Source organism: Microbispora sitophila (assembly GCF_014892245.1).
In the GTDB taxonomy this organism is placed as follows: domain Bacteria; phylum Actinomycetota; class Actinomycetes; order Streptosporangiales; family Streptosporangiaceae; genus Microbispora; species Microbispora siamensis.
In genome coordinates this window covers 388,233-445,538 of sequence record NZ_JADBGC010000001.1, presented here as the reverse complement: position 1 = coordinate 445,538, position 57,306 = coordinate 388,233, and the positions used below count along the sequence as shown (strand labels likewise).

Annotated in this window: 50 protein-coding genes and 1 pseudogene (1 of these 51 cut by a window edge); 24 read left to right on the top strand and 27 right to left on the bottom strand. The window is 71.3% G+C overall.

Going from position 1 to position 57,306, the window contains the following annotated elements; genetic code table 11:
• Positions 1–216, bottom strand: partial view of a penicillin-binding transpeptidase domain-containing protein gene (locus IL992_RS02060; protein ID WP_193201569.1) — the 5' end (the start) only. Its footprint begins 1,440 nt before the window's first position; the window shows 216 of its 1,656 coding nt (coding positions 1–216); its start codon is at positions 214–216; its stop codon lies beyond the left edge, outside the window.
• A 32-nt stretch (positions 217–248) separates the two neighbouring features.
• Between IL992_RS02060 and IL992_RS02055 the strand changes: the two genes are divergently transcribed.
• Entirely contained in the window at positions 249–1,091 is an 843-nt protein-coding gene (locus IL992_RS02055) for a spermidine synthase (protein WP_319018270.1), read from the top strand.
• Positions 1,092–1,361: 270 nt separating this feature from the next.
• Here the strand turns inward: IL992_RS02055 and IL992_RS45735 are convergent, their stop codons facing one another.
• The 3 genes and pseudogenes from IL992_RS45735 to IL992_RS02045 all read right to left on the bottom strand — a co-directional run bounded on the left by IL992_RS45735 (position 1,362) and on the right by IL992_RS02045 (position 4,184).
• Positions 1,362–1,799, bottom strand: a complete 438-nt coding sequence (locus IL992_RS45735; protein ID WP_319018269.1) for an HNH endonuclease signature motif containing protein — start codon at positions 1,797–1,799, stop codon at positions 1,362–1,364.
• Positions 1,800–2,672: 873 nt separating this feature from the next.
• Positions 2,673–3,608: pseudogene (locus IL992_RS48850) on the bottom strand (DUF222 domain-containing protein); the annotation flags it as partial.
• Between the two features lie 114 nt (positions 3,609–3,722).
• The gene (locus tag IL992_RS02045) at positions 3,723–4,184 is read right to left on the bottom strand and encodes a MarR family winged helix-turn-helix transcriptional regulator (protein ID WP_193201567.1); all 462 of its coding nucleotides are present in this window, start codon (positions 4,182–4,184) and stop codon (positions 3,723–3,725) included.
• 66 nt (positions 4,185–4,250) lie between these two features.
• Between IL992_RS02045 and IL992_RS02040 the strand changes: the two genes are divergently transcribed.
• Positions 4,251–5,114 carry a nitroreductase/quinone reductase family protein gene (locus IL992_RS02040; RefSeq protein WP_193201566.1) on the top strand — a complete coding sequence of 288 codons (864 nt, stop codon included), beginning with the start codon at positions 4,251–4,253 and terminating at the stop codon, positions 5,112–5,114.
• Here the strand turns inward: IL992_RS02040 and IL992_RS02035 are convergent.
• On the bottom strand, positions 5,111–5,377 hold the full coding sequence (locus tag IL992_RS02035) for a 4a-hydroxytetrahydrobiopterin dehydratase (protein WP_142557863.1): 267 nt from the start codon (positions 5,375–5,377) through the stop codon (positions 5,111–5,113). The genes IL992_RS02040 and IL992_RS02035 overlap by 4 nt on opposite strands.
• A 47-nt stretch (positions 5,378–5,424) precedes the next feature.
• Between IL992_RS02035 and IL992_RS02030 the strand changes: the two genes are divergently transcribed.
• Positions 5,425–6,066 carry a class II aldolase/adducin family protein gene (locus tag IL992_RS02030; protein ID WP_319018268.1) on the top strand — a complete coding sequence of 214 codons (642 nt, stop codon included), beginning with the start codon at positions 5,425–5,427 and terminating at the stop codon, positions 6,064–6,066.
• Here IL992_RS02030 and IL992_RS02025 read toward each other — a convergent pair.
• Entirely contained in the window at positions 6,063–7,637 is a 1,575-nt protein-coding gene (locus tag IL992_RS02025; protein WP_193201565.1) for a DUF885 domain-containing protein, read from the bottom strand. The genes IL992_RS02030 and IL992_RS02025 overlap by 4 nt on opposite strands.
• A gap of 56 nt (positions 7,638–7,693) precedes the next feature.
• Here IL992_RS02025 and IL992_RS02020 point away from each other — a divergent pair, with 56 nt between their 5' ends.
• Positions 7,694–8,920: a DUF4032 domain-containing protein gene (locus IL992_RS02020; protein WP_193201564.1), complete on the top strand. Its 1,227-nt coding sequence runs from the start codon at positions 7,694–7,696 to the stop codon at positions 8,918–8,920.
• On the opposite strand, the gene IL992_RS02015 is transcribed toward IL992_RS02020, so the two are convergent.
• Positions 8,895–9,407 (bottom strand): DUF523 domain-containing protein, encoded by a 513-nt coding sequence (locus IL992_RS02015; RefSeq protein WP_193201563.1) that lies wholly within the window; start codon positions 9,405–9,407, stop codon positions 8,895–8,897. The two genes, IL992_RS02020 and IL992_RS02015, sit on opposite strands and share 26 nt — an antisense overlap.
• A gap of 172 nt (positions 9,408–9,579) precedes the next feature.
• Here IL992_RS02015 and IL992_RS02010 point away from each other — a divergent pair, with 172 nt between their 5' ends.
• The 4 genes from IL992_RS02010 to IL992_RS01995 are packed head-to-tail and all read left to right on the top strand — an operon-like array spanning position 9,580 to position 11,613.
• Positions 9,580–9,951 carry a roadblock/LC7 domain-containing protein gene (locus IL992_RS02010; protein ID WP_193201562.1) on the top strand — a complete coding sequence of 124 codons (372 nt, stop codon included), beginning with the start codon at positions 9,580–9,582 and terminating at the stop codon, positions 9,949–9,951.
• A 14-nt stretch (positions 9,952–9,965) separates the two neighbouring features.
• Positions 9,966–10,811, top strand: coding sequence for a MarR family transcriptional regulator (locus tag IL992_RS02005; RefSeq protein WP_193201561.1), 846 nt, complete (start codon positions 9,966–9,968; stop codon positions 10,809–10,811).
• A 38-nt stretch (positions 10,812–10,849) separates the two neighbouring features.
• Complete coding sequence (locus IL992_RS02000) at positions 10,850–11,218, top strand: roadblock/LC7 domain-containing protein (RefSeq protein WP_193201560.1); 369 nt, start codon at positions 10,850–10,852, stop codon at positions 11,216–11,218.
• Between the two features lie 23 nt (positions 11,219–11,241).
• The gene (locus tag IL992_RS01995) at positions 11,242–11,613 is read left to right on the top strand and encodes a hypothetical protein (protein WP_193201559.1); all 372 of its coding nucleotides are present in this window, start codon (positions 11,242–11,244) and stop codon (positions 11,611–11,613) included.
• Positions 11,614–11,644: 31 nt separating this feature from the next.
• On the opposite strand, the gene IL992_RS01990 is transcribed toward IL992_RS01995, so the two are convergent.
• Entirely contained in the window at positions 11,645–12,481 is an 837-nt protein-coding gene (locus IL992_RS01990) for an alpha/beta fold hydrolase (protein WP_193201558.1), read from the bottom strand.
• 42 nt (positions 12,482–12,523) lie between these two features.
• Between IL992_RS01990 and IL992_RS01985 the strand changes: the two genes are divergently transcribed.
• Positions 12,524–13,993: an MFS transporter gene (locus IL992_RS01985; RefSeq protein WP_226872060.1), complete on the top strand. Its 1,470-nt coding sequence runs from the start codon at positions 12,524–12,526 to the stop codon at positions 13,991–13,993.
• Here the strand turns inward: IL992_RS01985 and modA are convergent.
• Positions 13,974–14,732 (bottom strand): molybdate ABC transporter substrate-binding protein, encoded by a 759-nt coding sequence (gene modA / locus IL992_RS01980; protein WP_319018267.1) that lies wholly within the window; start codon positions 14,730–14,732, stop codon positions 13,974–13,976. The genes IL992_RS01985 and modA overlap by 20 nt on opposite strands.
• A 139-nt stretch (positions 14,733–14,871) precedes the next feature.
• Between modA and IL992_RS01975 the strand changes: the two genes are divergently transcribed.
• Entirely contained in the window at positions 14,872–16,056 is a 1,185-nt protein-coding gene (locus tag IL992_RS01975; RefSeq protein ID WP_193201557.1) for a glycoside hydrolase family 18 protein, read from the top strand.
• A gap of 269 nt (positions 16,057–16,325) precedes the next feature.
• The gene (locus tag IL992_RS01970) at positions 16,326–16,637 is read left to right on the top strand and encodes a hypothetical protein (protein WP_193201556.1); all 312 of its coding nucleotides are present in this window, start codon (positions 16,326–16,328) and stop codon (positions 16,635–16,637) included.
• A 60-nt stretch (positions 16,638–16,697) separates the two neighbouring features.
• On the opposite strand, the gene IL992_RS45715 is transcribed toward IL992_RS01970, so the two are convergent.
• Positions 16,698–17,402, bottom strand: coding sequence for a mandelate racemase/muconate lactonizing enzyme family protein (locus tag IL992_RS45715; RefSeq protein WP_319018266.1), 705 nt, complete (start codon positions 17,400–17,402; stop codon positions 16,698–16,700).
• 592 nt (positions 17,403–17,994) lie between these two features.
• Here IL992_RS45715 and IL992_RS01960 point away from each other — a divergent pair.
• Complete coding sequence (locus IL992_RS01960) at positions 17,995–18,579, top strand: Dps family protein (protein WP_079316626.1); 585 nt, start codon at positions 17,995–17,997, stop codon at positions 18,577–18,579.
• 21 nt (positions 18,580–18,600) lie between these two features.
• On the opposite strand, the gene IL992_RS01955 is transcribed toward IL992_RS01960, so the two are convergent.
• The gene (locus IL992_RS01955; protein WP_193201555.1) at positions 18,601–20,598 is read right to left on the bottom strand and encodes a phosphocholine-specific phospholipase C; all 1,998 of its coding nucleotides are present in this window, start codon (positions 20,596–20,598) and stop codon (positions 18,601–18,603) included.
• A 107-nt stretch (positions 20,599–20,705) separates the two neighbouring features.
• On the opposite strand from IL992_RS01955, the gene IL992_RS01950 reads away from it, so the two are divergent.
• A complete protein-coding gene (locus tag IL992_RS01950; RefSeq protein WP_193201554.1) occupies positions 20,706–22,184 on the top strand; it encodes a multicopper oxidase family protein in 1,479 nt (492 codons plus the stop codon).
• 6 nt (positions 22,185–22,190) lie between these two features.
• Here the strand turns inward: IL992_RS01950 and IL992_RS01945 are convergent, their stop codons facing one another.
• A complete protein-coding gene (locus IL992_RS01945; protein ID WP_193201553.1) occupies positions 22,191–23,342 on the bottom strand; it encodes a helix-turn-helix domain-containing protein in 1,152 nt (383 codons plus the stop codon).
• A gap of 47 nt (positions 23,343–23,389) precedes the next feature.
• Between IL992_RS01945 and IL992_RS01940 the strand changes: the two genes are divergently transcribed.
• Together IL992_RS01940 and IL992_RS01935 are read left to right on the top strand one after the other, a co-directional pair.
• Positions 23,390–24,481, top strand: coding sequence for a winged helix DNA-binding domain-containing protein (locus IL992_RS01940; RefSeq protein WP_319018264.1), 1,092 nt, complete (start codon positions 23,390–23,392; stop codon positions 24,479–24,481).
• A 27-nt stretch (positions 24,482–24,508) separates the two neighbouring features.
• The gene (locus IL992_RS01935; RefSeq protein WP_193201552.1) at positions 24,509–24,949 is read left to right on the top strand and encodes an SRPBCC family protein; all 441 of its coding nucleotides are present in this window, start codon (positions 24,509–24,511) and stop codon (positions 24,947–24,949) included.
• Here the strand turns inward: IL992_RS01935 and IL992_RS01930 are convergent.
• The gene (locus tag IL992_RS01930; RefSeq protein ID WP_193201551.1) at positions 24,946–25,590 is read right to left on the bottom strand and encodes a TenA family protein; all 645 of its coding nucleotides are present in this window, start codon (positions 25,588–25,590) and stop codon (positions 24,946–24,948) included. The genes IL992_RS01935 and IL992_RS01930 overlap by 4 nt on opposite strands.
• 268 nt (positions 25,591–25,858) lie before the next feature.
• Between IL992_RS01930 and IL992_RS01925 the strand changes: the two genes are divergently transcribed.
• A complete protein-coding gene (locus tag IL992_RS01925) occupies positions 25,859–27,376 on the top strand; it encodes a pectate lyase family protein (protein WP_193201550.1) in 1,518 nt (505 codons plus the stop codon).
• An 85-nt stretch (positions 27,377–27,461) separates the two neighbouring features.
• On the opposite strand, the gene IL992_RS01920 is transcribed toward IL992_RS01925, so the two are convergent.
• Both IL992_RS01920 and adh read right to left on the bottom strand, forming a co-directional pair.
• Complete coding sequence (locus IL992_RS01920) at positions 27,462–27,842, bottom strand: DUF779 domain-containing protein (RefSeq protein ID WP_193201549.1); 381 nt, start codon at positions 27,840–27,842, stop codon at positions 27,462–27,464.
• Complete coding sequence (gene adh / locus IL992_RS01915) at positions 27,842–29,365, bottom strand: aldehyde dehydrogenase (protein WP_193201548.1); 1,524 nt, start codon at positions 29,363–29,365, stop codon at positions 27,842–27,844. The genes IL992_RS01920 and adh overlap by 1 nt, the downstream gene beginning before the upstream one ends.
• Before the next feature lie 166 nt (positions 29,366–29,531).
• Between adh and IL992_RS01910 the strand changes: the two genes are divergently transcribed.
• Both IL992_RS01910 and IL992_RS01905 read left to right on the top strand, forming a co-directional pair.
• Positions 29,532–30,797, top strand: a complete 1,266-nt coding sequence (locus IL992_RS01910; RefSeq protein WP_193201547.1) for a serine hydrolase domain-containing protein — start codon at positions 29,532–29,534, stop codon at positions 30,795–30,797.
• A gap of 2 nt (positions 30,798–30,799) precedes the next feature.
• Positions 30,800–31,954, top strand: a complete 1,155-nt coding sequence (locus IL992_RS01905) for an NAD(P)/FAD-dependent oxidoreductase (protein ID WP_319018263.1) — start codon at positions 30,800–30,802, stop codon at positions 31,952–31,954.
• Here IL992_RS01905 and IL992_RS01900 read toward each other — a convergent pair.
• Complete coding sequence (locus tag IL992_RS01900; RefSeq protein WP_193201546.1) at positions 31,947–33,209, bottom strand: helix-turn-helix domain-containing protein; 1,263 nt, start codon at positions 33,207–33,209, stop codon at positions 31,947–31,949. The genes IL992_RS01905 and IL992_RS01900 overlap by 8 nt on opposite strands.
• 181 nt (positions 33,210–33,390) lie before the next feature.
• Here IL992_RS01900 and IL992_RS01895 point away from each other — a divergent pair, with 181 nt between their 5' ends.
• Both IL992_RS01895 and IL992_RS01890 read left to right on the top strand, forming a co-directional pair.
• Positions 33,391–33,747, top strand: coding sequence for a hypothetical protein (locus IL992_RS01895; protein ID WP_193201545.1), 357 nt, complete (start codon positions 33,391–33,393; stop codon positions 33,745–33,747).
• Between the two features lie 41 nt (positions 33,748–33,788).
• Positions 33,789–34,301, top strand: coding sequence for a hypothetical protein (locus tag IL992_RS01890; RefSeq protein ID WP_193201544.1), 513 nt, complete (start codon positions 33,789–33,791; stop codon positions 34,299–34,301).
• 22 nt (positions 34,302–34,323) lie between these two features.
• Here the strand turns inward: IL992_RS01890 and IL992_RS01885 are convergent, their stop codons facing one another.
• The 4 genes from IL992_RS01885 to IL992_RS01870 are packed head-to-tail and all read right to left on the bottom strand — an operon-like array spanning position 34,324 to position 39,518.
• A complete protein-coding gene (locus tag IL992_RS01885; RefSeq protein ID WP_193201543.1) occupies positions 34,324–35,148 on the bottom strand; it encodes an SDR family oxidoreductase in 825 nt (274 codons plus the stop codon).
• Between the two features lie 50 nt (positions 35,149–35,198).
• Positions 35,199–36,482, bottom strand: a complete 1,284-nt coding sequence (locus IL992_RS01880; RefSeq protein ID WP_193201542.1) for a glycosyltransferase — start codon at positions 36,480–36,482, stop codon at positions 35,199–35,201.
• Between the two features lie 5 nt (positions 36,483–36,487).
• Positions 36,488–38,566 carry an HAD-IIIC family phosphatase gene (locus tag IL992_RS01875; RefSeq protein ID WP_193201541.1) on the bottom strand — a complete coding sequence of 693 codons (2,079 nt, stop codon included), beginning with the start codon at positions 38,564–38,566 and terminating at the stop codon, positions 36,488–36,490.
• 25 nt (positions 38,567–38,591) lie between these two features.
• Entirely contained in the window at positions 38,592–39,518 is a 927-nt protein-coding gene (locus tag IL992_RS01870) for a TauD/TfdA family dioxygenase (RefSeq protein WP_193201540.1), read from the bottom strand.
• A gap of 508 nt (positions 39,519–40,026) precedes the next feature.
• On the opposite strand from IL992_RS01870, the gene IL992_RS01865 reads away from it, so the two are divergent.
• The gene (locus IL992_RS01865; RefSeq protein WP_193201539.1) at positions 40,027–45,522 is read left to right on the top strand and encodes a non-ribosomal peptide synthetase/MFS transporter; all 5,496 of its coding nucleotides are present in this window, start codon (positions 40,027–40,029) and stop codon (positions 45,520–45,522) included.
• A 17-nt stretch (positions 45,523–45,539) separates the two neighbouring features.
• Positions 45,540–45,875, top strand: coding sequence for a hypothetical protein (locus tag IL992_RS01860; RefSeq protein WP_193201538.1), 336 nt, complete (start codon positions 45,540–45,542; stop codon positions 45,873–45,875).
• A 3-nt stretch (positions 45,876–45,878) separates the two neighbouring features.
• Here the strand turns inward: IL992_RS01860 and IL992_RS01855 are convergent, their stop codons facing one another.
• Genes IL992_RS01855 through IL992_RS01845 form a run of 3 tightly spaced genes read right to left on the bottom strand, consistent with a single transcriptional unit; the run spans position 45,879 to position 47,175 of the window.
• Positions 45,879–46,154, bottom strand: coding sequence for an iron-sulfur cluster assembly accessory protein (locus IL992_RS01855; protein ID WP_139576997.1), 276 nt, complete (start codon positions 46,152–46,154; stop codon positions 45,879–45,881).
• 22 nt (positions 46,155–46,176) lie between these two features.
• On the bottom strand, positions 46,177–46,761 hold the full coding sequence (locus tag IL992_RS01850; RefSeq protein ID WP_193201537.1) for an Rv1733c family protein: 585 nt from the start codon (positions 46,759–46,761) through the stop codon (positions 46,177–46,179).
• Between the two features lie 36 nt (positions 46,762–46,797).
• Positions 46,798–47,175: a hypothetical protein gene (locus IL992_RS01845; protein WP_193201536.1), complete on the bottom strand. Its 378-nt coding sequence runs from the start codon at positions 47,173–47,175 to the stop codon at positions 46,798–46,800.
• A 173-nt stretch (positions 47,176–47,348) separates the two neighbouring features.
• Here IL992_RS01845 and IL992_RS01840 point away from each other — a divergent pair, with 173 nt between their 5' ends.
• On the top strand, positions 47,349–48,545 hold the full coding sequence (locus IL992_RS01840; protein WP_226872058.1) for a cytochrome P450: 1,197 nt from the start codon (positions 47,349–47,351) through the stop codon (positions 48,543–48,545).
• A gap of 6 nt (positions 48,546–48,551) precedes the next feature.
• Here the strand turns inward: IL992_RS01840 and IL992_RS01835 are convergent, their stop codons facing one another.
• From IL992_RS01835 to IL992_RS01825, 3 genes are all read right to left on the bottom strand, one after another.
• Positions 48,552–49,523, bottom strand: coding sequence for a DUF2332 domain-containing protein (locus IL992_RS01835; RefSeq protein ID WP_193201534.1), 972 nt, complete (start codon positions 49,521–49,523; stop codon positions 48,552–48,554).
• A 619-nt stretch (positions 49,524–50,142) separates the two neighbouring features.
• The gene (locus IL992_RS01830; protein WP_193201533.1) at positions 50,143–50,643 is read right to left on the bottom strand and encodes a GNAT family N-acetyltransferase; all 501 of its coding nucleotides are present in this window, start codon (positions 50,641–50,643) and stop codon (positions 50,143–50,145) included.
• An 89-nt stretch (positions 50,644–50,732) separates the two neighbouring features.
• Positions 50,733–51,395, bottom strand: a complete 663-nt coding sequence (locus tag IL992_RS01825; RefSeq protein WP_193201532.1) for a hypothetical protein — start codon at positions 51,393–51,395, stop codon at positions 50,733–50,735.
• Between the two features lie 126 nt (positions 51,396–51,521).
• Here IL992_RS01825 and IL992_RS48170 point away from each other — a divergent pair, with 126 nt between their 5' ends.
• Positions 51,522–53,141 (top strand): SMI1/KNR4 family protein, encoded by a 1,620-nt coding sequence (locus IL992_RS48170; RefSeq protein ID WP_193201531.1) that lies wholly within the window; start codon positions 51,522–51,524, stop codon positions 53,139–53,141.
• A gap of 42 nt (positions 53,142–53,183) precedes the next feature.
• Here the strand turns inward: IL992_RS48170 and IL992_RS01815 are convergent, their stop codons facing one another.
• Positions 53,184–57,161, bottom strand: a complete 3,978-nt coding sequence (locus IL992_RS01815; protein ID WP_193201530.1) for a discoidin domain-containing protein — start codon at positions 57,159–57,161, stop codon at positions 53,184–53,186.
• Positions 57,162–57,306: the final 145 nt, after the last annotated feature.

Sequence of the window (57,306 nt, the reverse complement as noted above, 5' to 3'; positions counted from 1 at the left end):
CGGAGAGCCCTCCGGGGAGCTCACGGGAGACGGCTCGGAAGACGGCTCGGGGCGGAGTTGGAGCGTCTGCGGGCCGGCGGGTGCGGGCGTCCCCCGCGGCGCGGCGACGAAGTCCGAGATCGGCTCCTGCCTACCGGACACAATGAGTCCGGCAACGCCGAAGACGAAGATGGCCGCGGCGACCATGACGAGGGCGAGCAGGGCCCTGTTCCGCATACGGTTCTCATATCACGTGAAAGGAGCCATAGGTGGCAAGGAGCAGAGAACCGTTGCCAGGCCGCTATCCGGTGACCTTCGGCGAGGTGGAGCTCCTGCACGACCTCGACCGGCCGGACGGGTGGATGCTCATCAGGGATGGCGTCCCCCAGTCGTACGTGGATCTGACCGATCCCACCTATCTGGACTTCTCGTACACGCAGCTCATGGCCAGCGTGATCGACTGCCTGCCCGAAGGCCCACTCGACGCCGTCCACATCGGTGGCGGGGCCTGCACGATCCCGCGCTACATCTCCGCGCGGCGGCCCGGCTCCCGGCACATCGTCGTTGAACCGGACGCCGGGCTGGTCCAGCTCGTACGCGACCAGCTCAACCTCAAGTCGGTGCCCCGGCTGAAGGTCCGGGTGGTGGACGGCCGCGCGGCGACGGCGGACCTCGGGAACGACTCGGCCGACCTGTTCGTGCTCGACGCGTTCACAGGCGCGACGATGCCGGTCGAACTGGCGACCGTCCAGTACATGACGGAGATCGCCCGCGTCCTGCGCCCCTCCGGCACCGCGCTGATCAACGTGGCGGACGGTAAGGGCCTGCCCTTCGTGAAGCGGGTCGCCTCCACCGTGAGCCGTGTCTTCCCGCACGCCGCGCTGCTGGCCGAGCCCGGCATCCTGCGCGGGCGCAGGTTCGGCAACGTCGTCCTGGCGGCCTCGCCCGGCGACCTGCCGATCGAGGCGCTCACCAGGAAGGCGGCGGGCGGCCTCACCCAGGCTCGATGCCTGGCGGACGAGGACCTCACCCGCCTGGTCGCGGGAGCCGCTCCCATCCACGACGGCGACGCCGTCCTCGCCCCCGTCCCTCCGCCAGGGCTGTTCGACTAGCGGGGGGCTCACGAACCTTGGCCGGATCGGTCCGCGCCCCTTGGCCGAGCCGAACCGCCGTTGGCCGAGCCGGACCACCGTTGGCCGAGTCGAACCACCGTTGGCCAAGTCGAACCACCGTTGGCCAAGTCGGACCATCGGACCACCGTTGGCCGAGTCGGTCACTGCGCCGGAAGGAACCTCCGGTCCTCGCGAAGCCCGCTCCGCTCCCTCCACCCCGGTGAGCCTTGTGCACAGTGCACTAGCTGCCCCTCCCCGTCGTCCTGGTCGTCATTCCCGTAGCCGCCGGGCTCGTGCGAGGGGGTGGTAGGTGAAGGCCCAGCGGTCGGTGCCGAGTTTGCGTCGGGTGTAGCGGTCGGGGTGGCGGTAGCGGTCGCGGTTGTGGAACTGGCAGGCGGGTCCGAGGAGTTTCAGGTCGGTCAGGCCGCCGGTGCTCCAGTTGTCGGCGTGGTCGATCTGGCACATGGTGGCCGGGAGGGGGCAGCCGTCGATCCAGCAGGTGGCGTAGCGGGCGAAGACGGCCCGGCGTTGGGCGGGGGTGGCCAGGCGGACCTTGCGGCCCATGTCGAGCACCTGCCCGTCGGCGTCCATCACCAGGCGCACCAGGGTGGAGGTGCGGGCAAGGCGATGCACGCTGGAGACGGGCAGCATCTGCCCGGTCGCCAGCAACAACCCCGGCGCCGCCCCCAGCAACGCCCCCGGCAGCACCCCCGGTGACGCTCCCGGTGGCGTCCCTGGCGCTGTTCCCGGCGGCCTCCCCGATGGTCTCCCTGGTGGCGTCTTCGGGTCTGTTCCCGGTGGTCTTCCCGGTGGCGTCCCTGGCGCTGTTCCCGGTGGTCTCCCCGGTGGCGTCCCTGGCGCTGTTCCCGGTGGTCTCCCCGGTGGCCTCCCCGGTGGTGTCTCCGGCTCCGGTCTCGGCGTCCCTGGTGTTGCGGACGAGCACCGCGCGTTGCGGCCGCATCCGCGTCCGCCCTCGCCGTGCCCCTGCTGCCTGTGGCCGTGACCTCCAGGCGTGGCCTGCGCATGCCGGCAGTCCCCCGCAGGCCGATGCCCGGCGTGGGTGTGATGTCCGGGTGAGTCTTCGGGAGGAGGATTCTGCTGTGCTGGGGTCGGAGGCGCTGCGGTCGGAGGGGCTCTGTGCGGAGGGGCTGTGTGCGGAGGCGCTGTGCCCGCGTGCGCGCTACCGCCGTGTACGGGCCATGCTGATGCCCGCCTGGCGTGCATGGATCCAGCCTGGACCGCACCACGATCGCAGTCTCCGCCCGTGGCCTGCGCGGTGTCGTCGTCCTCGGCAGCGGCGGTGCTCGCGGCGTCGCGCGGCCCGCACTCACTGGCCTGCCGCTCACGGGTCCGCTCCTCACGGGATCCGCGCCCGCCAACTCCGGGGTCGTGAGACTCCTCATCGCGAGGGGCGGTGGTGGCACGGTCGGCACTCTCGGCACCGGCACCCGCGGTTACACCGACCTCCGCCCCTGCCTCTGCCTCTGCAGTACCGGGGTCGGCGGCATGGCCGGGGTGCTCGGGTTCGGGGTCGGTGGGGAGGGATTCGGCGTTGACCAGGACCAAAAGCTCGGTCGCGATCTCCTGCTCCAGCAACGCGATGAACGCATCGGCGTTACGCACGCTCGGCGGGCGGTCATCACCCTCCGCACGGGGTTTGGCGTAGGCGTCCAGCAGGGCCCGCAACCGGGCGGCCGCCTCCCGCGGCAGATAAAACTCCCCCTCCAACCCCCCGCCCCGGGCAGGGCGCACCCGCAGGAACCGCCGCCCGTAATCGGCCTGCTCATCGCGCTCCTCCCCATCAGGGTCGAGCACCGCACGCAGGTAACGCCCGGCCTTGGCCACCTCCGCCGCACCCGCCTTGCCCGCCAGCTCCAGCAAAATCGGCTCAGCCACCCCGGCCTGCTCGTCATTCAACCGGGCGGTGGCGGTGCAGATCGCCTCCACCACCCCCGCCGCCAAGCTTCCCTCGGCGAACGCCGCACGCACCCGCGGCAGACGAGCCAGCTCCACCGCCACGGTCAGCAGCCGGCCCGCACCCGCCACACTCATCCCCCCGGCGCTGCGCAACCAACTACGGGTGGAAGCATGCCCATGCCGCTTGGCCTGCCCCGCCCGATGCACCCGCCCCACCCGCTCAGCAAGAGCACACGTGATCCGATCCCGCGCGACCATCAACTCCTCCGCCTCGGCCAGACAGATATCCACATCGTCCGGCAACGGCGCCAGCGCCAGCTCCTGCGCCGACTCACGCAGAGAACCCACCAACACCCACGACGACCGGGCCCGCTCTCGACCGGCGCTGTCAGCGCTCGGGCCACCGGGCGCGCCACCGTTGGTGTCCTGGTTCGCGTCCTGCCGCGCCTCGGGGTCGACGATCGGAAAGTGCTCGCGGGCGGCTGAGCTCTCGGACGACCACGACGGCGAACCGGAAGTCCACCGGTCCCACCAGCCGAGAGAGTTATCAGAGCTATTCGAATGACAAGGGTGATCGGGATCCGACTCGAACAGATCCATTGCACCCCCTCAGGTAATTCGAAAACCTGTGTGAACTCTTTCACGCTCCGTGAGCAGGCGGCAAGCTCGCCAGCCGATATCCTGGGATCACAGGCGGGACAGGAACCAGACCGGTCACTCAGCGTCAGCGGTGACGGCTCGCTCGTACGCACGGAGCGTCTCGACGAACATCCCCCGCTGCTCACTGGTCAGCGGCTCCAGGGCGCTGCGCCAGGCGCGGGCGCCACGGGCGAGCCACGCGTCGACCGCCTCCCTGCTGGCCTCGGCGATGCTCACGATCGTGCGGCGGCGGTCCGCGTCGTCCTCACGCCGGTCCACGACGCCCTTGCGGCTGAGGTCGCCCACCATCAGGCTCACGGTGGCCGGGGCGACCTCCAGTCGGGCCGCGAGTTCGTTCACCGTGAGCGGACCGTCGAACAGCAGATAGGACAGCAGCGACAGGTGCCGAGGCGCCAGGTCGAGCGTCCGGAGCGACTCGGGGACCGGCGTGCGCTTGGCGCGGCCCACCAGACGCGGCATCAGCAGCAGGAGGGTTCGGACCCCCTCGTCCAGGCTCAGCCCCTCATCCGTTGACATATATTGATCTCCAAAATAGCTTTGCTATCAAAGCAAATACATCTGAGGCTCAGGAGCCATCGTCGCATGTCCGAATGGAACGACAAGATCATCGAAGAGTTCCGGGCGAACGGCGGCACGGTCGGCGGACCGTTCGAGGGGACACCGCTGATCCTGCTGACGACCACCGGCGCCAGAACAGGCTCCCCCCGGACGAACCCGGTCGCCTGCCTGCGTGACGGGGACAGGATCCTCGTCTTCGCCTCCTACGCGGGCGCGCCACGCCACCCGGACTGGTATCACAATCTGCTGGCCAATCCCACGGTGACCGTCGAGGCGGGCGACGGGACGGCGATCGACACGTTCACCGCCACGGCCGTACCGCTGACGGGCGAGGAGCGCGACCGCTTGTACGCCCGCCAAGCCGAGCTGGCCCCGGTCTTCGCCGACTACCAGGCACGCACCTCCCGCGTCATCCCCGTCGTCGCCCTCTACCGGCGAGATCACGAACGCGCCCGGGCCCTCGGCGACGAACTGGTGCGGATCCACGACGGTCTGCGGGCGGAAATGGCCGCCCTGCTGGCCGCGGTCGAGGACGGGCTCGCCACGGGCACGCAGGTGGACCTGCCGGGTCGTGGACTGGAGGGGGCGCTGCGGGAGCGCTGCCTGTCCTTCTGCACGGCCTTTCACGAACACCACGTCAACGAGAACGAGCGGGGCTTCCCCCTGCTGGAGCGGGCCTTCCCGGGACTGGCCCCGACCCTCGACCGCCTGCGCGAAGAGCATGTGCGCCTGGCCCGGATCAGGGAGGACGTGCGTGCGGCGGTCGGTGAGACGGGCTCCGGCGACCCCGCCGCCCTCAAGGCCAGGCTCACGCGCCTGTCGGCCGAGCTGGAGGCCCACTTCGCGCGCGAGGAGGAACAACTCGTCGCCGCACTGAACGCGCTCTAGGAGGATCCGGCCTCGTGGTCGGCCACGATGGCGTCGATGCGGGCGGCGAGCTTGTAGTCGAGGTCGGTCAGGCCGCCCGCATCGTGGGTGGTCAACGCCAGGTGGAGGGTGCGCCATCGGATGTCGATGTCGGGGTGGTGGTTCAGGGCCTCGGCCTGCTCGGCGATGTCGTTCACGATCGCGATGGCCGTACGGAAGTCTCGGGCGACCACGGTCCTGCGGATCGTGTCTCCCTCGCGGCGCCACTCGGAAGCCTCGTACATGGAATCAGGACATCACGAAACACGGCCGATTGTGTAGATTCGCCCGCGTGAACGAGCAGGTGGACGAGCGGGTGGACGAGCTGCGGCGTGAGCTGTGCGAGTACGGCCGGCGGGCGGCGGCCCTCGGCCTGGTGATCGGGACCTCGGGCAACCTGAGCGCCCGGGAGGGCGATCTGGTCGTCGTCACGCCCTCGGGCGTGGCGCTCGACCGGCTGCGCCCGGAGGACTGCCCGGTGGTCGACCTCGAAGGGCGGGTCGTGGACGGGGAGCGCAAGCCCTCCTCGGAGACGCCGATGCATCTCGCGCTGTACGCGGCGACCGGAGCCCGGGCGGTGGTGCACACCCACTCGGTCTTCGCGACCGTGGTCGCCTCGACGATGACCGAGTTGCCGCCGATCCACTACAACGCCCTGCTGCTCGGTGGCGCCGTCCGGGTGGCGCCCTACGCGACGTACGGCACGCCGGAGCTGGCCCGCAATGTCATCGCCGCGATCGAGGGCAGGCAGGCCGCTCTGATGGCCAGCCACGGCGCGGTGACGATCGGCGGCGGCCTGGAGCAGGCGTTCGAGGCGACGCGCCTGCTGGAGTGGCTGTGCGAGGTCTACGTCCGCGCCCTCGGCGTGGGCCGGCCCACGGTGCTCACCGAGGACCAGCTCACCGCCGTCATCGAACGCGCCTTCAGCGGCTAACCGAGGACCACTTTCCTGGCGAGGCCGAGCGGGAGCCCGCCCGAGCCCGCGATCGTGTCGTGGAAGGTCCGCAGATCGCCCGTGTAGTCCGCCCTGATGCGCTCGATCTCCAGGGCGCCCGTCAGGTAGGAGGGCGCCTGCGTGGGCCAGGCGCAGTAGCGGCTGACCTCCCCGGCGGCGGTGCCCGGCGACAGCGACGCCTTCGTGGTCAGGAACTCCTCCGCCTGCTCGATCGTCATGTCGTCGCAGTGCAGCGCGGTGTCCACCACGATCCGGGCGGCCCGCCAGATGCGGCAGTCGAGGTGGGCGAGCTCGGTCTCCGGTGTGTCGAAGTAGCCCTGCTCGTGCATGAGCTTCTCGACGTAGAGCCCCCAGCCCTCCACGAAGTAGGGCGTACGGAAGATCTTGCGGGCGCGGTGCGGGTTGCCGGCCATCCAGGACAGGTGCCAGTGGTGCCCGGGGTACGCCTCGTGCACGCTGATCGAGGGCATCTGCGGGCGCGAGTTGGTCCGCAGCCGCTGCCGCACCTGCTCCTCGGTGAAGCCGTCCGGCGTGTACGGCACGAAGAACACCCCGTCGCGTGAGGACGACAGCGGCGGCGGGGCGAGGTAGCTGGCCACGGCGATGACGGGCCGCTGGAACTCCGGCGAGGGCTCGACCCGGCACACCTCCCCCTCGGGGAAGGTCACCAGTCCGCGCTCGCGGACGAACTCTCGCGCCCGCAGCGTCTCGGCCTCGTACTCGGCGCGCATGGCCTCCAGGGTCGGCGGGTGGTCGTCCATGAGCGACTCCATCGCCTCACGCCAGCTGCCGGAGCCGAGGCGCGCGGCGACCTCCGTCATCCGCGTGTCCAGCTCGGCCCAGGCCTGACGGCCCTTCTCGTGCAGCTCGGCGGCGCCATACCCGAGCATCTCCTGCTCGCGCAGCAGCGCGGAGTAGAGCTCCTCGCCCATCCGCCAGGTGCCCCGGGCCTCGAAGCCCTCGAGGAAGCGGACCAGCCCGTCGAACGCGTCGGCGGCGGGCTCGGCGGCCCGGGCCAGCCGTGCCCGCAGGTCCGGGTCGCCGACCAGCGCCGGCAGCGTCTCGGTCAGGAAGCGGCGTCCCGTACGGGCCTGGTCGAGGCCGCGCTTGACGAGCAGGTCGGCGGCGAGATCGGGGTCCAGGTTGGCCTGGCAGGCGGCGAGCACGGCGGGCACCTCGGCCAGCCGCGCGACGGCGGCGTCGACCAGCTCGGCCTCCGACTTGAGGCGCTGCTGGAACGGCGTGAACATCGACCCGAAGATCACCCCGAGGTAGGCGGCCGGTTCGCGCCGCCACTCCGGCCAGCGGGCCAGCGCGATCTGCCCGCGCAGCTGGGCGGCGACCAGGTCTCTGTCGATCTCGTCCTCGGGACTCTCGGGCGTCGACTCCGACAGCTTTCGCAGCCACTCCTCGGCCGCCCGCTCCCGCGCCGTGAAGGCGGTCGCGCTGAGATCACCCAGGGTGCGGTCGTATCCGTCGGCCCCCAGGAGGGCCGCCCTGACCGGGTTCTCGGCCAGGTACCAGTCGATGAACTCGTCCACCAGCGTCATAGCGCCCGACTCTATCCGCGACACTTGGGTGGAAGCCCCCAGATAAGGAGCGATTGGTGCCCCTGCAGATCACCGGCGCCCCCAGCGACCCCGACCTGATCCGCCTGCCGTGGGACGTCCCCCTCGAAGAGTGGCCCGTCCACCACCTGGTGACGCTGCCCCGCGGCATCTCCCGCCACGTGGTGCGCTTCGCCCGGCTCAGCGGCCGGGTGTACGCGATCAAGGAGATCAGCACCAGGTATGCCAAGCGGGAGTATCAGCTGCTGTGGGACCTGGCGCGGCACGACGCCCCCGCCGTGGAGCCGGTCGCCATCGTCACCGGCAGGACGGCCCCGGACGGCTCCGAACTGGATTCCGCCCTGATCACGCGGCACCTGCAGTTCTCGTTGCCGTACCGGGCCGTGCTGTCGGGCTCGGTGCGGCCCGACACGCTGATCCGCCTGCTCGACGCGCTCGCGGTCCTGCTCGTACGGCTCCACCTGACCGGCTTCTACTGGGGCGACTGCTCGCTGTCGAACACGCTGTTCCGCCGGGACGCCGGGGCGTTCGCGGCCTACCTGGTGGACGCCGAGACCGGGGAGCTCCACCCCGCGATCAGCGAGGGCCAGCGGGCCCACGACATCGACGTGGCGCACGTCAACATCTACGGCGAGATGCTCGACCTGGAGGCGGGCGGGCTGCTCCACCCGACCATCGACCCGCTGGCCTTCGCCGAGCAGCTCGTCGAGCGCTACCACCGGCTGTGGGACGAGCTGACCGAGGACGAGATCATCGAGGAGGTCGACTGGCACCGCGTGGACCAGCGGGTGCGGCGCCTCAACTCCCTCGGCTTCGACGTGGCCGAGATGATGGTGCGCCGCAAGGCCGGCACCTCCCGCCTGATCGTCCGGCCGAAGGTCGTGGACGCCGGGCACCACCAGCGCCGCCTGCTGCGCCTGACCGGCCTCGACGTGGAGGAGAACCAGGCCAGGCGGCTGCTCAACGACCTCGACTCGTTCCGGGTGTCCACCGGGCTTCGGCACGAGGACGAGGCGATCGTGGCCCACCGCTGGCTGGCCGAGGTGTTCCAGCCGGTGGTGAACGCGATCCCGGGCGACCTGCGGCGCAAGCTGGAGCCGGCACAGCTCTTCCACGAGGTGCTCGACCACCGCTGGTACATGTCGGAGGCCGCGGGCAAGGACGTCGGCCTGGAGGCGGCGGTGCGGTCCTACGTGGAAAACGTCCTTGTGCACAAGCCCGACGAGAACGCGGTCATCGTCACCTCGGATCCGCTGTCTCCGTGAGGAGGCTCTCCAGGTAGGCGGCGGCCTCCGGGATCCGGTCCTCGCCGAAGACGCGGACGCCGTTCAGTTCCAGCAGCGCCGTCGTCACGCCCTGCCCGGGGGTGGTCCTGCCCCGGTGGCTGCCGTCGTAGATCCGCAGCGACCCGCACGACGGGCTGCCCTCCTTGAGGATCGCGACCCGTGCGCCGAAGGACCGGGCGACGGCGAGGGCCTGCTGCGCTCCGGACAGGAACGCGGCGGTCACGTCGTCGCCCTCCGGCGTCAGGATCCGGGCCGCGCCCGCGAGGACGGCCGCGCCGCCCGCGCCGCCCTCGATCTCGGCGGGCGGCCGGGGAACGGGCAACCCGCCCTCGACCTCGGGGCAGAACGGCACCAGCCGTCCCTCCGCGCGCCAGCGGGCCAGCAGGTCGTCGTCGCTGGTCTTGGCCCCTCCGTCGTACCGCACCCGGCTGCCGAGCAGGCAGGCGCTGACGAGAATCCGTTCCACGCCTCCCATGATACGAGGAAATTTCATGAAAACCGGGATTACCATTCCGGGAAGAAGAATTCTTATTCTTCGGGACTAATCCGTTTATCCCGGCCGTTTCCGGCTTGGGCGACTCGTTCACCTGCTCCTCTAGTGTTGGCCGCGCTGTACCGGCGAGGCGAGGAGTTACGAGTTGATCGGGATAGAGGACTGCCTCACCGAGGCCATGTCGATCCCGGGCGCGCTCGGCGCCATTCTCGTGGACCACACCAGCGGCATGGCCGTCGCGGGAAAGGGGATCGCCGATCCCGGAAGGGCGGCCGCGGGGCTCAGCGAGGCCTACCGCGCCACGCTCGACGGGATCGCGATGGCCTCCCAGGAGACGGGTTTCCGGATCGAGGACGTGATCGTCACCACGGGCTCGGCCTACCACCTGGTGCGGCCCATGGAGATGATGTTCGACGGCCCGCTGCTGCTGTGCGTTCGCCTGGACGTGGAGCGATCGAACCTCGCCCTGGCACGACGGCGGCTGCGCACGATCACGGACCAGCTGGTCGCCTCCTGATGGAAGCCTGACCAGTGGCCCCGCCGACTCTCGACGCCGTGCTCACCGGCCTCGCCCAGGACGGGGCCACCGGCTCACTGCGGGTGGGCAAGGAGGGCACGGTCTACTACGTCCGCGGCCGGGTGTCGTACGTGGAGTGCGCGGCCACGCCCGGAGTGGAGGAGTTGCTCGGCGCGTCGGGCCGGATCAGCGCGAACGGGATGCGGCACGCGCGGCAGGAGGCCGGTGCCGGGGGCGACGGCGGCGCCCTGCTCGTGGAAAGAGGAGTGCTGAGCCGGGGCGAGCTGGAGTTCTCCATGCTGTCCGCCACGCTCGACGCGGCGTTCTTCCTGCTCACGTCGAGGACGGTGCGGACCAGGTTCAGAGAGAGCGACGCGCACTGGCTCGGCGTCCACTGGTTCTTCGACGTGCCGGGGCTGCTGCGCGAGTGTGCCAGGCGCCGGGCCCGGCTGGAGCGGGCCTGGCCGTCGGCCGAGCTGGACGCGCGGCCGGTGACGCCCCTGCGGCGGATCCCCGGCACCCACGCGCTGCTCACCCGGCTGCAGTGGGAGCTGCTGCTCTCCGCGGACTCCACCGCCACGCCGGTCGAGCTGGCCCGCCGCCTCGGGCGTCCGGCCTACTCCACGCTGCTGGCCGTACGGGAGCTCGCGGCGGCCGGCCTGGTGGTGACGGGCGAGACGGCGGCGCTGCCCAAGCGCACGCCCAAGCAGCCCACGCCGTCGCCCACGCCGTCGCCCACACCGCCGTCCCCGCCGCCGGGGGAGCCCGGGCGCTCCACCTCGGAACTGCCGCAGGTCAACGGCGACGCGACCGACGTGAACCTGCTGCTCAGGCTGCGTGACGCGCTGGAGGCGCTGTAGTGATCGGGTGGCTCAAGCGGGCCGGAAGGGGTGTCTCTGTGGACCTGCGCCACGACATACACGAGGAACTGGTCGTCCTGCGCGAACGGGCGCCCGAGATCACCGGAGCGCTCACCTGCACGGTCGACGGCATGCTCGTGACGACGGACCTGGCCGCCGACACCGAGCAGACCGCGGCGCTCACGTCGGCGCTGCTGTCGCTGAGCCGGAAGATGACCGATCTCGCCAGGATCGGGCGGCTGGAGGAGACGCTGATCTCCGGCACCCAGGGGCACACCGCGTGCTACGCCGCGGGCCCCACGCTCGTCCTCACCGTTCTCGCAGGTCAGGGAGCCAACCTCGGCCTGCTCCGGATCGAGGGACGCAGGGCGGCGAACAAGATCGCCGCCATCGTCGAACGCGGATGACAAACCAGAACAGGAGAAGCGGCATGGCGAACATGGACGTCTCGCTGAAGGAGATGCTGACCATCGACGGCGCGGTCGGCGCGGCGGTGGCCGACTACGGGAGCGGGATGGCGCTGGGCACGCTCGGCGGCTCCAAGGACCTCGACCTCCAGGTGGCCGCCGCGGCCAACACCGAGGTGGTCAAGGCCAAGCTCCGCGCGATCGACGCGCTCAAGCTCAACGACGCGATCGAGGACATCCTCATCACGCTGGGCACGCAGTATCACATCATCCGGCCGCTGACCGGCCGCGGCGGCAAGGGCTTATTCCTCTACCTCGCCCTCGACCGCAACCGGGCCAACCTCGCGATGGCCCGGCACCAGCTCCGCGCGATCGAGGACAAGCTCGAGATCTGAGCCCAGGCGCGTACCCGTCAGCCCCGCCCGGTCAGCCCCGGCCCGTCAGCTCCGCGATCGCCTCCGCGATGACGGGCCAGAGCGGGCGGGGCAGGTCGTGGCCCATCCCCGGGAAGGTCAGCAGCTTCGCGCCGGGGATGGCGTCCGCGGTCGCGGTGCCGCCTTCGAGGGTGACCAGCGGATCGTCCTCGCCGTGGATCACCAGCGCGGGCACCGAGAGCCCGCGCAGGCCCTCCGTACGGTCGCCGGAGATCCGGATCGCGGTGAACTGCCGGGCGGTGCCCGCGGGGTCGAACCCCCGGTCGCAGGCCTCCGCGGCCACCCGGGTGACGCGCTCGACGTCCATCTCGTAGCCGGGAGAGCCGACGACCCGCGCGGTCGCGACGGCGCGGGCGATCGCCTCGTCGCGGTCCCGCGCGGGGGGCGCCATCAGCGCGGTCATGGCCGCCTCGGTCGCCCTTCCCACGCGGGGCCCGGGCGTGGACATGATCGAGGTCAGCGTACGGACCCGGGCGGGGTGGCGGATGGCGAGGGCCTGGGCGATCATGCCGCCCATCGACGCGCCCACCACGTGGGCGCTCTCCCAGCCCAGCACGTCCATCAGGCCGACCGTGTCGTCGGCCATGTCGTCGAGTGTGTACGACGGGGCGGGCGCGGAGTCGTCCGCCGGGGTGAAGTGGGTGGACAGGCCCGCGTCCCGGTTGTCGAACCGGACGACCCGGTGACCGGACTCCACCAGCAGCCCGATCAGTTCCTCGGGCCAGCTGATCATCTGCGCTCCGAGCCCCATGATGAGGACGACCGGACGTCCCCCGGGCTCGCCGAAAACCTCGTAACAGATCTCGATGCCGTTCGCCGTCGCACGCATGCGCGCAGAATTTCATTCGGTTTGCCCTGCCGCAAGCGGCACATGACCGGATCTGTACGGTTGTGTGGTGTGGTGTCGCAAATGACCCGCCGACGGCGGATACTCGTCCTTCTCATCTGCTGTATGAGCCTGCTGATCGTCTCCCTCGACAACACGATCGTCAACGTCGCCCTGCCGTCGCTCGGGCACGACCTGCACGCGCCGGTATCCGGCCTCCAGTGGACGGTGGACGCCTACACCCTGACGCTCGCGAGCCTGCTGATGCTGGCCGGTTCGACGGCCGACCGGGTGGGCCGCCGCCGCACGTTCCAGACCGGTCTGGTGATCTTCACGGCCGGGTCGCTGCTGTGCAGCCTCGCCCCGAGCCTGGGCTGGCTCGTGGCCACCCGGATCGTCCAGGCCGTCGGCGGGGCGATGCTCAACCCGGTGGCCATGTCGATCATCACGAACACGTTCACCGACCGCAGGGAGCGGGCCCAGGCGATCGGCGTGTGGGGCGGCGTGGTCGGCGTGAGCATGGCGCTAGGACCGGTCGTCGGCGGCCTGCTCACCGACACGGTGAACTGGCGGGCCATTTTCTGGATCAACGTGCCCATCGGCCTGCTCGCGCTGTTCCTGACCTGGCGCTTCGTCCCTGAGTCGAAGGCGCCCTCGGCGCGGAGGATCGACCCGGTCGGGCAGGTGCTGGTCATCGTCCTGCTCGGCACGCTCACGTACGGGATCATCGAGGGCCAGGCCGCGGGTCCCGCCGTGAGCGCCGTCTGCTTCGTCGTCGCGGCGGCGGCCCTGGCCGCACTGGTCGTCTTCGAACTGCGCAGGCCCGAACCACTCATCGACATGCGGTTCTTCCGCAGCGCGCCGTTCTCGGGCGCGGCCGTCATGGCGGTGTCGGGATTCGCCGGCCTGGGGGCGTTCCTGTTCCTCAACACGCTCTACCTGCAGAGCCATCGCGGGCTTTCCGCCCTCGCAGCGGGGCTGTGCACGCTGCCGGTCGCGGCGACCACGACGATCGTGGGACCGCTGTCGGGACGGCTCGTCGGCACCCGCGGCCCCCGCGTGCCGCTGATCGTCGCGGGCGTGTGCCTGGCCTCCGCCGGGGCGCTGCTGTCCCAGGTGACGCTCACCACGCCACTCCCCCTGCTGCTCGGGATCTACGTGGTCTTCGGCGTCGGGTTCGGCGTGCTCAACCCCCCGATCACCAACACCGCGGTCTCCGGGATGCCGCTCGCGCAGGCGGGGGTGGCCGCCGCGGTCGCCTCGACCAGCAGGCAGGTGGGCCAGTCCCTCGGCGTGGCCATCGCGGGGTCCGTCGTTTCCGGCGCCGTCTCCTCTGCCGGCGCGAACAGCGCATTCGTCCCGGCCGCGCACGCGGCCTTCCGCGTCAACGCCCTGTACGGGCTGATCGTGCTGGTGGTCGCCCTCCTGACGACCGGCCGCTGGGCCAGGGCCACGGCCGAGCGTACGGCGGCCAGGCTCGCGGAAAGCCCGCAGGTCACCCTGTCACGGGGGTGAAGCCGGCGCTCGCGAGGACCTTGCGGCCCTGGTCCGACAGGACGAGGTCGACGAACTCCCGGGTCAGGGCGAGGCGCCCGGTCCCGGGGACGGTCGCGATGAGATAGTCCTCGGCGACCCTGGCCGCCTCGGGGAAGTCCACGCCCTCCACCGCTCCCGCCTCCGCCTTGATATCCGTACGGTAGACCAGCGCCGCGTCCGCCTCGCCGAGCCGCACCTTGGCCAGCACCTTGGCGGCGTCGGGCGCCTTGCCGTTTTGATCCGGGCCGATGGGCGTGACGGTGACGCCGGCGGCGGCGAGCGCCGTGTGGGCGGCCGCGCCGCACGGCGCCGACTCGGCGCACAGGGCCACCCTGACGCCGGGCGCGGCCAGGTCCTTCAGGCCCGTGACGTGGGCCGGGTCACCCTTCGGCACGGCGATCTGGAGGCTGTCGCGCGCGAAGACCCGCGGGCCGGGCGCCCCCGACCGGCGCATGGCCGCCGGGCCGGCCGCGGCGAACAGGTCGGCCGGCGCTCCCCGCACGATCCGCTGCGCCAGCGCCGGACTGCCGCCGAAGTCGAACCGGACGGCGACGCCGGGGTGGGCGGCCTCGAACGTCCTGCCGAGCGAGCCGAACGTCCCGGTGAGCGAGGTGTCGGCGAACACGGTGAGCGTCTGCCTTCCGCCCCCGCAGCCGGTCACCGCGAACAGCACCAGCGCGAGCGCCGGCGACACGACCCGCAGGCGTACGCGATTCACGGATCCACAGTAGCGAATGGGAGGCAATTCATTCCATTTTTATCGCTCTATATCGGAGCTATGGTTTCACCATCTCACGGATTGCGCTGTGCGGATGTTTCGTAATCCGGCATTAATTCATTCCTTTGGAGGTGGCTTCATGCCTGTAGAGCTTCTGAGGACCGCCGGGGCGCTCGTGCTCGCCCTGGCGGCCATGCCGGCGGTTCCGGCCGCCGCGGCGGACCCGCCCTCGGTGGTGATCGACTCCTCCGAGGCCTCCCCCGGCGTCATCCGGCTCACCGGGCGCTTCACCGGCGCGTACGACGTGAACGTGGTGGTGAACGGCGAGCGGATCGAGCGCGCCAGGGTGAGCGACCCGGACGCGGACGACACCGGGACGTGGTCCTACGACCTCGACACCAGCGGGATGGACGGCGAGGTCGAGGTCTACGCCAAGGCCACGAACGCCGAGACGCGGTACGGCACGTGGTCGGAGCCGCTGACACTGCGGGTGGACAACCCGCGGGCCAGGGCGCCGGAAGTCTCTATCGCCGAGCCCGCCGACGGTGCGCGGCTCACCCGGCCCGCGCTCGTGCGGGTGAACGTCGCCGGCGCGGACGTCCGCACGGTGCGAATCCGGGTCAACGGCGGCCCGTGGCAGCGCGCCGCCGGAGCCGGCGGGCGGTACGTCGCGCCGGTGAACCCGGCGAAGTACGGCGACGTGATGGCGAGCCTGGAGGCCGAGGCGGTCGACGCGCGCGGCCACGTGTCCAGGTCGGCCAGCACGTACGTGGCGTTCGGGGCGGCGAAGAAGGAACGCCCGGTGGCGCACCGGCAGGACCGGGCGATGTGGATCTGGGAGAAGGCCTCCTACAACCTGGTGCTCAACCCCGGGTCGCGCCGCCTGCTGGAGACCGTGCTCGCGCCCGGCTCGACGCTTTACCTGGGCGTGGACACGTACGCGGGGCGCGACATGATCGAGGACGCGCGCCCGGAGCTGCGCGATCTCGTGACCTGGGCGCACCGCCGGGGGATGAAGGTGCACGCCACGGTGGCCGCCGGGACCCGACCGCCCTACCTCGGGGCGCTCGCCCGGCATCGCGACCGCGCCGTCCGGGAGATGGAGCGGGTGCTCGACTACAACCTCTCGTCGGCGCCGGCCGAGCGCTTCGACGGGATCAACGTGGACATCGAGCCGTACAGCCTGCCGTGGCTCAACAGCGACAAGCCGGACGTGCAGATCCAGTGGCTGGACACGCTGCGGGCGATGATCGCACGCCGAGACGGCATCATCGCGCAGGCGGCCGTCCGGAGGCGGCCCATTCCCATGCCAAAGGAGGCATGAATTCATTCCTTATAACACCTGGAGCCACCTGACGGAATGAATTCCCTCCTAAGGGGACGCCGATTCCGCACCCTGGCCGCGCGCCTGCGGCAGGAGATCATGCAAGGCCGCTGGCCGGTCGGCGGCAGGCTGCCGACCGAGGCCGAGCTGGCCCAGACCTCTACACCGGCAACCACGACAACATCCTGGCCGACCTGCTCACACCGGTCGCGAGCCGTCGTGTCGTCGGCGGGCTGCTCGGCCAGTGGGCGGTGTGGACCCGCGCGGCCGTGCTCATGTTCGAGGAGGTACGGCGCGCGTGGGCCGGGGACGACGAGGTCCTGCGCTCCCTGCTGGGCCGCGCCGACCTCACCGACGCCAACGGCGCCGTCTTCGACGTGGCCGGCGGCTTCCACGGCTGCATCGCCGGGGTCCACGAGGTGCTGCGCGGGCAGGGTCTCCTGGCCGGCACATGGTGCCTCGACCCCGGAGAGGGACTGTCCCCGGGGCAGGCCGAGGAGATCGCCCGGGTGCGAGCCGCCTATCCCTGGCTGGTGGACGACGACTTCGTCGCCGCCGGCCTGGACGACTGGCTGCACTGAGCCGGGCGCCCGGGGCGGGAGGTCGTCCCGCCCCGGGCCGGGGACCGACCGGAGCCGCCGTCAGACGCTCCAGTGCGCCGAGGCGAGGGCGCGCACCGCGTCCTCGTCCACCTCGACACCGAGGCCGGGCCCCGTCGGCACCAGGGCGGTGCCGTCGGCGACCTCCACCGTGCTCCCCCCGACATAGGCCGAACGTACGAACTGCCGTCCGTTCAGATCGACGGGGGTGTCGACGCCGAACGCCGCGAACAGGTGCAGCGAGGCGGCGAACCCGAGATCGGTGTCGGTCAGCCCCGACCCCATGATGCGCAGCCCCGCGTCCTCGGCGAGCTGGCACAGCCGCCGCGAGAGCGTCAGCCCGCCAGAACGCTGGACCTTGGCGATGGCGATGTCCACCGCGTCGAGCTTCACGAACGTCGCCAGGTCGGAGGGGTGACGCAGGCTCTCGTCCAGGGCCACCGGCAGCGGGCTGTGGTCACGCAGCCTGCGCAGCCCGGTGACGTCGTTGGCGGGCAGCGGCTGCTCGAACGCCGACACGTCGAATTCCGCGAGCCGGCGCGCCATGCGCAGCGCGGCGTCCACGGTGTAGGCCTGGTTGGCGTCCACCCAGATGGGCGCGTCCGGCGCCGCCTCCCTGACCGCCGCCACGATCGAGACGTCCGTCGCCTCGTCGTGCAGGCCCACCTTCACCTTGTACGCGTGATAGCCCTCGGCCCGCCCCTCCTCGACCGCCTTGCGTACCTCGTCGGGAGCCTGCCCGGCCACGATCCAGCCGAGCCGGATCCCGGTCGAGGCGGCGCTGGCCCCAGAGAACGCCGACGGGGACCCCGAGGGCCCGGCCGAGCAGGTCGTGCAGGGCGATGTCGAGCGCGGACTTGGCGATGGGGGAGCCGATCGTCGGCGTCGCCTCACCCCAGCCGGTTACGCCGCCGGCCGTCACCTTGACGAGAACACGTTCCGCGGGCTTTCCCGCCGTGGTGACGCTCCCCCCGGAAATGCTGAACGACCTGATGGAGGGCAATTCGAGGACGAACGTCTCCACTCGCTCGACCACCAGCGACTCCATGATTCTCCCATCAAATGAATTCATCCCTAATTCCTTGTCTTAATATCCCGAACCTAGCATGTCGGAAATATTCGACCAATCAATGGAATGAATTCCTGCGCCACGCCTTTCCGATCACGGCGACGCGCGGCGCGCCGTCGAGATCACCCTCGGCGGAGGTCTCCACGGAGGATCACGGCGCGCCACGCCGGCCGGGACGCCGGCGACGAAAGCCCCAGAAGGGTGTTTAGAGGTCATGGCTGGCGAAAGACTACCTGTTGGGTATAAACCGATCGAGCGAGGAGAGCCATCTTGAGCGTCAACCCTTCCTCCAGAGTCCGTGAGAGCAGCCAGCCCTGGCTCCACCAGAGGGGCACCGAGATACAGGCGTTCGGTACCGTGCGGGACTTCCCGGTCGGGCTGCCGAGGGAGACCCGCGAGTACTCCTGCCAGCGGCTCAACCAGGTCCTGGCCGACACGCAGATCCTCTACAGCCTGTACAAGAAGCATCACTGGCTCATGCGGGGGCCGACCTTCTACCAGCTACACCTGCTTCTCGACAAGCATGCGAGCGAGCAGTTGCCGATCATCGACGCGGTCGCCGAACGCATCCAGACTCTCGGCGGCGTCGCGGTCGGCGATCCGCGCCAGGTGGCGGAGATGACCGTGATCCCGCGGCCGCCGGACGGCGTGGAGGAGGTGCCCGCCATGCTGTCCCGGCTCCTGGAGGCGCACGAGACGATCCTGGTCGCCGCGCACGACGCCGCCTCCCGGGCGGACGAGATGGGCGACGACGGCACCAACGACCTCCTCGTCTCCCAGGTCATCCGCACGGGCGAGCTGCAGGCGTGGTTCCTCGCCGAGCACCTCGTGGACACGCCGCTCGTCCGCGCCTGACCTGTGTTCCCAGCCCGGGCGTCACCCCGTGACGCTCGGGCGGCCGTTCTCGATGTGTCCCATCAGCCGCCGGGCGAACCCGTCGTGCCCCGCCACCCCGATCATCAGGTCGTACCACCCGGTGGGCGCGTGCCACTCCACGCGGGCGCCGTCTTCCGGCGCGATCCGGACCGTACGCGCCGCGCCGCCGTAGGCCAGCGGGGTGACCGACACCTCGACCGGAAAGGTGCTCCGGTTCGCCGCGGTGATCACGACCGCGCGGGCGGCGGCGTCGACCGCGCCGGTCACCTCCACCGGGTCGGCCGTCCCGCCGCGGAACTCGCGGCGGAACCCGTTCGGCCCGACGAGCACCAGGTCGTACGACGGGCAGGGGAAGTAGAACACCTCCTCCGCCGCGCCGAGCACGTCGAAGTGCCTCGGCTTGGCGAGTTCGCCCAGGTAGCCGTACAGGATGAAGTGGGCGGAGGCCGCGCCGGAGTTGCGTATCGCGATCTCCACGGACCGCCCGCGCACGACCGCCTCGGCGTCCGGCTGGTAGGGCAGCGCGCGGGCGGGCTTGACCCCCGGCTCCTGCGCCGGCATCCGCTGCTCGGCCGGCGCCTGCGGATACCACCGGTCACCGGCGGGCAGCGCCCGTGACCCGCTCACCGCCTCCTCGGCTGTTTCCTCGATGGCGGGCGGCGCCGTGGGCGTGGCGAAGTCGAAGGCGGAGGTGAGGTCGCCCGCCACCCGGCGCCGCCATTCCCCGATGGGCGCCGTGATCCCGAACCGGCGCTCGAGGAACCGTACGGTCGAGGTGTGGTCGAACGTCTCGGAGCAGACGTGGCCGCCCACGCTCCACGGCGACACGACGATCATGGGAACGCGGACGCCGAGGCCCATCGGCCGCCCGCCGACGAACTCCTCCGGGGTGCCGTCGGGCGGGACCGGCGGCGGGACGTGGTCGAAGAAGCCGTCGTTCTCGTCGTAGGTGATGAACAGGGCGGTACGCGCCCAGACCTCGGGGTGCGACCCCAGCGCGTCCAGCAGCCGGTAGACGACCCGTCCGCCCTCCACGGCCGATGACCCCTCGGGGTGCTCGGAGTCGGCCAGCGAGGGCACGACGTACGACACCGCGGGCAGGCGCCCGGCGGCCACGTCGGCGGCGAACCACTCCGCCAGACCACCCGCGGGGGCGCGGCGCAGCGCCCGGTCGTAGAGGTCGCGGTCGGCCGGCTCCAGGGCGGCCGCCCGCGCCTCCAGCTCCGCCAGCAGCGGCGCCGGGTCCTCCGCCGCCCGGACCTTCTCGTAGAAGGAGCGCATGCTCCCCAGCCCGATCCGGTCCATGACCGCCGCGAACGGCCGGAAGAACTCCAGGTTGTTGCACTCGTAGTTGTCCCACTCCTGGTACACCTGCCAGGTGTGCCCGGCCCTCGTCAGCAGCTCGGGCACGGTGACCCAGTCGTAGCCGGGGTGCCCCTCCGCCCCCTCGGACGCGACGTTGTCCAGCGCGCGCTGCCGGGTGCCCGGCTCATAGCCCGTGTAACCGGACATGTGGTAGTTGCGATTGGGCGTCGTCGAGGTCAGCAGCGAGCAGTGATAGGCGTCGCAGATCGTGAACGTGTCGGCCAGCTCGTAGTGGAAGGGCAGGTCGCGCCGGTCGTAGTAGGCCATCGAGCCGGGCCCCTTGCTGGGCACCCAGGCGTCGTTCCAGCCCATGGCCCAGGCGTTCTGGGTGCCGAGCCAGGTGTGGTCGTGCGTGTCGAGCAGCATCGGGTCCGCCCCTGCCCGCTCGGCCGCCTCCCGTACCGAGAAGGGCAGCACGCCGTCCTGCTCGAAGATCGGCCGCCAGGCCCGGGTGGACACCGCGTTGCGGTCCCCGAACCCCCGCACCCCGCGCATGCGGCCGAAGTAGTGGTCGAACGAGCGATTCTCCAGCATGACGAAGACGACGTGCTCGACGTCGGACAGGCTCCCCGGCGGGACCGGCCGGGCCAGCGCCCGGAGCAGGGAAGGCGGCAGCGAGGATCCGGCCGGCATGGGCGCCCCTTCAGGAGGAATCACGCGAAACGCCCACAACCTAACAAGGCCTCCCTCGCCCCGGCGATTCGGCCCTGACAGGGATGGATCACTAAAGTCTGCTCGCCATGCATCGACGTAAATTCCTCACGATCGCAGCCCTGTCAGGCCTGTCAGGCCTGTCCGCGGCCTGTAGCTCCGGTTCGGACTCCACTTCCTCGTCTCGCCCGGCCGCGCTCGATTTCCGCAATCCCCTGCGGGTGCCCCCGCTGCTCCACCCCAAGCCGGGCAAGGACGGCGTACGGCGCTTCGAGCTGTCCATGCAGGCGGGCCGGACGCGGATCCTGGCCGGCAGGCAGACGCCCACCTGGGGCTTCAACGGAGGCTTCCTCGGCCCGACGCTGCGCGCCGGCCGCGGCGACAAGGTCCAGATGGCCGTACACAACGGGCTCCCCGAGGTCAGCACCGTGCACTGGCACGGCATGCGCCTGCCGGCCCGGATGGACGGCGGTCCGCACCAGCCCATCGAGCCGGGCGCCGTCTGGACGCCGCACTGGACGATCGACCAGCCCGCCGCCACCTCGTGGTATCACCCGCATCCCCACGGCGCCACGGCTCAGCACGTCTACCGGGGCCTGGCCGGGATGTTCATCCTCGACGAGGACCTCGATCTCGACCTGCCCGGCGACTACGGCGCCGACGACTTCCCGCTGATCCTGCAGGACAAAAAGTTCGCCGCCGACGGCTCCTTCGACGGCGACCCGCTGAAGGGCACCTTCGGCATTCTGGGCGACCACATCCTCGTCAACGGCACCTACAACCCCCACCTGACCGTCACCACCGAGCGGGTGCGTTTCCGCGTGCTCAACGGTTCCAACGCCCGGATGTACAACCTGGTCTTCGCCGACAAGCGCCGCTTCCACGTCATCGCGAACGACGGCGGCCTGCTCGGCGCCCCGGTCGAGGTCGAGACGATCTCCCTCACCCCCGGCGAACGCGCGGAGATCGTCGTGGCGTTCGCTCCCGGCGAGCAGGTGGTGTTGCGCACCGCCGACAACGGCGTCGACATCGGCACGGGCGACTTCGACCTACTGAAGATCGTCGCCGCCGCCGACCTCAAGCCGGCTCCTGCCGTCCCCGCCCGCCTGGCCGCCCTGACCCCCATCACCCCGCCCGCCGGCGCCACGGTGCGGCACTTCAAGCTCAACGGCCACGACGCCATCAACGGCAAGGGGATGGACATGGCGCGCATCGACGAGGTCGTGCCCGCCGGCGCCGTCGAGATCTGGGAGATCGAGAACAACGTCTACTCCCACAACTTCCACATCCACGAGGTCGCCTTCCAGGTGCTGGAGGTGGACGGCTCCGCGCCGCCGGCCTACGCCACCGGCTACAAGGACACCGTCTACGTGCCTTCCAAGAGCGTCGTGCGACTCGCGGTCCAGTTCGGCGGCTACACCGACCCCGCCTCGCCGTACATGTACCACTGCCATATCCTCCGACACGAGGACTCCGGCATGATGGGGCAGTTCGTGATCGTCGAACCGGGCACCGAGAGCCGGGTGAACCGCACCGTCCCCGCCCACACAAGCCACACAGGCCACTGACGCCCGTCAGACGAAGGAGTGCCTGCGCGCTTCCGGAGTGGACGGCAGGTGGACGCGGCCCAGCTCGCGCAGGGCCCGGGCCGCCCCGGCACGGCGGGCCAGCACGAGCGCCCGCCGGGCGAGGTCGGCCGCCTGGTCCCGCTCGTGCGCCTCGGCGTACGCGTGCGCCTTACGGGCCAGCACGTACGCCGCGAGATACGCGGGCGCGGCCGGGGCCGGCTCGCCCTCCAGGAGCTCGATGGCGCCGCCCGGGCGGCCCAGGTCGACCAGGCAGCCCGCGCACAGCTCCGCCCGCGTCTCGCCCGACTCCTCCGGGCACTCCTCCAGGCACTCCTCAAGGCAGCGGTGGCACAGCTCCACCTCGCCCGCCAGCGCGTGCGCCCGGGCCTCGTGCCGCCGGGACAGCGTCCCGACCTCGGACGGCACGCCCGTACGCTCGCGGGCGGCCACGGCCGCCTCGACGATCTCGCCCGGCTCGGCGGCGTCGACCAGCTCGGCCCGCTGGATCAACGCGAAGGCCTCGGTGCGGGGGTCGCCTGTCTCGCGCGCCTCGCGGATCGCCCGGTCGGACCAGGCCCGTGCCCCAGGCGTGTCGCCCGCCTCGTGCTCCATCCCGCTGATCAGCTCCGCGTCGCGGGTGGCGAGCGCGAGCAGCGGTCCCCGCGCGGACGGCCGGGCGTCGCGGCGGAACGCCTCGATGCCCGCGAAGACGGGCCGCAGCGCCGCCACGAGATCGGCCGGCCGCGCGTGCGGCACGGCGCAGGCGTCGAGCACCCGCTCGAAGTAGCCGACCGTGCCGGCGTCGGCGCGCCAGGGACGCTCGATGGCCCGGCCGACCCGCTCCTCCTCCTCTTCGGGGAACAGGCCCGGCATCAGCGGAATGCCGGTCAGATGGTGCCACAGGGTAGTGCCCGACTGCGGCCCGACGAACAGATCCGCCTCGTCCACGCCGAACACGCGGCACAGCAGCTCCGCGTGGCCGGGGTCCGGCCGCCGCTCCCCCGCCTCCCATGCGCGCACCGGGTCCGCGGGCAGGCCGGGCTCGGTCCCCCCGGCGGCTTCGGTCAGCCGTTCTTCCAGATCCCGGCGGCTCCACAGCCGCCCGCGGCGCAGCGCCCGCAGCCGTGCGGCCCACAGCGGGACGTCAATAGTGATCATCAGCGGCACCCCCCGGGTTTGTCGGTGCCGGGCGTTATGTTTGCGGCGTGCTGACCCGACGCGATCTCAACCGCGCCTTGCTCGACCGCCAGATGCTGCTGCGCCGCCACGACGCCAAGGCTCTGGCCGCGATCGAGCACCTGGTGGGCATGCAGTCGCAGGCTCCTCTCCCAGCCTACGTCGGCCTGTGGACCCGCCTGCTGGACTTCCGGCACGAGGACCTGGCCGGGCTGCTCACCGACCGCACGGCCGTACGGATCGCGCTGATGCGCGGCACCATCCACCTCGTCAGCGCCGACGACTGCCTCGCCCTGCGGCCGGTCATGCAGCCGCTCCTCGACCGGTTGCTGCGCACCTCATACGGCAGGCGGCTCGTCGGGGTGGATCTCGGCGAGGTGGCGAGCGCCGCCCGCGCCCTGATGAAGGAGCGGCCGCTGAGCTTCGCGGAGCTGGAGGAGCTGCTCGGCGAGCGGTGGCCGGGCCGCGACGCGCTGGCCCAGGCCGTACGCGCGGTCGTGCCGCTCGTGCAGGTGCCGCCGCGCGGCGTGTGGGGCGCCTCCGGCCAGGCGCGGCACGTCCCCGCCGAGTCGTGGCTGGGCCGTCCGCTCGGCGACGGCTCGGCCGCCGGCGACATGGTGCTGCGTTACCTGCGCGCCTTCGGACCGGCGTCGGTGAAGGACATGCAGACCTGGTCGGGCCTGACCGGGCTGCGCTCGGTGGTGAAGGGCCTCGACCTGGTCACCTACCGGAACGAGAACGGGGTGGAGCTGTTCGACCTGGCCGAGGCGCCGCTGCCCGGCCCGGACGCCGAGGCGCCGGTGCGGTTCCTGCCCGAGTTCGACAACCTGCTGCTCTCCCACGCCGACCGGACCCGGGTGATGGCCGAGGAGCACCGCCTGCGGGTGTTCACGGTCAACGGGATCATCCGCGCGACGATCCTGGTCGACGGTTTCGTCGCGGGGTTGTGGCGGATCGAGCGGAGGCGGACCGAGCGGGCCGGGGAGATTGCGGTCCTGGAGATCGAGCCGTTCGAGCCGCTCGGCGCCGCCACCCGCGAGGCGCTGGCGGCCGAGGGCGAGCGCCTGCTGGAGTTCGCGGCCGGCGACGCCTCCGCGCGCGACATCCGCTTCCTGAGGTAGGACGCTCACCTGGGTAGGACGTACGGGGTGGAGACCCTCTCGGTGGCGGTGGACGCGAAGGCGAGCCCGGAGCGGGTCTTCGCCGTGCTGACCGACTGGCCCCGGCAGCACGAGTGGATGCTGCTGACCCGGGCGTGGGTGGTCGCCGGTGACGGCCGCAGCAGGGGCAGCAGGCTGGCGGCGGCCACCGGGGTAGGCCCGCTGTCGTTCGTGGACACGATGGACGTCACCGGCTGGCGGCCGCCACACGAGGTGGAGGTCCGCCACACCGGCCGTGTCGTACGCGGCGTCGGGCGGTTCCACGTGCTGCCCCGTCCCGGCGGCGGGAGCAGGATCGTCTGGGAGGAGCAGCTCCACGTGCCCCTCGGCCTGGCCGGGCGGATCGGCTGGCGGATCGCCGGACCGGTGAGCGCGGTCTTCCTGCGCGTGTCCCTGCGCCGCCTCGCCGTCCTCGCCCTGCGTACCTAGCCGAGCGCCATGTCGAAGAAGCGGCGCTCCAGGGTGGTCGCCCGGCGGAAGACGTCGAGCACCCGGGCCCGGCCGTTCTCGTCGAGGCCGGGGCCGAGGCGGTCGAGTTCGCCGCGCAGGAAGCCCACCCACGCCTCGAACTCCGGCCCACTGTGCAGGTCGATCCACTCCCGGTGGACGAAACTCTCGGCGGACCCGATGGTCCGGGAGGCCCAGCCGAGGTAGGTCCACTCGGCCACGCACAGCACCGCCAGGATCAGCGGATAGTCCTGGCTGAGGCGCACCTCGTCCATCAGGGCCCGGAACTCGACCGTCACCGGCTCCGGCGGGGCCTGCTCGCCCCCGAGCGCGGCGAGCGCACGATGGAAGTAGCTGTGCTCGGTGTCGGCGACGGTCTGCCCGAGGAAGCGGCCCACGGCCACCCGCGCCTCGAAGGTGTCGGCCGCGGCGACCGCGGCGCCGAGCAGCGCCGTGAAGGCGTCCACGAACTGGAAGTCCTGCTCCAGGTAGCGGCGCATGTCGGCGGTGCCACTGTGGATCGCAGCCGCGAAGGGGTGCATGACCACCGCCGTCCAGTCCGGCTCGCTCCGCGACCGCAGCCACGCGCTGAACGGCGTCTCCAACCCCGGTTCCTCGCTCATTCGCCATCCTTCCCCGCGATCCGGCGTGAACGTTTCACGATGATCTCAGAGGACCGCCGTCCGTCTCCACCTGCCCAACCGGGGTGCGCGACGGGGCGGGCGGAAACCCGCGCGGGCGAACCCGTTGACCGGCGCTTAACAGGTCCGTAATTTGATGCGTGTTGTTCCTCCTCGTGAATGCTGTTCGCATTCATGAACGCCCCCCTTCGCGGGACCAGGAGTCACCCCCTCGGTCAGGGGTCCTGCACGACATGCAAGGAGCTCGGCTTTGAGAACCAGAACCAGCACCGGAGTCGGGGTGATCGGCACCGTCGTCGGGGTCGCCGCCCTGGTCGGCGGCGTCTTCGCCGGCGTCTCCAATGCGGCGCCGGGCGCGGGCGCCTACCGGATCGTGAACGGCGCGAGCGGCCTGTGCCTCACCGTTCCGGGCAGCAGCACCTCCGACGGCGTGCAGCTCACGGTTTCCAGTTGCAACGGCGCGAGCAACCAGACCTGGAACCTCTCGTCCCAGGGCGGCGGCTTCCGCCTGGCCGCCGGCAACAGCGGCAAGTGCGCCGGGGTGAAGGACGCCTCCACCTCCGCGGGCAAGGCCGTGCAGCAGGAGTCGTGCTCCGGCTCCTCGTCGCAGACCTGGGAGCTCACCAGCTCGGGGTCGAACTACCAGGTGGTCAACGCCAACAGCGACAAGTGCCTGAACACCAAGGACAACTCCACGCCCTCGGACGCGCTGGTGCAGCAGAACTCCTGCGACTCGGTGTCCACCAAGCAGTGGACCCTCCAGCCGGCCGGCTCGACCCCGAGCGGCACGCCCACGGCCACCCCCACGAAGACCCCGTCGCCCACGCCGAGCACCACGCCCACGGGCGGCCCGACCACCCCGCCCACCACCGGGCTGATCGGCTGGGCGACCCAGGGCGGCGGCACGACCGGCGGCGCGGGCGGCGCCACGACGACGGTCACCTCCCTGACCGCGCTCGCCACCGCCGTGAAGGGCGACGCCGCGAAGATCGTCCAGGTGGACGGCAACTTCACCTGCTCGGAGGACGTGCGGGTGGGCGGCAACACCACCATCCTCGGCGTCGGCGCGAACTCCGGTCTTACCGGCTGCGGCCTGAACATCCGTGACGTCAGCAACGTCATCGTGCGCAACATGAAGATCTCGAAGGTCCAGGCCGGCAACGGCAACGGCGACGCGATCCACCTCGACAACGCCAAGCGCGTGTGGCTCGACCACAACGACCTGTCGAGCGACACCAGCCACGGCACGGACTACTACGACGGCCTGCTGGACATCACACACGGCTCCGACTACGTCACCGTCTCTTGGAGCAAGCTGCACGACCACGTCAAGTGCTCGCTCGTCGGCCACAGCGACGGCAACAGCTCCGAGGACTCCGGGCACCTGCGCGTGACGTACCACCACAACGCGTTCCAGACCTGCGCCCAGCGCAACCCGCGGGTGCGCTTCGGCAACCCGGTCCACGTGTTCAACAACTACTACTACAAGGACCCGTCCTACACCGACTACAGCTACGGCATCGCCTCCACCTGCGGCGCCGGGGTGCTCGTCGAGGGCAACTACTTCGAGAACATCGCCGAGCCCACCCACACCGCCGAGGGCTCGTCGCCGGGCGGGTCGATCGTCGCCCGCAACAACTACTTCGTGAACTCCGGCACGCCGCAGACCTCCGGCAGCGTCGCCTCCATCCCGTACTCGTACACGGTGGACAACCCCAGCGGCGTGAAGGCGAACGTCCTCGCCAACGCGGGCACCGGCAGGATCTAGTTCCAGACAGCACAGGTGCCGGCACGTCCCTGTGAACTCCCCGAGGCCGCGGCCAACCCCGCCGCGGCCTCCTCTCGCCTGACGGTCAGCCGTCGAGGGCGGCGCGTTCGGCGTCGGTGAGCAGGCGGGAACGGATCAGGAAACGCACACCCTCGGGCGCCTCGAGGGAGAAGCCGCTGCCCCGGCCGGGGACGACGTCCACGGTCAGATGCGTGTGCCGCCAGCGCTCGAACTGGCTCGCCGACATCCAGAACGTGACCGGCTCGTCGACGCCCTCGACGGCCAGCGAGGCGAGCAGCACGTCCGAGGAGCCGGTGCGGAACTCGCCCTCCAGGTAGCACATCGGGGCGCTGCCGTCGCAGCAGCCGCCGGACTGATGGAACATCAGCGGGCCGTGGGCCGCCCGCAGCCGCCGGATGAGGTCGGCGGCCGCGGGGGTGAGGTCCACGCGGGACACCTCGGGCATCAGAAGAAGCCGAGCTTCGAGGGCGAGTAGCTGACCAGCAGGTTCTTCGTCTGCTGGTAGTGGTCGAGCATCATCTTGTGCGTCTCCCTGCCGATGCCCGACTGCTTGTAGCCGCCGAAGGCGGCGTGGGCGGGATAGGCGTGGTAGCAGTTCGTCCACACGCGCCCGGCCTGGATGGCCCGGCCGGCCCGGTACGCCTTGTTGACGTCCCTGGTCCACACGCCCGCCCCGAGGCCGTACAACGTGTCGTTGGCGATCTTGATCGCGTCGTCGAAGTCGGTGAACGAGGTCACCGAGACGACCGGCCCGAAGATCTCCTCCTGGAACACCCGCATGTGGTTGGCGCCCTCGAAGATCGTCGGCTCCACGTAGTAGCCGCCCGACAGCTCGCCGCCGAGGTCGGCGCGGTGCCCGCCGGTGAGCACCTTGGCGCCTTCCTGCCGGCCGATGTCCAGGTAGGACAGGATCTTCTCCAGCTGGTCGTTGGACGCCTGGGCGCCGACCATGGTGGCCTGGTCCAGCGGGTGTCCGCGGACGATCTTCTCCGTACGCTCGACCGCTGCCTCGAGGAACCGCTGGTAGTGGCCCTGCTGGATGAGGGCCCGGGAGGGACAGGTGCACACCTCCCCCTGGTTGAGCGCGAACATCGTGAAGCCCTCCAGCGCCTTGTCGAAGAACTCGTCGTCGGCGGAGGACACGTCGTCGAAGAAGAGGTTGGGGCTCTTGCCGCCGAGCTCCAGCGTGACCGGCTTGATGTTCTCGCTGGCGTACTGCATGATCAGCCGTCCGGTGGTGGTCTCCCCGGTGAACGCCACCTTCGCGACCCGCGCGCTGGAGGCCAGCGGCTTGCCGGCCTCGACGCCGAACCCGTTGACGATGTTGAGGACGCCTGGCGGGAGGAGGTCGGCCACCAGGCTCATCCAGTAGTGGATCGACGCCGGGGTCTGCTCGGCCGGCTTCAGGACCACGGCGTTACCGGCGGCCAGCGCCGGCGCGAGCTTCCAGGCGGCCATGAGGATCGGGAAGTTCCACGGGATGATCTGCGCGACGACGCCGAGCGGCTCGTGGAAGTGGTAGGCGACGGTGTCCGCGTCGATCTCCGACAGGCTGCCCTCCTGGGCCCTGATCGCCCCCGCGAAGTAGCGGAAGTGGTCGATGGCCAGCGGGATGTCGGCGGCCAGCGTCTCCCGGATCGGCTTGCCGTTCTCCCAGGTCTCGGCGACGGCGAGCCGCTCCAGGTTCTGCTCCATGCGATCGGCGATCCGGTTGAGGATGTTCGCCCGCTCGGTCGTGGACGTACGGCCCCAGGCGGGGGCGGCGCCGTGCGCGGCGTCCAGCGCGCGCTCGACGTCCTCGGCCGTGCCGCGCGCTACCTCGGTGAAGGTCTGACCGGTCACCGGCGTGGGGTTCTCGAAGTACTGCCCCCGCTGCGGCGGGACGTACTCGCCGCCGATCCAGTGGTCGTAACGCTGCTCGTACGCCATGAGGGCGTCCGGCTGTCCCGGCGCGGCGTAACGGGTCATGAGATGGACCTCCCGGACAGGGTGTGGGTCTGACGCCCCGGACGTTAATCGCGGGCACGTTGCCGACACGTTGCGTCCATGTTCCAGACGTTTCGCACACAGCCTCCGGGCCGCACGGTCAGGGCCGCGGTCATGAACGGTCAAATCTCCCCTAAGATCACGCGTCATGACTTCGGAAACGTTTTCCGTCTCCCGCAGGGCCGCCCTGCGCCTGCTGGCGGGCGGCGCCACGGCGGGGCTGGCCGCCGGGCTGCCCGCGTTCCCCGCGAGCGCGGCGGCCCGCGCGTGGAGCGTCACCGGCCGCAGCGCGACGTCGCTCAAGCCCTTCGACGACACGCTGAAGCGCTTCATGCAGGCGCGGACGATCCCGTACGCGTCCCTGGCCGTGGTACGCAAGGGCAAGCTCGTGCTCGCGCGGGGCTACAACTGGACGGCGGACACCTCGTTCGCGGCCGGGCCCACCTCGCTGTTCCGCGTCGCCAGCCTGAGCAAGCCGGTCACCGCCGCCGCGGTGCTGAAGCTGGCGCAGGACGGCAAGCTCAGCCTCTCGGCCAAGGTCGCCCCGCTGCTGGGGCTGAGCACGACCGCCGACCCGCGCCTCGCGAACGTCACCGTGACCCACCTGCTGCAGCACCTGGGCGGCTGGGACCTCGACGTGTCGGGCGACCCGATGTTCAGCGACAGGGCGATCGCGGCCGCGCTCGGCGTCCCGCTGCCGGTCACCCAGGCGCACATCATCCAATACACCACCGGCCGAAAGCTCGACCACGCCCCCGGGACGACGTACGCGTACTCGAACTACGGATACCTCCTCCTGCAGAAGATCATCGAAAAGGCGAGCGGGGTCTCGTACGCGAGCTACGTCCAGAGCAAGGTGCTGACGCCCCTCAAGATCAAGCGGATGGTGCTCGGCAGGACGGCGAAGAGCCTCCGCAAATCGGGCGAGGTGCCGTACTTCTCCCAGTACACCGGCAAGAGCGTGATCGACACCTCCAACTCCGTGGTGCCCTTCCCGTACGGCGGGTTCAACCTCGAGAACATGGCCGCCCACGGCGGCTGGCTCGCCACGGCCGTCGACCTGGCCAAGTTCACCACCCTCTTCGACGCGGCCGGCGTGCTGACCTCGGCGTCGATCTCCAAGGCGTTCGCCAAGCCGTCGATCGGGATCAACTCCGACGGCTGGTACTACGGCCTCGGCTGGCAGGTCCGCCCGGTCACCGGGGGCCGCAACACCTGGCACACGGGGTCGCTGGCCGGCACCTCCACCCTCATGGTCCGGCGCTACGACGGGCTGAGCTGGGTGGTGCTGTTCGACCAGCGCGACGACGCCTCGGGGCTGAACTACGGGGACATCGACTCCCTTCTCCACACCGCCGCGAACTCGGTGAAGTCCTGGCCCACCACGAACCTCTTCTCCACGTACGGTCTGTAAATGTGGACGACGTCTGGGACCTGGTGGTCGTCGGCGCCGGGCCGGCGGGCTCGGCCGCCGCGCTGCGGGCCAGGCAGCTCGACCCCGGCCGCCGGGTGCTGCTGCTCGACCGATCGGACTTCCCGCGCGACAAGGCCTGCGGCGACGGCATCGCGGCCCACGCACGGCAGGAGCTCGCACTGCTCGGGCTGCCCGGCCTGCTCGACGACCACCGGCCGACGCCGCGGCTGTCGGTGACGTCGCCCGGCGGAGCCCACGTCTCGGCCGTCGTCGCGCGGCCCAACCACGTGGTGCCCCGCCGGGTCTTCGACGCCCGGCTTGTCGAGGCGGCGCGGGCGCGGGGCGTGGAGCTTCGCCGCCACCGGGTGCGTACGCTGACCGCCCTCGGCGAGCATGTCGTGATCGACGGCCATCTGGTCGCCCGCACGGTCGTCGCCGCCGACGGCGCCAACTCGGCCGTACGGCGGCTGATCGGCGTCCCGCCGAGCCCGGACCGGCACACCGCCATCGCGGTGCGCGGGTACGCCGACGTGCCGCCGGACGACGACGAGCAGGTCATCGTCATGCAGAGTGAGGCCTGGCCGGCCTATGCCTGGTCGTTCCCGGTGGGCGACGGCACGGCCAACGTCGGCTACGGCCTGCTGCTGCCGGCCCTGAGACAGACCGGCCGGCCCGGGCGCGAGATCCTGCACGGGCGGCTGGCCCGGCTCATGCCCCTGCTGGGCGAGATCAGGTCGCCCGTCCGCGATCTGCGCGCCCATCACCTGCCGCTGTCGAGCGGGCGGCCGGTGCCGGGGGCGGGCCGGGTGCTGCTGGCGGGCGACGCGGCGAGCCTCGTCAACCCGCTGACCGGCGAGGGCATCTACTACGCGCTGCTGTCGGGGCGGCTGGCCGCCGAGGCGGCGATCGGTTCGCCGAGCGACCCGCTGCGAACCTACCGGCGCGGGCTGCGCCGGGCGCTCGGGCGGCACCTGCGCACCACCGACGCGCTCGCCCTGGCCGCCCGCTCCCCCGGCTTCATCGACGCGGCGATCGCCGTCGCCGCGCACCGCACCGAGGTGTTCGACCTGCTCGTCGACGTGGGGCTCGGGGCGGGCACCGTGCCGCCCCGCCTGGCGGCGGCGGTCGCCCTCCGCTGGCTTCGGGGCCTCACCTGAACGGCAGGCCGTACTCCGCGTCGAGGTCCCGCACCCGCCGGGCGGCCCGCGCCCGCGCCGGGGATCCGGCGGGCAGCACGGCCAGCAACGCCTGCCAGGCGACGATGTCGTCCCTCCCCCACGGCGCGCGCGTCCACCGTTCGAGCAGCGCGGGGTCGCGCCGGGCCACCAGCAGGTCGCGTACGCCGTCGTCCAGCAGGCGGCGCTGCCAGACGACGCCGGGCGCGTCGGAACCAGGCAGGAGCGGCCCCCGATAGGCCCGCAGCGCGGCGTCGGCGTCCGCGGCGGCCAGGTGCTCGGCGAGCTCCTGGAAGTCGGCCCGCACCGGCACCCGCAACCGGTACGGACGGGAGTCGAGCAGCGAGCCGAGCCGGTGACGCAGCCGGGACAGCTCCGCGCGCAGCGTGACGGGGTTCAGCATGCGGTCGCCGTACAGCTCCGCGCTGAGCCGGTCGCTGCCCAGGCCCTCGGGGTGGCAGGCCAGCAGCACGACGATCTCGCTGTGCCGGGGGCCGAGCCTGATGCGGCGCGGGCCCTCGGCGAGCACGGCGTCGTCCCGGCCCAGGGCCGTGAGCGTCACAGCGGAGGGCAGGGCCGGAGCGGGGAGAGTGGCCAGATGGGCCTCGGCGGCGCGGGCCGCCGCCTGCACGAGGGCCAGGCTGTACGGGCTGGCCAGGTTGTCGCCGCCGGTGACGTCAACCGCGCCGAGCAGGCGGCCGGTGTGCGGGTCGTGGATCGGCGCGGCGGCGCACGTCCACGGCTGCACCGGTACGGCGAAGTGCTCGGCCGCGAAGATCTGCACCGGGTGGTCGACCGTGAGCGCGACGCCGGGGGCGTTGGTGCCCGCGTGGGACTCGTCCCACCGGGCTCCGGCGACGAAGTTCATCCGCTCGGCCCGCGCCCGCGCCCCGCGATGCCCCTCGACCCACAGCAGCCGGCCGGCCGCGTCGCACACCGCGAGCAGGTGCCGCCCGTCGTCGGCGATGCCGCCCAGCAGGTCGCGGAACAGCGGCAGCACCTGGGCCAGCGGGTGCGCGTTGCGATACTCCTCGAGTTCGGCGTCGGTGAGCTCCAGCGGCGCGAGCGCGTCCGGGTCCACGGCCCGCGCCGAGCGCCGCCACGAGTCGGCGACCACGGAGCGCACGGGTCCGTCGATCGCTCCGGCCGACAGGAAGCGCTCATGGGCGCGGCGCAGCTCACCCGTACGCTCCGCCGCGTCGGCCCCGGACTCAAGCGCGAGCCATGGATTGGTCACGGCGCCCTCACTCTCCGCGTCTTCAGGCGCCATCGTCACCCAATCCCCGGCCGCCGGGCAACACCCCCCGGCGGTCCCCTGCCAGCCGACGTTCTACCGACAATGCGGAACAAACAGCGGGACAAAAGGGTGAGTCTCCTTTCATATAACACTTTTCCCATCGTCGTGTCATCATGTGGGAATGACACCACTGCGCTGGTGCGTGATGGGCGGCGCCTTGATAGCCACAATCGGCATATTGGGGCTGACCATTTCCCTGCAAGGCTCGACCGGCCTCGAACAACTCAGCTGGATCGCCGCGGTTCTCGGCCTCACGGTGTCCGTCGCCGCACTGGTGGTGGGCTGGCCCAGAGGAGGCAGGGGCGAGAGGGCCTGGGGGCGGAAGACGGCGGAAACCTCCACGGAAGATCCCAGCCGAGGCCACTCCACGAAATACAACGTCTCCATCCAAAAGGGCAAAAATATACATATTGGCGATAAACCGATCGCCCGTGACGTCGGGCCGAGGCGACGGAGAGACGAGGAGAAGAATTCATGAGATCATCCGCATTACTGCCGCGGCCGGCCCGGTGGTGAGCGATGCTCGACGAGCAGGAGATCGAGGCCAGCTTGGAGCGCCTCGCCCGGGACGAGTACTCGTCCGACGACCTGCGTCTCCTCCGTGGGCTGATCAGGCAGCGGCGCGACAACATCGTCCAGGTGGGCAAGTACGCCATCCGACTGGACCAGGGGAAGAACATCCACATCGGCGACAGGATCTACCGCGGCTCCGACGCCGAGGCCATCCGCGACGTGATCGGCTCGCTGCTCCTGGAGAAGGACGCTGACGACATCCCGCGCGGCTCACTGCGAAGCCTTGGCGGTTTCATCGTCGCCGCCGGCACGATCGTGTCGATCGCCGGCATGGCGATCTTCGCCGTCAACTTCCTGTCGATATGGGGTCCCGGAATGGCGGGCACGGCGCCTCATCACCCACCGGAGAAGACGGTGGAAGCCCTGGTCACGGGATTCGGCATAGCATTCGCGGGAGGACTCATCACCGCCTTCGGCAACGTCGTCAGGGGCCTCGAACGGCCCCGCCGCCGCCGTTGAGCGGGATCCGCGCGGTGGATCGTCAGCCGGAGGTCCAGATGTCCTTGCCGATGTCGCCGGCGGCCTGCGGGCCCATCATGCCGAGCCCGCCGTCCACGAACAGCGACGCGCCGGTGACGTACGACGCGGTCGGCCCGGCCAGGAAGGCGATCACCGCGGCGACCTCGCGGGCGTCGCCGGGACGGCCGAGCGGGTAGCCGGGCCGGGTGCCCGGCCGGGGCGGCTGGTCCTCCTGCCCGGTCATGGGAGTCGCGATCTCCCCGGGAGCCACGGTGTTGACCGTGATGCCGTGCCTGGCCAGCTCCATCGCGAGCGTGCGGCTGAGCATCCGCAGGCCGCCCTTGGCCGCGCAGTAGGGCCCGGCCCCAAGGCGTGGGTACTCCTCGTGGACGCTGGTCACGTTGACGATCCGGCCGCCGGCGCCGCGTTCGATCATCCGGCGGGCGGCCCGCTGCGAGCACAGGAACGGCCCGTCGAGGTCGACCGCGAGGACCGACCGCCACCGGTCGTAGTCGATCTCCAGCAGCGGCTCGGCCGTTCCGGTGCCGGCGTTGTTCACCAGCACGCCGAGGCCGCCCAGCTCGTCGGCGAGCTCGTCGATCACGGCCGCGGCGGCCACCGGGTCGGTCAGGTCGTGCTGCCGCACGGCGGCCCGGCGTCCCTGCGCTCCGACCTGCTCTGCGGTCTCCCGCGCGCCCTTCTCGTCCCGGTGATAGGTGACGCCGACGTCGAAGCCGTGCGCGGCGAGCGTCACCGCGGTCGCCCGCCCGATCCCCGAGTCGGCCCCGGTGACGATCGCCACCTTGTCGTAGTCGAAGCGCGAGATCGGCGCCACCGTGCCGCCCATGGGTCCCCCTCCGTCGGTACGGCACCTCGGCGTACCCGGGAGACCTTCCTTCACACGCCCCGGCGGGCGCGCGCCATGGCGGCCAGGCGCGTGCGCTGCTCCGGAGTGAGACGCGCCAGCCGCTCGCGCGGATCCGGCCGAATCATGACCGCGTCGGTGCCGATCAGCGCCTCGGCGTGCTCGGCCGCGACGCGCACGGCGTTCTCCGACGCGGCGTCGGCCGCGAGCGGCGCGATCCGCTCCCGGTATCCGCCGTCGGCCGCGGAGTCCAGGGCCCGGGCCAGCAGACCGGCCGCCCGGTCCTCGGTCCAGTGGGACACCGGCAGCCAGCTCGCCACCCCGGCGCGCTCCAGCCGCTCGGCGTTGTCCGGGCGGTCGACGCCGTGCGCGAGCAGCACCTGCGGGGTCGCCGACGACAGCGCCCGGGCGAGCGTGCCGATCCCGCCGTGATGGACGACCGCGGCGACATGGGGCATCACCGTGGCGAACGGCGCCGAGGGCACCCACTCCACCCCGTCGGGCAGCGACTCGGGAAGGAACGACGGGTGCCGGTTCACCAGCAGGGCCTTTCTCCCGATCCGCCGGCACGCCCGCGCCGCCACGTCGTAGAACCGATCGTGCAGCACCTGCCCGGTGCCACCGGTGATCAGCACAGGCGGCTCGGCCCAGTCGGGGACCGGCCCCTCCGCCGTGTCGCCGAGCACGAACCCGCAGCGGACGACGTGTTCCGGCGCCGGCTGGCCCGCCGCGTCGAACCATTCCGGCCACAGCGCGAGCTGGGTCTTGACGCTCGTCAGATAGGCGGCCCAGTCGCGGACCGGGCGCAGGCCGAACGCCTGGAAGACCTCGTCGTACCCCTGCCCGAGCACGCGCCGGAAGAGGTTCCCGAGCACCGGCAGCGAGACGTACTGGTGGGGCGTGACGGACACCAGCGCCACCGGGACCCCGCGCAGTTCGGCGGCCATCAGCGCGGCGATGCCCGAGGTGTGCCGGGCGACCACCACCGTCTCCCCCGGCCGGTAGTGCGCCTCGATCATGCGGACCTCGTCGGCGAGCAGCTCGAACAGGCCGTTGCGCCGGTAGAGCGCGAGCACGCCGTCGGGGTCCTTCAGGGGATCGAGCATGTAGCGCCGGGCGTCGTCCAGGTGCCGGTCGTAGCCCTCCGCCGTGTCGATCGGCAGGTGCCGGAGACCCGCGGCCGCGATCCGGTCGGCGAACCAGGAGTGCGTCATCACGATGACGTCGTGGCCGCGCTCCGCCAGCTCGCGCCCGATCCGTACGAACGGGAGCACGTCGCCGTTGGTGCCGTGGGTGCTCAGCAGCATCGTGGCCATGCGGATCAGCCGTTCCCGGAGTCGAGCAGGGCGTCGATCTCCTCGTCCGACAGGCCCGCGAGCTCGTCGAGCAGTCCGGCCAGCTCCTCGTCGTCGGCGTCGGCGAGCTGCCGCTCCTCGATCGCCTTGGCGACCTCGGCGACGGTGAACGAGGTGGTGTAGAGCGTGTCGAAGGGCAGCTCGACGCCGAACTCCGCACGCACCCGCGCCATGAACTGCACCAGCCGCAGCGAGTGGCCGCCCAGCTGGAAGAAGCCGTCGCCCACCGAGGCCGGCGCCACGTCGAGCAGCTCGGCCCACATCCGCATGACGGTCGCCTCGACGGGGCTCGCTCCGGCCACCTCCGTCACGGGGCGGGCGGCCCGCATGGCGTCGAGGATGGCGTCGGCGCCGGTCAGCCGGGTCGCGATCCGTTCGACGGCCGCCCAGCCCGCGGGAGCGGCCGCCGGTTCGGTGGTCCGGGCGGGCCCCGCTGCCCTCTCCTCAGCAGGGCCCGGCGCGTGGACGACGGCCGCCGCGTCGCCCGCGTCGAGGACGTACCAGGCCGCCTCCTCGCCGTACGGCTCCACCGTGGCCGGCAGGGCGGCGAGGAAGTCCCTGGCCGGTCGGTTGCGCTCGGTCGCCCGGAAGGCCAGGGCGACCCGGGCCAGTCCGCGCTCCCGCGCGAGCGCCCCCAGGTGTGCGAGCATGCGGTGCTCCACCCCGCGCCCGAGCGCCCGGCAGCTGAGCAGGAACGCGCCGACGCGCAGCGTGTCCTCCTCCGTCCGTACGTCGGTGAGGCCGACGAGGCCGTAGTCCCCGAAGCGGTCCCGGACGTCCACGACGAACTTCTCGTCGCCGTCCAGGCGACGTGCCCCGGAGAGGTTGAACTGGTTGGTCCGCTCGGCGAGCTGAGCGGCCCGGGCCTCGTGCTCGGGACCGGCCGGAGCGATGGTCACCCGCAGATCGAGCGTGGCGAAGAAGTCGGCGAGGGACATCTCGCCCCTGGCCTGCTCGCGCCGCCGTTCCTCCTGGTAGCGCCGGGTGCGCTCGCGGTCGGCCTCGGTGACCGCGGCCAGGTCGAGGGGCCAGCAGTGCCGCAGGAAGGCCGCCGCCTCGGCGGCGCCGGCCGGGAGCCGGAGGGTCAGCACCTCGGGGCAGCCGGCCCGGACCTCGGCGCACTCGACCGGGCTGTCGTCGAGGAAGACGAAGGAGTCGAGCCCGAGGTCGAGCTCGGCGGCGAGCGCGCGCAGCGCCTGCGACTTGGCCTCCCACCCGACGCGCATCGCGGCGACGTCGTCCAGGCCGACCGGCAGCTCCGGATGCCGGTCGAACACCTCGCGAACGTCCTTCTCCTCGTTCTTGCTGCACAGGCACAGCAGCCTGCCCGCGGCGACCTGCCGGGCCAGCTCCCGCCAGATCTCCATCCGCTCGGGGCCGATGACCACGCCGTCGGGGCCGTCCTCGCCGACCACGCCGTCCCAGAGCGTGCCGTCGCAGTCCACGGCGACGGCCTTGGGACGCGGGGTGGTCATGGCGTGCAGGCGGCGGGTGACCGCGGCGGCCAGCGCGGCGAAGTAGCGGTCGGTGTAGGGCACGTTGCCGGTCCGGTCGGCGAAGGCGTCGTGGACGGCCTCCGGCGCCGGCTCGTACGGCTCGGCGGAGGCGAGCACGCAGACGGCCCTGTCGCCCTCGAACGCCTGGGCCAGCCGGGACGCGAGGCGCGCGTGGGCCTCGGGCGAGCCCTGCTCGGGCGAGGGAGGACAGACGACGAGCACGTGGGGCGTGCCGGACGCGCGCGCCGAGGTCCGCAGCGCGGCGGCGAGGTCGGTGGCCACGGCCTCCACCTCGTCGAGCCCGTCCTGCTCGGCGGCCAAATCCCCGGCAACCAGATCTTCGGCCCGGACCAGCACGACGGCGGCGCCGGCCCGGCCGAGCACGCTGCCCGAGTCGAGGAGCGAGGGGAAGACCTGGTCGTACGGAGCGAAGGCGACGTCCCCCTCGACGTCCCCCTTGACGTCGAGTTCGGCGAGCCAGAACCGCAGGGCGTCCCCGAGCGGCTCGGCGGTGAAGGTCGCGGCGACCCCAAGCCCGATCTTGTTCACGGCGGTTTCCCTTTCGAGAGCGCGGTCAATCGGACATGGCGACGAGGATGCGGCGGGAGCCGGTGAAGGGCCTGCGGCCGTGCCCGACCAGCACGTTGTCGATCAGCAGCAGGTCGCCCTCCCGCCAGTCGACGTCCACCGCGTTGTCCAGGCCCCGGTCGCGCACCTGGATCACGTACTCGCCGGGGATCGGGGCGCCGTCCGGGAAGGTCACCGACTGCGGCAGCTCCTCCGGCGGCATGAGTTCGGCGAGCATGGCGGCGGCCTCGTCGCCCAGCGAGGCGGGGTGCCACTGGTCGGCCTGGTTGAACCACACCTCGGCGCCGGTCACGGGGTGCCGGGTGGTGGCGGGCCTGACCTGGGAGATCCGTACGCCGCCGTCGGGCCGCCACTGCCAGTCCGCGCCGATGCGGTCGAGGAACCCGGCCACCTCGTCGCGGTCCTCGGTCTCGAACGTCTCCTGCCAGCTCTTGCCGAGCCCCCGGCCGGCGTGCAGGTTCTGCGTGTAGCGCACGCCCTTGGCGAAGGCCTCCCTGACCTCGTCGTCGAGCGACTCCAGCCAGCGCACGCCGTCCACCACGGGGGTGGCACCGCCGCTCTCGGCCGCCTTCTCGCAGTAGAACAGCAGCCGCGAGGGCCAGGTGGCGGAGTACGACAACTCGTTGTGCATGGAGATCGTGTACTCGGGCGGGTACTCGGTCGAGGTGTAGACGTTGCCGCCCACCTTGGTGCGGGGCGAGTTGCCGTGGACGTACGCCAGCCGGTTGGGCAGCAGCATGTCCATGACAGGATCGAGGGTCTCGGGCGTGACGCCGAACCCCCGGAAGACGAGCGCCTTCTCGCGGACCAGCAGGTCGCCCACGTTCAATGCGCGCAGCCGTTCCACCAGCCCCTGGGGCGTGGCGGCGGAGCCGTCCGGGGTTATTTCCAGGGGCTTCCAGAAGTCGTCCATGCGTCCTCCTTCTGCGCGGGATCCGGCCGCGGCCGAGCACGGGGAAAAGTCGAATTAAGGAGGCAGGCGGGCCCTCGAATAGGCGGCACCGCTGCGGAAAGAGATTCCGGCGGCCAACATAGAACCCGAATCGGGTCACGCGCAAGAAACATGTTTCATCCGGTTTACCTCGACGCCGCAAGTCAAATTATCCGACATGCGCCTGTGTCCGCCGGCAATGCCGACGACCACTCATGTTCCGCCGCCCGCAATTGATGACGGAAGGTTGGTTTCCCAATACTCTTCGCGCTCGATCGCAGGTCAAAGTGAGGCTTGCGTTACCCAGCGTGCATCCCGTATCGTAAAATAATCACTTTCGTGGGAGCGCTCCCACGCATCTCGGCTCGAAACGCGGCGAGATACGCGGCGAGGTCCTGCGGAATCAACGATCAAGCGTTTTCTGGTTCAACCACTTTTCTGCGTGGTCAGCTGGTCCTGCGCATTGTTTGCGCAGAGAGGAGAACGCTCGGTGACGATAACGCCGACGACTGACAACGAGCATCTAATAGCGTCGCTTTCCCCACGCAGGCAGGAGGCCCTGCGCCGGCTCCTCGCCGCCAGAGCCGCCAGGGCCGCCGCCGCGAACGCGATCACCCCGCGCGGCGGGGGACCCGCCCCCTGCTCCTACGAGCAGACCCAGATGTGGCTCGGCGCCCGCTTCGCCGAGGGGGCCCCGGCGCCGAACGCCACGATCGGCCTGCGGCTCACCGGCCCGCTCGACACCCGGGCCCTGACCGTCGCCCTGGACAGCCTGGTCGAACGCCACGAGATCCTGCGTACGGTCTACGAGGGCGACGGGCACGAGCCCCGGCAGATCGTCCTCGACCCCGGGCCGGCTCCGCTCGACGTCGTCGACCTACGGGACCTGCCGGAGGCCGAGCGGGAGCAGCGGGCCCGGGAGATCACGTGCAGGGCCGCCGTCGAACGCTTCGACCTGGAGACCGGGCCGGTCCACCGCACGACGCTGGTCCGGCTGGCCGACGAGGACCACGTGCTGATGTTCGTCTGCCACCACATCGCGTGCGACGGGTGGTCGGTCGGCATCATCGTGGACGAGCTGACCAGTGTGTACGCGGCCGCCCACGAGGGCCGTCCCGCCGAGGTGGCCACGCCCCCGCTCCAGTACGCCGACTACGCGGCCTGGTCACGGCGTGAGCTGACCGGCGAGCGGCGCGAGCGGCGGCTCACGTACTGGCGCGAGCGGCTCGACGGCGCGAGCGCGGTGGAGCTTCCCATCGCGCGGGACGGCCAGGTCACCGCCGAGGGCAACCGGAGCGACTGCCACCTGTTCACGCTGCCGGACGAGGTCCTGCGGGCGCTGCGGGAGGCCGGCGGCCCCGGGACCACCCCGTTCGTGGCCCTGCTCACGGTCTTCTCGATGCTGCTCGCGCGCTACACCGGGCAGGGCGACCTGACGATCGCCACGGTGGACGGCGGCCGGCGCCGGGTGGAGCTCGAGCCCGTGCTGGGCTGCTTCGTCAACGCCCTGCCGCTGCGCGCCGACCTGTCGGGCGACCCCTCGTTCCGGGAGGCGGCGGCCGGGGTGCGGCGCAGGCTGGGCGAGGCGCTCGCCAACCACCTGCCGTTCTCCGAGCTGGCCGGGGCGCTGAGCGACCGGGACGCCCGCAACTTCTCGCTGTCGACCGTCGGCTTCTCGCTGCGCGTCTTCCGTGACCAGCGCGGGCGCTGGCCCGGGCTCGAGGCGTCGGTGTGGGAGCACGAGGTCGACGACTTCACCTACGATCTCGCGCTGCTTGTGCACCTGAACGGCACGGACGACCCCGAGCTCTACCTGACCTACCAGAAGGACCGGTTCGACGCCGACTCCGTCGTCCGGATGGCCGGGCACTACCGGGCGCTGGCCGAGCGGATCGCCGCCGCCCCGGACACCCCGCTGGCCGACCTGGAGCTGCTCACCGACGCCGAACGCGACGTGGTGCTGGGCGCCTGGAACGACTCGGCCCGGCCCTACCCGGACGTGGCCCTGCCCGAGCTGCTGGAGCGCCATGCGAACTCCGGCGCGGTGGCGGTCTCCTTCGAGGGCCGCACGACCACGTACGCCGAGTTGCACGCCCGCGCCAACCAGGTCGCCCACCTGCTGCGCGAGCGGGGCATCGGCCCGGAGGACACGGTGGGCGTGCTGCTCGACCGGAGCCCGGACCTCATCGCCTGCCTGCTGGGCGTGTGGAAGGCGGGCGCGGCCTACCTGCCGATGGATCCCAAGTTCCCCGCGCAGCGCGTCCGCGACATGCTGTCGATCGCCGCGACCCCGCTGGTCCTGACCTCAGCGGGCTACGCGCGTCTCTTCGAGGGCGTCGACGTCGTGGACGTGGACGGCGGCCTGATCGACGCGCAGCCACGCGACCCGGCTGGCGTGCCGTACGACATCGACCGGCTGGCCTACGTGATCTTCACGTCGGGGTCCACGGGCAAGCCGAAGGGCGTGCAGGTCACCCACCGCGGGCTGGTGAACCACGTCTGGTGGGCCGTCGAGGACCTGGCGTCCCAGGGCGACGGCGGCGCGCCGCTGTTCGGCTCGGTGGCGTTCGACCTGGTGGTGCCCAACCTGTGGGCGCCGCTCGTCGTGGGTCAGCGGGTCACCGTGCTGCCCCAGGACTTCGACATGGGCGAGCTGGGCGCGCTGCTGGTGGCGGGCGGGCCGTACGGCTTCATCAAGTGCACCCCCGGCCACCTGGAGGTGCTCGGCCACCAGATCGACGCCCGGCAGGCCGCCGCGCTCGCCGGGAGGATCGTCGTGGCGGGCGAGGCGCTGCCCGGCTCGATGGCCAACCGATGGCTGGAGATGCTCGGCCCGGGCCGCCTGATCAACGAGTACGGCCCCACCGAGGCGTCGGTCGGCACCTGCATCTATCCCGTGCGGGACGCCCAGCTCGTGGAGGTCGTCCCGATCGGCCGCCCGCTGCCCAACATGCGGATGTACGTTCTCGACGCCAACCGGCGGCTGCAGCCGGTCGGCGTGCCGGGCGAGCTGTACGTCGGCGGCGTGGGCGTGACCCGCGGTTACATGAACCGGCCGGACCTGACCGAGGAGCGGTTCCTGCCGGATCCCTTCAACCCGGATGGCCGGATGTACCGCACCGGCGACCGGGTGGCCTGGACCCGCGACGGGAACGTGGCCTTCCTCGGCCGGTTCGACGACCAGGTGAAGATCCGCGGCTACCGCATCGAGCTGGACGAGGTGCGGGCGGCCGTCCTCGACCACCCCGGCGTGCGCGACGCGGTCGTCACCGTGCACGCGTTCACGCCCGAGGACAAGCGGCTTGTCGCCTACTACGTCCCCACGGGTCCGGAGTCATCCGAGCTCGCGGACCACTGCGCGGAACGGCTGCCGGAATACATGGTCCCGTCGGTGTTCGTGCCGCTGGAAACCATCCCGCTCAACGCCAACGGCAAGGTGGACCGCAAAGCGCTGCCCGATCCGGTCGTCCGGGTGGGCGAGGACCTGGCCGAGCCGGAGACCGAGACCGAGATCGTGGTGGCCGGGGTCTGGCGAGAGGTCCTCGGCATCGACGCGATCTCCATCGACAGCGACTTCAACGCGCTCGGCGGCCACTCGCTGCTGCTCATCCGCATGGTCGCCAAGCTGCGCCAGACGCTGCCCGCCGACGGCTACCAGGTCACCGTGCTCGACGCGATCGCCAACCGCACGGTGCGGGAGCTGGCCGCGCTGATCGACGCCGCCCGGCAGGCGCCCGAGGAGTCCGAGGACGGCCCGCGCGGCCTGCTGGTCGAGCTCACCCGGCCGGTCAAGGCGCCCGTGCTGTCGCTGGTCTGCATCCCGTACGGCGGGGCGAGCGCGATGGTCTACCAGCCGCTGGCCGACGCGCTGCCGGACGGCCACTCGCTGTTCGCGGTCGCCCTGCCCGGCCACGAGCTGGGCGTCGAGGAGAGCACGATCGGCTTCCACGAGGCCGCCCAGCGCGTGTGCGACGAAGTGCTGGAGCGGGTGCGCGGCCCGGTCGCGCTGTACGGCCACTGCGTCGGCAGCGCGCTGACCGCCGAGATCGCGCGGCGGCTGGAGGCGGCCGGGCGGCGCGTCGAGGCTGTCTACATGGGCGGCAGCTTCCCCTTCGCCACCCCCACAAAGGGCCTGAACGGCCTGCTCGGCCGCATCTTCCGGAGTAAGGCGCTGGACAACGCCAACGCGCACGCCAACTGGCTCCGCGCGATGGGCGCCGACCTGCAGGATCTCGACCCCGAGCAGGTCGACCACATCATCCGCACGATGCGGGTGGACGCGCGGGCCGGCGAGGACTACTTCAGCGAGCTCGTGGAGCAGCAGAGCCCGCAGCTGCGCGCCCCGGTGATCTCGATCGTCGGCGACCGCGACGCGCTGACCGACTTCTACCAGGAGCGCTACCGCGACTGGCACTGCGTCTCCGAGACCACGGCGCTGGTCGTGATGGCCGAGGCCGGCCACTACTTCCTCCGATACCGCACCGAGGAGCTGGCCGCGATCGTCACGAGCACCCACACCGCCGTCGGGCGTCCCGGGGAGTGGCGGCCGCGCCCGCCCGACGACCCGGCGACGTGGTGGCGGCAGGCGCTGTCCACCGACAGGCGGGCCGACGTCTCCGGGCCGCAGCCCAGTCTCGGCCGGTTCTTCACGGTGGCGACCGGTCAGATCGTCTCCATGATCGGCGCCGTGATGACCGAGTTCGCCGTGCCGATCTGGGCGTACCTGAAGAGCGGCTCGCTGGTGCAGTTCGGCCTGTTCGCCATCATCGGCCTGGTGCCTGGGCTCGTCCTCGCGCCGCTGATCGGCGCGCTTGTCGACCGGTACGACCGCAAGCGGGCGATGCTGGCGGCCGACGGCATGTCGCTGGCCGTGCAGGCCGCGCTGCTCGCGCTGATGGTGGGCGACGTGCTGAGCATGCCCGTGCTCTACGGCCTGCTGGTGGTGCTGTCGATATCGGTGACCCTGCAACGGGTGGCCTGGCAGTCGGCAGGTCCGCAGCTCGCGCCCAAGCACTACCTGCACCACGTCGGCGGCGTCGTCCAGCTCGGCAACGCCGTGGCCCAGCTCATGGTCCCGCTGTTCTCCGTCGCCGTGCTCGCGTTGATCGGCATCGAGGGCATCCTGACCGCCAACGTGGTCTGCTACGCGATCGCGTTCGCCGTGACCCTGCTCGTGCGCTTCCCGGCCACGATGGCCTGGCGGCGCAGGGAGACGGTCTCCGCCGAGATCCGCAACGGCTTCCGCTACCTGCTGCGGCGGCGGGGGCTGCGGGCCATGGCCTTCACGATGTTCATCGTGAACTTCTTCCTGTTCACCGGGTTCATCATGATCGCGCCGCTGGTGCTGTCGGTCGGCGAGCTGGCCGACACCGGGCGGGTGGCGCTGCTCGCCGGGATCGGGGCGGTCTGCGGCGGCCTGGTCATCACGCTGTGGGGCGGCCCGCGCGACCGCCGGATGTTCGGCATGCTGTCGGCCGCCGGCGTGCTCGGGATCTTCTGCGCGATCGCCGGTCTGCGCCCGTCGCTCATCCTCATCACGGTCGGGGCCTTCGGCATGTCGCTGATGATGACGATCAGCGACGGCATCTGGCTGACGATCATCCACTCGAAGGTGCCCCAGCGCTACCACGCCCGGGTCATCGCGATCAACCGGATGCTCGCGCTGTCGACCCAGCCCGTCGGCCTGGCCGTACAGGCCTGGCTGGTGGGGCTGGTCTTCGAGCCGCTGATGCGGCCCGACGGCCCGCTGGCCGGCACGGTCGGCAAGGTGATCGGGGTCGGCGAGGGCCGCGGCATCGGCCTGCTGTACGTCGTGTGCGGCCTGGCCATCGCGCTCACGATCACGCTGGCCCTGCGTCACCCGGCCCTGGCGAGGTTCGACCAGGAGACCCCGGACGCCGAGCCCGACGACCTGATCGGCCTGGAGGCACTGCGCAGCCGCCAGGAGGCGAGCGTTCCGGCGCAGCGGGTCCCGGCCGAGCTCTGAGGTGCTCTGATCTGTGAATGGCATACGGGCCGCCGGGTACGGCGGCCCGTATGGACGAGAAGAAGATGAACCCGAAGCAGCTCGCCGAGGAGCTGGCGACCAACGCGCAGGACGACCCGCGGTTCAAGAACCGGACGCCCGGCATCCGGGCCACCCGGCAGGGGTCGGTGGAGCAGGCGGACCAGGACGCCGCGGGCATCGTCGGCGGCAAGGGGATCTCGGGCGGCGGCGCCTCCGGAGGAGGGACGCTCGGGCAGCCGCCGACCGGACGGCTCGACGACGATCAACTCGCCGACACGGTGGCGGGCACCGGCCTGCCACCCGACGACGAGGAGGACGAGGGCGACCAATAGGTCTCAGCTCAGGCGGAAGGTCGGGCGGCCGCCGGGACCGGTCTCGGCGTCCAGCGTCTTGCCGCCGACGGCCTGGGCGACCTGCGCGTCGAGGAAGACGCGCACATCCGCTCTCTTGATCACCTCGTCGCCCGAGAAGGGCGCGCTCACCAGCGAGAGCTCCAGCGAGGCGGGCTCGCCCGGCTTGGCCGCGATGCGCAGGCCCGCCTCCTCGGGGAGGTACTCCCCCACCATCAGATCGCGGATCGCCTGAACGGCGTGGTCGGTGACTGTCAGCACGACGCGCCTCCTGTGTGTCTGCTCACGCGTCCTCGGGCTTGCGCCGCCGGTTCATCGCGAGCCATCCGGCGTCCCAGGCGGCGTACCTGTGGTGGTCGAGACGGCGGCGGACAAGGGCGAGGCACGCCATCAGGGCCGTCAATGACAGCGCCGCCGTGGCCGTTCCGGACGCCACGCCGTCGGCGACCGTGTCGATCCGGCTCCGCGGGCCGTCGCCCGGCCTGCCGTCGCGGTCCAGCCAGATCCGCACGGGTGTGCCGGCCTTGGCCGCCGGGGGGACCGGCGCCTGCCCGGTGACCGTACGGCCGTCGGGGGCCGTCCAGGCGACACCCGCGCGCAGCCGAGCGGCCGTGCCCTCCACCGCGACCCAGGTGGCGGCCGGCGCGTCGCGCGTGACGGTGGCCGTCACCCACCGCCCGGAATGCTCCTCGGCCACGCCGCCGCGATAGACGGCGGCGCCCACGGCGAACGCCGCGACCAGGCTCAGCACGGCCAGGATCAGGAAGGTCAGGACGACCGCGGACTCGACGCGGTCGGTTCCGCGCCGTAACGGATTGCCGTCGGGCAGGTAGCGCCGCACCCGCATCGTCACCGGGCCAGATCGCATCGCGTCACCCCTCCTCCTTCTCGTGCGCCGGTCGTCTCACTCGCCCGGCTCCCGGAACCGCGGCGCGTCCGGCGGAGGGCCGGAGGACTCCTGGATCAGCGCGTTCAACGTGGTGTCGTCGGCGATGGCATGCTCGGCCTCGGGCGTGTCCTCCAACGCGGTGATCCGGTCCGGTCGCCGCGCCTCCCGTTCCGCCTCGTCCCGGTCCCGTACGGCTCCCTCGATGGCCTCCAGCATCTCCCGCCGGCTGTAGGAGCCCTCGGCGATCTCGTTCAGGAGGGCGAGGGTCTCGGCCGGCACGTGGATGTCCGCGGCGGCGGCGGAGTAGAGGTCGCGGCGCGTCACGCGGAGGCGGTCGTGGAAGACCTCGTCCACGACCTGGCGCAGCCGCTCCGTTTCCGCAGGGTCAGGCATGCCCTTCTCCTTCCGGTCTGTCCTTACCCCCCGCGGTGCGGATCCCACGCCCGCGCTCGAAGATCGGCGACGAGAAGCCGATTGCCGGTGTCGTACGCCGCGGACCGTTCACGTACCGGCCGGAGCCGATCAGTATGGCGGCAGGAACCGCATTCCGATCACGGGAGGCCCGCATGTCCGACGCGCTGCTTCGCGACCCCTATCCCGTCTACGCGAAGGCCCGCGAGGCTCCCGGGCTGACCTTCCTTCCCGAGATGAACGCCTGGCTGGTCGCCAGGGACGCCGACGTGCGCGAGGTGCTGCGAAGTCCGGAGATCTTCTCCTCGGCGAACGCGCTGCGCGGCGACTTCGTCCCCGAGCCGTCCGTGCTCGCCGAACTCGCGAAGGGCGTCGGCGGCGCGCCCGTCGTGGTCACCTCGGACGGGGCGGCGCACCAGCGCTACCGGACCCCGCTCGTCCGGGGGCTGTCACCCGCCCGGATCGCCTCGGTCGTGCCGTTCATCCGGGAACGCGCCGAGTCCCTCGTGGACGCCTTCGTCCCGGACAGCAGGACCGATCTCGTCGGCGCGTACGCCAGGAGGCTGCCCGGGGAGGTGATCGGGCGCCTGCTGGGCCTCGACCCCGAGCACGTGCCCCTGGCGGTGGAGGCCGGCTACCGCGCCGAGGAGCTCTTCTTCCTCCCGGTCGGGGAGGAGGGGCGGATCGCCGCGGCCCGCGAGGTCGTCGCCTTGCAGCATCTGCTCGACGAGTACGCGCGAAGCCGGCGGAAGGACCCCCGCGACGACCTGTGCACCGAGATGGTCCAGGCGCTCGCGCCGGGCACCGGGCCGCTGACGCGGGAGCAGCGGGCGGAGCTGGTGTCGAACCTGCAGAACCTGCTGATCGCCGGTCACCTGACCACGACGGCACTGATCTGCACCGCGGTGCTGCATCTGCTGCTGCATCGCGAGCAGTGGGAGCTGCTGTGCGCCCGGCCCGAACGGATCCCCGACGCGGTCGAGGAGGCCGCCCGGCACGACGCCCCCGTCCAGGCGTTCCGCCGCGTCACCACCCGGCCGGTGACGCTGGCCGGCACCGACCTGCCCGAAGGCGCCACCGTCCTGGTCGCGTACGGCTCCGCCAACAGGGACGAGGCCAGGCACGACCGGCCCGGCGACTTCGACGTCACCCGGCGCGCCCGGCGCCATCTCGCCTTCGGGCACGGCGTGCACTCCTGTCCGGGGGCGCAGCTCGCGCGCGAACAGGTGCGGATCACGCTGGAGATCCTGACCCGGCGGCTGCCCGGGCTGCGGCTCGCGGCGGAGCGGCCGGTGGTCATGGCCCCCACGCTCATCCACAGGGGACCGGAGGTCCTGTGGCTCACCTGGTGAGGCTCCTCAGGCCAGCCAGTCCAGCCACTCGCCGTGCGGCCCGGCCATCGCGAGCGGCTCGCCGTCGAGCGCGGGCAGGAACGCCAGCCGCCTCTCCGGCAGGTCGGCCGTCAGCTTCGGGAGCAGGGAGGGCAGCCGGGGCGAGCCCTCGTTGGAGATCCACCGCACGGGCAGGCCCCCTGCCCGAAGACCGCGTACGAGCGCCACGAAGCGGTCCCGTGCCTCGGCGTCCAGGTAGGGCATGACCGCGCTGTGGAAGACGACGACCGTCGCCCCGGCGGGCGCGGCGGCGACGAGTTCGGGCAGGGCCGCCGCGGCGTCCCCGCGCACCAGACGCGGCGGCTCCTGCCTCGCCATCCGCACCGCCCCGCGCAGCCGCGTGAGCCGGTCCGCCTGCCCCGGCCACACCAGGCACTCCAGCCAGCGCACCGCCTCGTCGTCGCGTACGTCGATGGGGTTGAGATCCAGCCCGGCCCGCCACACGACCTCGGGGAGACGCTCCGGCACCGGCACCTTCCCGTTCGTCCGGCAGGTGAGCAGAACGGGGCTTTCCGCCGGTCCGATCTCGGGCCCGTCGTCATACCGGTAGCGATACCGGTCGGGGTAGAGGCACAGCCCCGCCGAGGCGCCCACCTCCACGAGGGCCAGCGGCTGCGGCAGCGTCGCCAGCACCGGCAGCAGGCTCGCGCACCGGCCCGCCTCGTTCGTCTGCGTCCGCCGGGCGAGCATCGTCTCCCGCACTTCGGCCCAGTGGCGTACGGTCCACTCCCGGAATCGGCCGAACTCGTCGTACGGCCCGCCGAGGAAGCGCACGGCGGCCAGCAGCAGGTTCGGCTGCCTCTTCGGCTCCGGAAGGCCGTCGATCAGTTCGAGCAGCCCGGGGTCGGCGGCGATCCCGAGGGCGAGCGCCTCGTAGGCCGGGCTGTGCCCCCTGACCTCCCGCTCCGCGAAGTACCGGTACCACTCCGCCGTCTCCATGCCCGCCTCCCGAGGACCGCCGGAGCCTCCATCAAAGCAGCCCGAATTGGGAAACATCCCGCCGGGTTGCCGAACGCTACCGCCGTGAGCACTCTGAACTCGCTGGGGCGATTGCCTGTCACTAGTCCTCGTCTGACTGGACGACCTCGATCTTTTGTCCGCGTTCTTTAATGACGAGCCTTACTGGCGGCGAGCGCCGTCTGAGCGACCGCTGCAGGACAAGAAGATCACGGGACGCGACCTGAAGCACGGGAAGGCCCGCGCCAGGCGGGCGTCCTGAATATCGCCGGGCCCCTTTTGGAGGCTCTCCGCAGCACCGTTCTGGGCGGTGGCACCGGTCGTGCGCTCTGCTGAGGCTTCCGTGGCCGGCGTGATGGCTGTGAGGGGCGTGAGTAGCAGTCCGGTGAGGGACTGCCAGTCGCAGCCTTCTGCGCCCCTTCCGTGGGGTGAGGGAGGTGGCGTGCACGGATCTCCAATCCATGACGAAGATCGACAAGCACGGCAAACCCAACTGTCGGAAATCCGAAGATCAACCTCTTGAGGCATTCCCACACACGTGCACAGTTTCCTTCGTCAGACTGAGCGTCCCTGGCTTGCCGCACTGGCAGGACCACGGCTCTCAAGCCGGTCGTTCCCAGGCCCACAGGCGCTCGCCGTCCTCGAGGTGATCGGTGGGCAGCAGGCCGATCCGGCCGGCCACCGCCATGGACGCCTGGTGATCGGGGTGGATGTGGGCCTCGATGCGGGCGATGCCCCGCGCACGCAACCACTCGGCGAGGGCCGCCGCCGCCTCCGAGGCGTACCCCCGGCCCTGCCAGGAGGTCCCCACGACCCACGCCACCTCGGCCCGCCGCCCCTCGTCCACCACGGTCGCCTGCACGTAGCCGACCGCCCGCCCGTCGCTGTCACGCCGGATGATCCAGTTGAGCCACTCCTGCCGCCCGTCCGGGGACCTGCGGGCTTCGAGCGCGGCGTACCGGGCGCGTAGTTCCGCCAGGGTGGGCGCGGCTCCGCCGATGAAGGCGTACAGCTCCTCCCCCGCCAGCACCTCCGCCATCTCGTCCGCATCCTGCACGGTCAGCGGCCACAGCGTGAGTCGTCCCGCCGCGATGGTCTCCATACGCCGAAGTCTCTCCCGCCCCGGCCCGTACGCCCAACGGCTTTTCGCCGGCGGCCGGATGACCCACCGCAAGGGTTTCGAGCGCTCCCTCAGCCGGCCGTGCTCTTCAGCACCTCCCGGAGCCTCGTCACGGCCGTCACGGCGGCCGGCCTGGTGAGGTCGGGATCGAACTGGCCGTAGAAGCCGTTGTGCTCCAGCGCGATCATCGTGTTTCGCACCCTGATGATCAGGAGGTCGAGCGCCATCGTCGGGCCCTTTCCCATCGCAACGATCCTCGACCGGAACCTGATGCCGTACGCGCGATCGCCGAGCTTGCCGACCGGGAACCTGGTGATCGTCTCCTTCACACCCTTGGTGCTGGCGTCGACGTGACCGCAGTCGCGGACCATGGCCCCGGCCGCCCTCTCCAGGGCGGAGATCTGGGCGGAGGTTCCGCTCACGATGAACTCGCTGACCCCCTCGGGCGCCTCGTCTCTGGCCAGCCAGGTCGCGACCTTGCTCCGGGCGAGCGGCCGAACCCCCTTGAGCGCCTTGGCGCACGCCTTCGTGTGGGCGTCGTCAGAGCTCAGCAAGTCCCTGTTCCGGATCTCGTTGTAGGAGAAGTCCGCGTCGAGATCCTCCGGTAGGAGCAGGGCCGCCCGGAGTTGGGCCGGGGAGGGTGGCACCGCGGCATTCTGCGCCAGTGCGGGAGGGGACGCGAGGATCGCGCCGCCGACCAGACCGGCGGCGAGCACCAGACGCTTTACGATCATGCTGGCAATCTAGGAGACGCCGGCCAGCCCGATCAAGGCAATTGCCGTGCACCTGCTGCACTGGCATTTCCGCCTCTGAGCCGATTTTTCCGGCGCGGAGGCGCACAAGATCGATAAGGTGCGCCGGTGATCGGACTCCGGTGGGCGCGTGTCGTACGGCCGGCGCTCGTGGCCGCGCTCCTGATGGCCGGGCTCGTGGGCGAGCCGGACCTCCTGAAGGACGCGGTGAGTTGTCTCTCCGTATTCTTCGGCGACACCGTGTCGCTGTCCTGCGGCGACCCCGAGTTGGAAGCGAGGATCAAGGCCGAGGCGCTCACCCCTGAGGAGGCGAAGGCAGTCGGCTGCCCACCGATCCATTGGAAGGGCGACTGGAGCATGCCCAAGTCCGACCCGCTGTCGCAGCCCGGCGTCATGGGCACGGACCCGACGTACGCGGAACCCACGTACACCCCGCGCACGCCCGATCCAGCGGTCGCCGCGCGGGTGAACCAAGCGTGGGACCGGATCGAACGGTGGCTGGGCGCGCACGCCTCGGCCACGCTGCGGCAGCTCAAGTTCGGCGCCTACCCGCAGAACCTCGCCCGGTGGGAGACCACGCACGACCGCCGACTGCCCGACGACCTGTATGCCTCCTACCTGCGGCATGACGGCGCCGACGGCAACCTGGGCTCGGGGTTCCGGCTCCCGCCCTCCTACGGGCTGCTCGACCTGTCCGAAATCGACTACATCAACTGGGACAAGTGCCAGGAGCTGGTGATGGAGGGCGACCTGGACGCGGCCGACCCCGAGCACGGGGTGTGGCACGGCAGTCTCCTGGCCATCGGCAGCGACGCCGGCGGCCGGGAGTTGTTCGTCGAGCCGCGTACGGGCCGCGTGGGCGAGGCCTCATGGCAGGAGAAGCTGGAGTACGACGGCCCGATGGGCTGGCCGTCGCATGCCGCGATGCTGGAGGCGCTGGCCGGCGCGCTGGAGCGGGGTGCGGCGCTGCGCGACTGGTACCCGGTCGTCACGGCGGGCTGCGAGCTGCGCTGGGCCGAGCAACCTGCCCCCTTGCGGTCGGGCTGCGCCGGCGGCCCCCGGCCGTCCCCCAGCCCCACGCCCACGGTGGAGCCGACCCCGGAGAAGCCGACGGCCGAGGAGCTGCGGGCCGGCGGGTGCCTGCCGCCCCGCCGTACGTCCCAGGTGCGTATGCCGGGCCCGCGCGTGACGGCCCAGGTGAACGCGGCGTGGCGGCGCGTCGAGCGGTGGCTGGCCCGCAGGGCGCCCGTCACGTTCAAGCGGCTCCGGCCCCCGGCCCGCCCCCTGGACATCGCCAGGTCGGAGGCGGCGATGGGGCTGCGCTTCCCCGACGACCTGCGCGCCTCGCTGCTGCGGCACGACGGCGGCGGCTCCTGGGGGTTCGGCCCCGCGCCGTTCTACGAGTTCATGTCCGCCAAGCACATCCACTCGGAGTGGAAGATGCTCTGCGACATCGGAGGCGACTCGCTCGGCTACTGGTGGGACGGCCACCTGATCCCCTTCGCCTACGCCAACGACGGCGGGAACCTCTTCGTCGACACCCGTACGGGCAAGACGGGCGAGTTCTTCAACGAGGAGGGGCTCACGCTGGAGGGCGACGTGGTGTGGCCGTCCTACCTGGCGCTGCTGAAGGCGACCGCGAGGTCGCTGGAGACCGGCAGGCCGATCCGCGGCTGGCGGCCGAAGGTCGTCAAAGGCGAACTGGAGTGGGAGAGCAGCCGGGGTTGAGCGCCCCCGGGCCGTGTCAGGCGGGCCCGGGGGCTGCCCCGATCAGGTGACGGTCACCACCGCCTTGGCCTCGACCGTACTGCCCGCCACGTGGCCGGTGACGGTGAAGGTGCCCGGGGCGGCGTACCTCGCGGGATCGACCGCGTCCCACGTGACCTTCACCCGGCTGTCCCTCGAGCCGTCGTTGTAGGTGGCGACGACGGTGCCGGGCAGCGACGGAGCGGTTCCGGCCCGCGTGGTCACGCTCTCCTCGGCGATCGAGGTGACGGTGACCGCGTCGGTGGTGCGCACGTAGACCGTGGCGTGGACCGCGTCGCGCACGCCCTCGGCCAGGCCCGCGACCGTGAAGCTGCTACCGCCGGTCTTCACCTGGTCCAGCGTGACCGGCTGCCAGGTGACCTTGGCCGTACCCCGCCCGCCGTCGGCGTACGTGGTCTCCACCGAGGCCGGCAGCTCGGGCAGCGTGTTCACCGGCGTGGGCACGTGCACGGGCCGCACGCCGTCGGGCCGCACCGCGTACGTCTTCCACTCCAGCAGCCCGACCGAGCCCTGCCCGGACTCGAGCACCACGCGCAGCCGGGTCGTGGTCACCGGATCGAACGACACGGTGTTGTACGTGTCGGCGGCCACGGGGTAATCGGCCTGGATGTCCGTGAACGCGGCGCCGTCCCAGTACTGGATCTTCCAGGAGGCGGGGACCCGGACGCCGCCGCCGTCATCGAAGAAGTAGATGTCCGACTTGTTCACCTTGACGGGCGCGGGCCATTCGAGCTGCACCCACTGCGTGCCCTGCTGTGGCCACGTGCCCCAGCGGGGGTTCACGCCGTCGTTGGACCGCGGCGGGTCGATGCCGTCGTTGACCGCGCTCACCTTCTCCCACGGCGAGGTGTAGGAGGCGGTGGGCGTCGCGTTCGCCGCGATGTTCACCTCCTCGGCCTGCTCGGTCGCCGTGACGGTGACCGTCGTCCGGGTCGTCAGCGCGCCGTCCGTGACGGTCAGCCGCACCCGGTAGGTGCCCGCCTTCGTGAACGAGACCGTCGTGCCCGTCGCGCCGGACGGGTCGCTGAAGAACGCCTCACCGGGCCCGTCCACGAGGTCCCAGGCGGCGGTCAACTGCCCGGACGGCAGGCCGTCGTCCTTGACCACCGCGTTCAGGCGCACCTGGCCCGGCCGATTCACGCTCTCGTCCCGCACGACCAGCGCGTACGGCGCTCGGTTCTGCGCGGACGACGGTTTGTCACCGGTGGAGAACGCCTGCACCTCCTTCAGGCCGGTGGCGTACCCCGGCCGGTGGGTGACCACCACACGCAGCTTCGCCGTGGTGATCGACGGGAAGCGCACCTCGTTGAGGTTGGCCCGCGGGTAGACCGGCGACTTGGCCTGACCGGGCACGTCCTTCCAGTCGGACCCGTCGAGGTACTGGATCGTGTAGAGCGCGGGCTCGCTGTATCCGCCCGTCTTGCGGTCGTTCAGGAAGTACAGCCGCACGTCGTCCACGGGCCGCGCCGAGCCGAGGTCCACCTCCAGCCAGTCGGACGCCTTGCCCGACCCCTTGCTTCCCCAGTAGGGCTCGTTGATCGTGAAGCCGTCCACCGCGCCCGCCGGGTCGCCGTACGAGGCGGTGGCGGACCTGACCAAGTTGGGCGCGTCACCGTCGAGCGACACCCCGGCCTTGGCGAAGAGGTCCTCGATCCTGTCGCCCTTGAGCTTCACCTCGGTCGGCGCCTTGAGCTGGTGCGCGGCCTCGCTGTGCAGCACTGTGCCGCCCTCGACACGTCCTGTCGCGGGATCCCAGACGGCGTGGGCCAGGCCCGCCAGGGTGACCTTGCGCTTGCCGTCGATGAAGATCGAGTAGCCCTCGGGCACGTCCCGATACTTCACGTCGCCGTCCGGCTTGTCCCAGACGATGGTCAGGTCGTGGCCCCGGTAGTCGATGTCGTTGACCGTGAAGTGGTCCCAGCCGATGTCCACCGGCCACAGCTCGACCTTCGCGTCGTCGCGCGGGCGCAGCCCCATGACGTCCTCGATGACCGTCCAGTTGCTGCTGCCGAGGATGGTGTGGTGGATCCAGGAGCGGTAGCCGATGCTCTTGGTCTGCGGGTTCCAGTTCGCCCAGAACTCGTTGGCGTCCGGCCAGCGGGTGTCGCCGCCGACGAACTGCGCCCATGCGTTCCAGTAGAGCAACTGCTTGTACATCTCCGGGGTGATGTACGGCGAGGAGTACTCGTGCAGCGCCTTGGAGAACAGCGAGAAGTCCCGGGTCGAGTTGATCTGGGAGAAGTTGTTCGACCCCGGCTTGCCCTGGGCGGCCGCCTCGGCCTTGTCCTTCTGGTTGGCCGTGTAGAAGGGGAAGATCGGATATTCGGCGGGGTCGGTCCACAGCCGCAGCGCCTCGCGGTACTTCGGCTCGTCGGCCGGCACCAGCCCGGTGGCGAACGGGATGTAGTTGTTGGACTCCTTCCACGGAATCAGGTTGCCCGTGCGCAGGTCGCGGTGCTTGAAGACCTTGTCCTGGTCGTCCCAGAGCAGCGTCAGGATGCCGTTCTTGACCCTGTCGGCCACGCCGCGCATCTCGGCCGCCTTGGCGCTGTCGCCGATCAGCTCGTACGCCTTCGCCGCGGCCATGGCGTTGGCGTAGACGTAGGCGCCCTCGGCCCGCTCGTTGGCGCCGCCGTAGTAGTGGAACGACACGGCGTCCGCGTCGTTGCCCGTCATCGCCTCCCAGTCGTACTCGATGACGCCGTTCTTGTTGGAGTCGTACGCGTTGAGCTGGCCGTAGACGTCCTTCTCGGCGTACCGCGCCAGGTTGCGCAGGATGCCGGGCTGGCCGCCGTGCAGCCGGTAGCTCTCCAGCGCGCTGGCCGAGATGTACTGCGTGTAGCTGTTGCTCCAGTTCTCGGGGTCACCGGGGTTGTCGGTGTACTTCGAGTTCTTGGAGACCTCGCCCGCCGACACCCACGGCCCATAGGAGTAGATGGGGTCGCGCAGATACTTGAGGTCCTGGATGAACATCGGCACGGTCAGCACGATCGCGTTGTTGTAGCCGAGCGCGCCCTCGACCGACGTGGGGAACTGGAAGTCGTTGCCCGGGATGTCCGCGTCGAGGAAGTTGAAGCGCATCAACCACCAGCGGTAGTAGACGAACTTCTTGATGTTCTCGTCCGGCACGTCCATGTAGGGCACGTTGTCCGCCCACCAGGCGTTGTAGTCCTGCAACTGCCTGGTCAGCGCCTTCTCCGGCGAGCGTCCCTTGTAGCCGTCGTACTCCTCGCGGGAGCCCGGCAGCTCCTCGGTGACCAGCCCGAGCTGCACCTTGGTGCGCACGGTCGTGCCGGGGGCGATGGTCAGCGTGCCCTTCAGCGCGGCGCCGTCCACCTTCAGGCCGTCGCCGCTGAGCCTGGGGAAGATCGTGGTGAGCCGGTTCTTGGCGGTCACCACCCCGGTCAGCTCGCGGTCGCCGTCCGCGGTCTTCGCGTACGGCGAGGTCACGGTCACCTGCACCGAGCGTTGCGCGGCGCCGGTGTTGGTGATCTCGAGCGTGGTGACCAGCACGTTCTCGTGCGTGATGAACTTCCTGACCACGACCGACAGCCCGTCGCCGGTGTAGACGCCCTCCCAGTGGCTGGGCATCTGCAGCCGCTCGGCGACGTTCTCCCGCAGGGTGCTGCCCAGATCCACGGCGTACGCGTCGCGGTTGTCGATGCTCTCCCAGTAGGCGAGGCTGCCGCCGAACCCGATCACCGACGGGTCGTGCTCCTTCATGAACGCCGCCCTGCCCCGGCTCATCAGCCACGGGCCGGCCGGGTCGTCGCCCTTGCGGGCCAGCATGCGGTCGATCCAGTAGGAGTCGCCGCCCTTCTCCTTGTCGTAGATGGCCCGCATCATGCGCCGCGGGTCGTATTTCACCGGCTCGTCGGGGACCGGGTCGCCGCCGGTGAAGACCGGCAGGCCGAGCTGGTCCTGGGAGTGCGCCGGCAGGATCTCCGGCGCGGCGGACGCCGGAGTTGTGAGCGTTAACATACTGCCGCTCAGCATTGTCAGCGTTAACAACCCCGCTGCCGCCGGGGTCCGCCAACGTGGCTTCATGACCTCTCCTTCCGGCATCCCCCCGCGACGCACGAAACGAACTAAAAGGTTTTCGGTAACGTAAAAGAAACCTCAGCCC

Bases quoted from the DNA above. Each gene is read 5' to 3' on its own strand.
- IL992_RS01885 (WP_193201543.1), bottom strand. From the start codon at position 35,148: ATGGGCGGCACGGTGGCGCCGATCTCGCGCTTCGACTACGACAAGGTG.
- IL992_RS01840 (WP_226872058.1), top strand. From the start codon at position 47,349: ATGTCCGACGCGCTGCTTCGCGACCCCTATCCCGTCTACGCGAAGGCC.
- IL992_RS01815 (WP_193201530.1), bottom strand. From the start codon at position 57,161: ATGTTAACGCTCACAACTCCGGCGTCCGCCGCGCCGGAGATCCTGCCG.
- IL992_RS02040 (WP_193201566.1), top strand. From the start codon at position 4,251: ATGTCCGAATGGAACGACAAGATCATCGAAGAGTTCCGGGCGAACGGC.
- IL992_RS01830 (WP_193201533.1), bottom strand. From the start codon at position 50,643: ATGGAGACCATCGCGGCGGGACGACTCACGCTGTGGCCGCTGACCGTG.
- IL992_RS01950 (WP_193201554.1), top strand. From the start codon at position 20,706: ATGCATCGACGTAAATTCCTCACGATCGCAGCCCTGTCAGGCCTGTCA.
- IL992_RS01990 (WP_193201558.1), bottom strand. From the start codon at position 12,481: ATGCGTGCGACGGCGAACGGCATCGAGATCTGTTACGAGGTTTTCGGC.
- IL992_RS02025 (WP_193201565.1), bottom strand. From the start codon at position 7,637: ATGACGCTGGTGGACGAGTTCATCGACTGGTACCTGGCCGAGAACCCG.
- IL992_RS01985 (WP_226872060.1), top strand. From the start codon at position 12,524: ATGACCGGATCTGTACGGTTGTGTGGTGTGGTGTCGCAAATGACCCGC.
- IL992_RS01825 (WP_193201532.1), bottom strand. From the start codon at position 51,395: ATGATCGTAAAGCGTCTGGTGCTCGCCGCCGGTCTGGTCGGCGGCGCG.
- IL992_RS01835 (WP_193201534.1), bottom strand. From the start codon at position 49,523: ATGGAGACGGCGGAGTGGTACCGGTACTTCGCGGAGCGGGAGGTCAGG.
- IL992_RS01880 (WP_193201542.1), bottom strand. From the start codon at position 36,482: ATGGCCACGATGCTGCTGAGCACCCACGGCACCAACGGCGACGTGCTC.
- IL992_RS01975 (WP_193201557.1), top strand. From the start codon at position 14,872: ATGCCTGTAGAGCTTCTGAGGACCGCCGGGGCGCTCGTGCTCGCCCTG.
- IL992_RS01910 (WP_193201547.1), top strand. From the start codon at position 29,532: ATGACTTCGGAAACGTTTTCCGTCTCCCGCAGGGCCGCCCTGCGCCTG.
- IL992_RS01890 (WP_193201544.1), top strand. From the start codon at position 33,789: ATGCTCGACGAGCAGGAGATCGAGGCCAGCTTGGAGCGCCTCGCCCGG.
- IL992_RS01920 (WP_193201549.1), bottom strand. From the start codon at position 27,842: ATGCCCGAGGTGTCCCGCGTGGACCTCACCCCCGCGGCCGCCGACCTC.
- adh (WP_193201548.1), bottom strand. From the start codon at position 29,365: ATGACCCGTTACGCCGCGCCGGGACAGCCGGACGCCCTCATGGCGTAC.
- IL992_RS01995 (WP_193201559.1), top strand. From the start codon at position 11,242: ATGGCGAACATGGACGTCTCGCTGAAGGAGATGCTGACCATCGACGGC.
- IL992_RS01930 (WP_193201551.1), bottom strand. From the start codon at position 25,590: ATGAGCGAGGAACCGGGGTTGGAGACGCCGTTCAGCGCGTGGCTGCGG.
- IL992_RS02035 (WP_142557863.1), bottom strand. From the start codon at position 5,377: ATGTACGAGGCTTCCGAGTGGCGCCGCGAGGGAGACACGATCCGCAGG.
- IL992_RS01955 (WP_193201555.1), bottom strand. From the start codon at position 20,598: ATGCCGGCCGGATCCTCGCTGCCGCCTTCCCTGCTCCGGGCGCTGGCC.
- IL992_RS01850 (WP_193201537.1), bottom strand. From the start codon at position 46,761: ATGCGATCTGGCCCGGTGACGATGCGGGTGCGGCGCTACCTGCCCGAC.
- IL992_RS01870 (WP_193201540.1), bottom strand. From the start codon at position 39,518: ATGGACGACTTCTGGAAGCCCCTGGAAATAACCCCGGACGGCTCCGCC.
- IL992_RS02045 (WP_193201567.1), bottom strand. From the start codon at position 4,184: ATGTCAACGGATGAGGGGCTGAGCCTGGACGAGGGGGTCCGAACCCTC.
- IL992_RS01860 (WP_193201538.1), top strand. From the start codon at position 45,540: ATGGCATACGGGCCGCCGGGTACGGCGGCCCGTATGGACGAGAAGAAG.
- IL992_RS01845 (WP_193201536.1), bottom strand. From the start codon at position 47,175: ATGCCTGACCCTGCGGAAACGGAGCGGCTGCGCCAGGTCGTGGACGAG.
- IL992_RS01945 (WP_193201553.1), bottom strand. From the start codon at position 23,342: ATGATCACTATTGACGTCCCGCTGTGGGCCGCACGGCTGCGGGCGCTG.
- IL992_RS01895 (WP_193201545.1), top strand. From the start codon at position 33,391: ATGACACCACTGCGCTGGTGCGTGATGGGCGGCGCCTTGATAGCCACA.